At 56.1% G+C, this 57,344-nt stretch carries 48 protein-coding genes, 2 tRNA genes and 4 pseudogenes (2 of these 54 running past the window's edge); 16 read left to right on the top strand and 38 right to left on the bottom strand.

Annotation, left to right across the window (positions count from 1 at the left end; genetic code table 11):
- Positions 1-663, top strand: the 3' portion of a protein-coding gene (gene cysQ / locus QYH43_RS03555; RefSeq protein ID WP_301156390.1) for a 3'(2'),5'-bisphosphate nucleotidase CysQ. It extends 144 nt beyond the left edge of the window; only the last 663 of its 807 coding nucleotides appear in the window; the start codon falls outside the window, past its left edge; its stop codon occupies positions 661-663.
- A 126-nt stretch (positions 664-789) separates the two neighbouring features.
- Here the strand turns inward: cysQ and QYH43_RS03550 are convergent, their stop codons facing one another.
- Genes QYH43_RS03550 through QYH43_RS03540 form a run of 3 tightly spaced genes read right to left on the bottom strand, consistent with a single transcriptional unit; the run spans position 790 to position 4,485 of the window.
- Positions 790-1,245, bottom strand: coding sequence for a YiiD C-terminal domain-containing protein (locus QYH43_RS03550; protein WP_301156321.1), 456 nt, complete (start codon positions 1,243-1,245; stop codon positions 790-792).
- A 40-nt stretch (positions 1,246-1,285) separates the two neighbouring features.
- Positions 1,286-2,680 (bottom strand): sigma-54 dependent transcriptional regulator, encoded by a 1,395-nt coding sequence (locus QYH43_RS03545; protein ID WP_301156320.1) that lies wholly within the window; start codon positions 2,678-2,680, stop codon positions 1,286-1,288.
- Entirely contained in the window at positions 2,677-4,485 is a 1,809-nt protein-coding gene (locus QYH43_RS03540) for an ATP-binding protein (RefSeq protein ID WP_095151787.1), read from the bottom strand. Before QYH43_RS03540 ends, QYH43_RS03545 begins: the two co-directional genes overlap by 4 nt.
- Positions 4,486-4,648: 163 nt before the next feature.
- Here QYH43_RS03540 and QYH43_RS03535 point away from each other — a divergent pair, with 163 nt between their 5' ends.
- The 3 genes from QYH43_RS03535 (at position 4,649) to QYH43_RS03525 (ending at position 9,400) form a co-directional block, all read left to right on the top strand.
- Positions 4,649-7,561, top strand: coding sequence for an aminotransferase (locus QYH43_RS03535; protein ID WP_301156318.1), 2,913 nt, complete (start codon positions 4,649-4,651; stop codon positions 7,559-7,561).
- 277 nt (positions 7,562-7,838) lie between these two features.
- The gene (gene aguA / locus QYH43_RS03530; protein ID WP_301156317.1) at positions 7,839-8,945 is read left to right on the top strand and encodes an agmatine deiminase; all 1,107 of its coding nucleotides are present in this window, start codon (positions 7,839-7,841) and stop codon (positions 8,943-8,945) included.
- A gap of 242 nt (positions 8,946-9,187) precedes the next feature.
- Positions 9,188-9,400, top strand: coding sequence for a hypothetical protein (locus QYH43_RS03525; protein ID WP_095058252.1), 213 nt, complete (start codon positions 9,188-9,190; stop codon positions 9,398-9,400).
- Positions 9,401-9,576: 176 nt separating this feature from the next.
- On the opposite strand, the gene QYH43_RS03520 is transcribed toward QYH43_RS03525, so the two are convergent.
- The gene (locus QYH43_RS03520; protein WP_301156315.1) at positions 9,577-11,670 is read right to left on the bottom strand and encodes a TonB-dependent siderophore receptor; all 2,094 of its coding nucleotides are present in this window, start codon (positions 11,668-11,670) and stop codon (positions 9,577-9,579) included.
- Positions 11,671-11,812: 142 nt separating this feature from the next.
- Between QYH43_RS03520 and QYH43_RS03515 the strand changes: the two are divergent.
- Positions 11,813-12,070, top strand: a pseudogene (locus QYH43_RS03515) (OprD family outer membrane porin); the annotation flags it as partial.
- A 129-nt stretch (positions 12,071-12,199) separates the two neighbouring features.
- Here the strand turns inward: QYH43_RS03515 and QYH43_RS03510 are convergent.
- From QYH43_RS03510 to QYH43_RS03500, 3 genes are read right to left on the bottom strand one after another with little or no spacing between them, the layout of a single operon-like run.
- Positions 12,200-13,777 carry a M48 family metallopeptidase gene (locus QYH43_RS03510; RefSeq protein WP_301156313.1) on the bottom strand — a complete coding sequence of 526 codons (1,578 nt, stop codon included), beginning with the start codon at positions 13,775-13,777 and terminating at the stop codon, positions 12,200-12,202.
- 11 nt (positions 13,778-13,788) lie between these two features.
- Entirely contained in the window at positions 13,789-14,151 is a 363-nt protein-coding gene (locus tag QYH43_RS03505) for a hypothetical protein (protein ID WP_301156312.1), read from the bottom strand.
- Positions 14,152-14,190: 39 nt separating this feature from the next.
- Complete coding sequence (locus QYH43_RS03500; RefSeq protein ID WP_301156311.1) at positions 14,191-15,525, bottom strand: CHASE2 domain-containing protein; 1,335 nt, start codon at positions 15,523-15,525, stop codon at positions 14,191-14,193.
- A 171-nt stretch (positions 15,526-15,696) separates the two neighbouring features.
- Here QYH43_RS03500 and QYH43_RS03495 point away from each other — a divergent pair.
- Positions 15,697-15,987: pseudogene (locus QYH43_RS03495) on the top strand (SDR family oxidoreductase); the annotation flags it as partial.
- 547 nt (positions 15,988-16,534) lie between these two features.
- Here the strand turns inward: QYH43_RS03495 and QYH43_RS03490 are convergent.
- Positions 16,535-16,765 (bottom strand): hypothetical protein, encoded by a 231-nt coding sequence (locus tag QYH43_RS03490; RefSeq protein WP_095058254.1) that lies wholly within the window; start codon positions 16,763-16,765, stop codon positions 16,535-16,537.
- A gap of 21 nt (positions 16,766-16,786) precedes the next feature.
- Complete coding sequence (locus QYH43_RS03485) at positions 16,787-17,374, bottom strand: colicin E3/pyocin S6 family cytotoxin (RefSeq protein ID WP_367316867.1); 588 nt, start codon at positions 17,372-17,374, stop codon at positions 16,787-16,789.
- Between QYH43_RS03485 and QYH43_RS03480 the strand changes: the two are divergent.
- Positions 17,363-17,494, top strand: a pseudogene (locus tag QYH43_RS03480) (transposase); the annotation flags it as partial. The gene QYH43_RS03485 and the pseudogene QYH43_RS03480 overlap by 12 nt on opposite strands.
- Positions 17,495-18,321: 827 nt before the next feature.
- On the opposite strand, the gene QYH43_RS03475 reads toward QYH43_RS03480, so the two are convergent.
- From QYH43_RS03475 to QYH43_RS03425, 11 genes are all read right to left on the bottom strand, one after another.
- Positions 18,322-23,655, bottom strand: coding sequence for an RNA-directed DNA polymerase (locus tag QYH43_RS03475; RefSeq protein WP_258709098.1), 5,334 nt, complete (start codon positions 23,653-23,655; stop codon positions 18,322-18,324).
- 1,307 nt (positions 23,656-24,962) lie between these two features.
- Positions 24,963-25,262 (bottom strand): hypothetical protein, encoded by a 300-nt coding sequence (locus QYH43_RS03470; RefSeq protein WP_258709099.1) that lies wholly within the window; start codon positions 25,260-25,262, stop codon positions 24,963-24,965.
- Positions 25,259-26,239: an integrase domain-containing protein gene (locus QYH43_RS03465; protein ID WP_301156310.1), complete on the bottom strand. Its 981-nt coding sequence runs from the start codon at positions 26,237-26,239 to the stop codon at positions 25,259-25,261. The genes QYH43_RS03470 and QYH43_RS03465 overlap by 4 nt, the downstream gene beginning before the upstream one ends.
- A gap of 912 nt (positions 26,240-27,151) precedes the next feature.
- Positions 27,152-28,474, bottom strand: coding sequence for an integrase arm-type DNA-binding domain-containing protein (locus tag QYH43_RS03460; RefSeq protein WP_301156308.1), 1,323 nt, complete (start codon positions 28,472-28,474; stop codon positions 27,152-27,154).
- A 172-nt stretch (positions 28,475-28,646) separates the two neighbouring features.
- Positions 28,647-28,722 (bottom strand) — tRNA-Thr (locus QYH43_RS03455).
- Between the two features lie 104 nt (positions 28,723-28,826).
- Positions 28,827-29,354, bottom strand: coding sequence for a serine acetyltransferase (locus tag QYH43_RS03450; RefSeq protein ID WP_095151729.1), 528 nt, complete (start codon positions 29,352-29,354; stop codon positions 28,827-28,829).
- 331 nt (positions 29,355-29,685) lie between these two features.
- The gene (locus tag QYH43_RS03445) at positions 29,686-30,915 is read right to left on the bottom strand and encodes a methyltransferase (RefSeq protein ID WP_301156307.1); all 1,230 of its coding nucleotides are present in this window, start codon (positions 30,913-30,915) and stop codon (positions 29,686-29,688) included.
- On the bottom strand, positions 30,896-31,585 hold the full coding sequence (locus QYH43_RS03440; RefSeq protein ID WP_053153100.1) for an ABC transporter permease: 690 nt from the start codon (positions 31,583-31,585) through the stop codon (positions 30,896-30,898). Before QYH43_RS03440 ends, QYH43_RS03445 begins: the two co-directional genes overlap by 20 nt.
- Complete coding sequence (locus QYH43_RS03435; protein ID WP_053153103.1) at positions 31,582-32,277, bottom strand: ABC transporter permease; 696 nt, start codon at positions 32,275-32,277, stop codon at positions 31,582-31,584. The genes QYH43_RS03440 and QYH43_RS03435 overlap by 4 nt, the downstream gene beginning before the upstream one ends.
- 77 nt (positions 32,278-32,354) lie before the next feature.
- Positions 32,355-33,104, bottom strand: a complete 750-nt coding sequence (locus QYH43_RS03430; protein ID WP_095058267.1) for an ABC transporter substrate-binding protein — start codon at positions 33,102-33,104, stop codon at positions 32,355-32,357.
- A gap of 13 nt (positions 33,105-33,117) precedes the next feature.
- Positions 33,118-33,891, bottom strand: coding sequence for an ABC transporter ATP-binding protein (locus QYH43_RS03425; protein ID WP_007972784.1), 774 nt, complete (start codon positions 33,889-33,891; stop codon positions 33,118-33,120).
- Between the two features lie 564 nt (positions 33,892-34,455).
- On the opposite strand from QYH43_RS03425, the gene gabP reads away from it, so the two are divergent.
- A complete protein-coding gene (gene gabP, locus QYH43_RS03420) occupies positions 34,456-35,847 on the top strand; it encodes a GABA permease (RefSeq protein ID WP_095058268.1) in 1,392 nt (463 codons plus the stop codon).
- 77 nt (positions 35,848-35,924) lie between these two features.
- On the opposite strand, the gene vapC is transcribed toward gabP, so the two are convergent.
- The 6 genes and pseudogenes from vapC to QYH43_RS03390 form a co-directional block, all read right to left on the bottom strand.
- The gene (vapC, locus tag QYH43_RS03415) at positions 35,925-36,332 is read right to left on the bottom strand and encodes a tRNA(fMet)-specific endonuclease VapC (protein ID WP_301156301.1); all 408 of its coding nucleotides are present in this window, start codon (positions 36,330-36,332) and stop codon (positions 35,925-35,927) included.
- The gene (vapB, locus tag QYH43_RS03410) at positions 36,332-36,562 is read right to left on the bottom strand and encodes a type II toxin-antitoxin system VapB family antitoxin (RefSeq protein ID WP_095058270.1); all 231 of its coding nucleotides are present in this window, start codon (positions 36,560-36,562) and stop codon (positions 36,332-36,334) included. Before vapB ends, vapC begins: the two co-directional genes overlap by 1 nt.
- Positions 36,563-36,732: 170 nt before the next feature.
- Positions 36,733-37,185, bottom strand: coding sequence for a hypothetical protein (locus QYH43_RS03405; protein WP_095058271.1), 453 nt, complete (start codon positions 37,183-37,185; stop codon positions 36,733-36,735).
- 6 nt (positions 37,186-37,191) lie between these two features.
- Positions 37,192-37,608, bottom strand: coding sequence for a hypothetical protein (locus QYH43_RS03400; RefSeq protein ID WP_095058272.1), 417 nt, complete (start codon positions 37,606-37,608; stop codon positions 37,192-37,194).
- A gap of 13 nt (positions 37,609-37,621) precedes the next feature.
- The gene (locus QYH43_RS03395; protein WP_095058273.1) at positions 37,622-38,611 is read right to left on the bottom strand and encodes an alpha/beta fold hydrolase; all 990 of its coding nucleotides are present in this window, start codon (positions 38,609-38,611) and stop codon (positions 37,622-37,624) included.
- A gap of 144 nt (positions 38,612-38,755) precedes the next feature.
- Positions 38,756-38,926 (bottom strand): annotated as a pseudogene (locus tag QYH43_RS03390) (DUF1016 domain-containing protein); the annotation flags it as partial.
- Positions 38,927-39,186: 260 nt separating this feature from the next.
- Here QYH43_RS03390 and QYH43_RS03385 point away from each other — a divergent pair.
- Positions 39,187-39,636, top strand: coding sequence for a hypothetical protein (locus QYH43_RS03385; RefSeq protein WP_095058274.1), 450 nt, complete (start codon positions 39,187-39,189; stop codon positions 39,634-39,636).
- Between the two features lie 58 nt (positions 39,637-39,694).
- Here the strand turns inward: QYH43_RS03385 and QYH43_RS03380 are convergent, their stop codons facing one another.
- The 9 genes from QYH43_RS03380 to QYH43_RS03340 form a co-directional block, all read right to left on the bottom strand.
- Positions 39,695-40,486 (bottom strand): TSUP family transporter, encoded by a 792-nt coding sequence (locus tag QYH43_RS03380; protein ID WP_301156300.1) that lies wholly within the window; start codon positions 40,484-40,486, stop codon positions 39,695-39,697.
- Positions 40,487-40,562: 76 nt separating this feature from the next.
- On the bottom strand, positions 40,563-41,642 hold the full coding sequence (locus tag QYH43_RS03375; RefSeq protein WP_301156299.1) for a hypothetical protein: 1,080 nt from the start codon (positions 41,640-41,642) through the stop codon (positions 40,563-40,565).
- A gap of 444 nt (positions 41,643-42,086) precedes the next feature.
- Positions 42,087-42,266, bottom strand: a complete 180-nt coding sequence (locus tag QYH43_RS03370; RefSeq protein ID WP_301156297.1) for a hypothetical protein — start codon at positions 42,264-42,266, stop codon at positions 42,087-42,089.
- A 15-nt stretch (positions 42,267-42,281) separates the two neighbouring features.
- Complete coding sequence (locus QYH43_RS03365) at positions 42,282-43,703, bottom strand: amino acid permease (protein ID WP_301156295.1); 1,422 nt, start codon at positions 43,701-43,703, stop codon at positions 42,282-42,284.
- Between the two features lie 916 nt (positions 43,704-44,619).
- Positions 44,620-44,695 (bottom strand) — tRNA-Phe (locus QYH43_RS03360).
- Positions 44,696-44,798: 103 nt separating this feature from the next.
- Positions 44,799-45,071, bottom strand: coding sequence for an oxidative damage protection protein (locus QYH43_RS03355; protein WP_007989188.1), 273 nt, complete (start codon positions 45,069-45,071; stop codon positions 44,799-44,801).
- Positions 45,068-46,135: an A/G-specific adenine glycosylase gene (mutY, locus tag QYH43_RS03350; RefSeq protein ID WP_095058280.1), complete on the bottom strand. Its 1,068-nt coding sequence runs from the start codon at positions 46,133-46,135 to the stop codon at positions 45,068-45,070. Before mutY ends, QYH43_RS03355 begins: the two co-directional genes overlap by 4 nt.
- Positions 46,132-48,366 (bottom strand): AsmA family protein, encoded by a 2,235-nt coding sequence (locus tag QYH43_RS03345; RefSeq protein WP_095058281.1) that lies wholly within the window; start codon positions 48,364-48,366, stop codon positions 46,132-46,134. Before QYH43_RS03345 ends, mutY begins: the two co-directional genes overlap by 4 nt.
- A 78-nt stretch (positions 48,367-48,444) precedes the next feature.
- Entirely contained in the window at positions 48,445-48,858 is a 414-nt protein-coding gene (locus tag QYH43_RS03340) for an acetyl-CoA sensor PanZ family protein (protein ID WP_301156292.1), read from the bottom strand.
- A 323-nt stretch (positions 48,859-49,181) separates the two neighbouring features.
- Here QYH43_RS03340 and QYH43_RS03335 point away from each other — a divergent pair, with 323 nt between their 5' ends.
- The 7 genes from QYH43_RS03335 (at position 49,182) to QYH43_RS03305 (ending at position 55,044) form a co-directional block, all read left to right on the top strand.
- Positions 49,182-50,846, top strand: coding sequence for an OFA family MFS transporter (locus QYH43_RS03335; protein WP_301156290.1), 1,665 nt, complete (start codon positions 49,182-49,184; stop codon positions 50,844-50,846).
- 220 nt (positions 50,847-51,066) lie between these two features.
- Entirely contained in the window at positions 51,067-51,660 is a 594-nt protein-coding gene (gene hisB / locus QYH43_RS03330) for an imidazoleglycerol-phosphate dehydratase HisB (protein ID WP_003218037.1), read from the top strand.
- Positions 51,660-52,298 carry an imidazole glycerol phosphate synthase subunit HisH gene (hisH, locus tag QYH43_RS03325; RefSeq protein WP_095058284.1) on the top strand — a complete coding sequence of 213 codons (639 nt, stop codon included), beginning with the start codon at positions 51,660-51,662 and terminating at the stop codon, positions 52,296-52,298. Before hisB ends, hisH begins: the two co-directional genes overlap by 1 nt.
- Entirely contained in the window at positions 52,299-52,556 is a 258-nt protein-coding gene (locus tag QYH43_RS03320) for a DUF2164 domain-containing protein (RefSeq protein ID WP_095058285.1), read from the top strand.
- 42 nt (positions 52,557-52,598) lie between these two features.
- Positions 52,599-53,348: a 1-(5-phosphoribosyl)-5-[(5-phosphoribosylamino)methylideneamino]imidazole-4-carboxamide isomerase gene (gene hisA / locus QYH43_RS03315; RefSeq protein WP_095058286.1), complete on the top strand. Its 750-nt coding sequence runs from the start codon at positions 52,599-52,601 to the stop codon at positions 53,346-53,348.
- A 91-nt stretch (positions 53,349-53,439) separates the two neighbouring features.
- Entirely contained in the window at positions 53,440-54,210 is a 771-nt protein-coding gene (gene hisF, locus QYH43_RS03310; RefSeq protein ID WP_095058287.1) for an imidazole glycerol phosphate synthase subunit HisF, read from the top strand.
- A 78-nt stretch (positions 54,211-54,288) separates the two neighbouring features.
- Positions 54,289-55,044 (top strand): ABC transporter substrate-binding protein, encoded by a 756-nt coding sequence (locus QYH43_RS03305; protein WP_095151739.1) that lies wholly within the window; start codon positions 54,289-54,291, stop codon positions 55,042-55,044.
- Here QYH43_RS03305 and QYH43_RS03300 read toward each other — a convergent pair.
- The 3 genes from QYH43_RS03300 to QYH43_RS03290 form a co-directional block, all read right to left on the bottom strand.
- Entirely contained in the window at positions 55,025-56,386 is a 1,362-nt protein-coding gene (locus tag QYH43_RS03300) for a Vps62-related protein (RefSeq protein ID WP_301156289.1), read from the bottom strand. The two genes, QYH43_RS03305 and QYH43_RS03300, sit on opposite strands and share 20 nt — an antisense overlap.
- A 116-nt stretch (positions 56,387-56,502) precedes the next feature.
- Positions 56,503-57,279 (bottom strand): divergent polysaccharide deacetylase family protein, encoded by a 777-nt coding sequence (locus tag QYH43_RS03295; protein WP_095151741.1) that lies wholly within the window; start codon positions 57,277-57,279, stop codon positions 56,503-56,505.
- 1 nt (position 57,280) lies between these two features.
- On the bottom strand, positions 57,281-57,344 hold the 3' portion of the coding sequence (locus QYH43_RS03290) for a S41 family peptidase (RefSeq protein ID WP_095058291.1). It continues 1,256 nt past the right edge of the window; 64 of the gene's 1,320 nt are visible here — the last part of the coding sequence; its start codon lies off the right edge, out of view — the gene reads right to left on this strand; the stop codon is at positions 57,281-57,283.

Below are 57,344 nucleotides of genomic sequence, written 5' to 3'. Positions count from 1 at the left end.
CTGACCGCACTCGACCCGAGCATTCCGGTGCTGTCGGAAGAAGACGCCAACATCCCCCAAAGCGTCCGCGCCGGATGGCAGCGCTGGTGGTTGGTCGACCCGCTGGATGGCACCAAGGAATTCATCAGCGGCAGCGAAGAATTCACCGTCAACATTGCCCTGATTGAAAACGGTCGCGTGGTGTTTGGCGTGGTCTCGATGCCGACCAACGGTCGTTTTTATGTCGGCGGTGCCGGGCTCGGTGCGTGGCGTGGCGACAAGGGCGGCACGCCAGTGGCGATTCAGGTGCGTGATGTTTTAGCGCCTGGTGAAGCGTTCACTGTGGTTGCCAGTCGTCGTCATTCCAGCCCGGAGCAGGAGCGTTTGCTGGTCGGGTTGAGCGCCAGCCTTGGCGAATTGCAATTGGCGAATATCGGCAGCTCGCTGAAATTCTGCCTGTTGGCCGAAGGCGCGGCGGATTGCTATCCGCGCCTGGCACCGACTTCGCAGTGGGATACCGCTGCCGCACAAGGCGTGCTGGAAGGGGCGGGCGGGGAAGTGCTGGATCTGAGCGGCGAACCGTTCTGCTATCCGGCGCGGGAGTCGCTGTTGAATGAATTCTTCCTGGCCTTGCCGGCGAAGGCGGCATGGCGGGAGCAGTTGCTGGCGCTCGCGCGGTCCTGAGATCGACACCTGTTGTGGCGAGGGAGCTTGCTCCCGCTGGGTCGCGAAGCGGCCCCAACATTTTTCGACTGCTGCGCAGCCGAGCGGGAGCAAGCTCCCTCGCCACAGGGTTTTGCATCCTCAGGTTCAGCGGTGCAACACGTACTGCCCGACAAACCTCACCGCCACCTCATCGCTGCCCTCATTGACCACCCGAGTGTTCAACGTCAACCGCGCTCGGCTGTATCGCTGGAAGGTGGTCAAAAACTTCTTCCACACGACCGGGTCCGGCGCCTGGCAAATGGCGTTGGCATCGCCCGTCACCGGTAGCGGGTAGCTGATCTGCCCTTCCTGAATCACGATGTGCCCGTCCGTAATGCCTTCTTCTTTCAGACGCAGGTGCAACCAGCCCCAACCGGCCAGGACGGCGCCGCAATACAGGCTGCCGCCAAACATGGTGCTCTTGTGGTTGACGTTGGCCTCCAACGGCAAGCGCAGGCGCAGTTGCTGGTCATGCCAGTCGAGCACCGTGAGGCCCATCTCCCGGGTGAGGGGAATGTCGTGATGCAGGACGGATTCGAGTTGACGACTGTCGCGGCTCATTCACTGACCTCTTGTTTGAAATGGATGACTGGACGGCCACTCAATCGAGGTCGTCGGGTTGGGGACTTGCGCCACTGTCGGCGAAACTCAAGCCGTGCTTGCGCAGTTTGTCGTGCAGGGTCTTGCGCGGAATGCCGAGGGCTTCGGCGACGCTGCGCACTGAGCTGTGGGAACGTGCCAGTTCAGCAGCGATCAGGGTTTTTTCGAAGTTTTCCACTTGCTCGCTCAACCCGCCACTGACGACGTCTATCGCCGTGCCGAGGCCACACTGCGGCTCAGTGTTGTCCAGCGCCAATTCCAGACCCAGGGCAAAACGTTCAGCGGCATTTTGCAGTTCGCGAACATTGCCGGGCCAGGTGTGGCGCAGCAACAGCGCACGCTGACCGGGTTGCAGTTCATGGGGTGGCAAGCCGTGGCGGGCGCTGGCCTCATCGGCAAAATGCTGGAACATCACCAACGCATCTTCACCCCGCTCACGCAGCGGCGGAATGCGCAGCGGTGCGACGTTCAGGCGGTAATACAAGTCGGCGCGGAAGCGACCCTGATCGGCCGCCTGGCGCAGGTCTTCCTTGGTCGCGGCGATGATGCGGATATCCAGCGGGATCAGTTGATTGCCCCCCAAGCGCTCGACCACGCGTTCTTGCAGCAAGCGCAGCAACTTCACTTGAACATCCAGGCTCATGCTTTCGATTTCATCCAGGAACAGCGTGCCGCCATTGGCGAACTCGAACTTGCCGATGCGGCGTTTTTGCGCGCCGGTAAAGGCGCCGGGTTCGTGACCGAACAGCTCGCTTTCGACCACGGACTCGGCCAGCGCCCCGGCATTGATCGCCACGAACGGACCGTTGCGCCGGTTGGACAAGTCGTGCAGCGCTCGGGCCACGACTTCTTTACCGGCCCCGGTTTCGCCGAGGATCAGCACATCAGCCTTGGTCGCCGCGAGTGCGCCGATTTGCTCGCGCAGGCGCAACATTGAGGCGGATTGCCCGACCAGGCGCGTGCTCAACTCATTGCGATCACTCAGGGCCAGCCGCAGGCTGCGGTTGTCCAGCACCAGTCGGCGCAGGGCCAGGGCACGGCGCACGCTGTCGAGCAGAGCGTCGCTGGCGAAGGGTTTTTCCAGAAAGTCGTAAGCCCCGGCGCGCATGGCCTGCACTGCCAGCGGCACGTCACCGTGACCAGTGATCAGCAACACCGGCAGGTCGGGGTCCTGGGCATGCAGTTCAGTCAGCAATTCGAGACCGTCCATCCCCGGCATGCGGATATCGCTCACCACCACGCCCGGCCAGTCGCGCTCAAGCTGCCCGGCCAAACCTTTGGCTTCGGCCAGCGGCAGAATTTTCAGGCCGGCCAGATCCAGCGTCTGGCTCAGGGCCTGGCGCAGATGGGGATCGTCGTCGATCAACACGACCTGGATACGGTTGTCGATGGTCATGCACTTCGGTCCTCGGACGGTTGCAGGCTCACACCCGGCGCGCCTGCGCGTAGCTTCAGGGTAATCAGCGCGCCGCCTTCCTTGTGGTTGGCGAACGACAGTTCACCGCCGAAGGCGCGCATCAGGGTCTCGCAAATCGCCAGGCCCAATCCAAGCCCCTGAGTACGGGTCTTGGTGGTGTAGAAGGGCTCGCTGGCGCGACCAAGGGCTTCCATGCAAAAACCGGGGCCGTTGTCGCGAATGTACAGGTTGACGCCTTCGGCTGTGGATTGGGCACTCAGCCAGAGTTTGCGCGGCGGACCTTTTTCGGTCAGTGCGTCCAGAGCGTTGGCCAGCAGATTGCCGAGCACCTGGCGCAGACGGGTTTCCCCGGCCTCGACCCAAAGCGTCGCGGCGGGCAAGTCGCGGATCAATTCCACTTCCATGCTGCGTCGGCGTTTGGCCAGCAAGGCCAGCGCATCGTCCAGCGCCGGTTGCAGGGCGACACTTTCCGGAGCGTGGCGATCGCGCCGGGCAAAGGCACGCAAATGGGCAATGATCGAGGCCATGCGCCCGGTCAATTCGCTGATCAGCTTGAGGTTGCCACGGGCGTCATCGGTGCGCTGGTGGTCCAGCAGCACTTCGGCGTTTTCCGCGTAACTGCGGATGGCGGCCAGTGGCTGATTGAGTTCGTGGCTGATGCTCGCCGACATGGTCCCCAGCGCTGATAGTTTGCCGGCCTGCACCAGATCATCCTGGGCGCGGACCAGTTCCTGCTGAGCCTGTTCGCGCTCCAGCACTTCCTGTTTCAGACGACGGTTGAGGCCTTCGAGATCGCTGGTGCGTTCGGCGACCCGGCCTTCCAGCTCGCGACGGGCCTTGGCTTCGAAGGCGATGCGTTCGAGGTAATGGCGACGGCGCTGCATCATCAGGCCAAGCAGCAACATCGCAACCAGCAGCGCTGCGCCGCCGATGGCGACCACCGTGCGTACCGGCCGGTCGATCAGGGTGCGCGGGGCAAGAATGCTGACGTTCCAGCCCGTTTCGGCGATGGGTTGGGTTTGAGTCAGCCAGGCATCGGGATTGAGCTCCAGCGGCTTCGGGTCGCGGGTTGGATAAGGCTGAATCGCGGTGATGGCTTTGTTTTCTGCTTCGCTCAACGGGCGCGTCGAACGGAATCGCCACTCCGGGCGTGACGTCAGAATCACCACGCCGTTATGGTCCGTCAGCAGCAGCTGTTCCGGGGTTTTACCCCACAGGCTTTCGGTGTGGTCCAGGTCTACCTTGACCACCAACACGCCGACGATTTTCTCGCCATCGCGCACGCCCGCCGCGAAGAAATAACCGCGCTTGGCGGAGGTGGTGCCCAAACCGAAAAACCGTCCGAGCCGCCCGGCCATGGCTTCGCTGAAGTACGGCCGGAAAGAAAAATTGCGCCCGACGAAACTGTCGTGTTTGTCCCAATTGGAGGCGGCCAGGGTTTTACCGCTGGCGTCCATCAGGTACATGACTTCGGCACCGGTCTGGGCGCTGATGTTCTTCAACAGGCGGTTGGCGTTGCCCTGGGTGACGCCGTCGTCCGGTGCACCGAGCACGGCGCGCAGGGCCGGCAGGTCGCCGAGGATCTGCGGCAACACTTCATAGCGGTGCAGGGTGCCCAGCAGGTTGGCGACGTAGAGGTCGAGGGTCTGACGGTTCTGACTGGCCAATTCGCTGCGGTAGTAGCGTTCCGCCAGATGCTGCAACGGCCAGAGCAGCGGTGCCAGGCACAGTGCCAGCAGGGCCAGGCTGCGCCAACGGGGTCTGGGGGGAAGGGTCGGAGTCATGAGCATCGAGCGCCTGTGGGTACAGGCGCATTATGCCTAGGCTTGCGGGCACCGTCTGCGCGAGAAAACGGCCCTGCAAACGCTCAGTGCCGACCGTGGGGGGTTGCGTATCGCCCGAAGCGGTGGCGATATAAGCGCCTAATAAATTTTCAGGGGTCGTTGTATGCCGCTCGCCACGTTGATTCATCGCGCCAGTTTGCCCAGCCCGCAGGTGTCTGCGGAGCAGGCGCTTGAGCTGCTTGAGGAACATTACGGCTTTAGCGGAAAGTTGCAGGCCCTGGGTAGCCAGCAGGATCTGAACTTCCGCATCGACAGCGACCGGGGGCGTTTCGTCCTGAAAATCTGCCGTGGCGACTATTCGGTACTGGAGCTTCAGGCCCAGCACGCGGGGCTCAAGCATTTGGGCGAGCACCCCGATGTGCAGGTGCCGCGCGTGATCCCGGCGAAAAGCGGCGCGGACCTGCTTTCCCTGGACGTGGGCGACCAGGCGGTGCATGTCCGTTTGCTGGAGTACATCGAAGGCCAGCCCCTGACGAGCCTCAAGTATTTCAACCCGGCGGTGGTGGCGGGTTTCGGTCGCCTGTGTGGCGAGATGGACCTGGCGCTGGCGGACTTCGATCACCCTGGCCTGGTGCGGACGCTGCAATGGGACGCTCGCCACGCACACGCCTTGATCGCGCACTTGCTGCCGGTCATCAAGGATGAAGCCCAGCGTCGGCTGATCGTCGAAGCGTCCGAACAAGCCGAGAGCCATTTGCAGCCACTGGAAGACAAGCTGCCGGTGCAGGCCATCCACATGGACATCACCGACGACAACGTGGTGTGGCAGCGCGATGCGCTGCGTCACTGGCAACTGCAAGGCGTGATCGATTTCGGCGATCTGGTGCGCACCTGGCGAATCACCGATTTGTCGGTGACCTGCGCCGCGCTGCTGCATCACGGTGAAGGCGATCCGTTCTGCATTTTGCCGGCGATCCAGGCTTACCACGCGGTCAACCCGCTTCAGCACGAAGAACTGCTGGCGCTCTGGCCACTGATCGTCGCTCGTGCGGCGGTGCTGGTGCTCAGCGGTGAGCAGCAAGTCAGCATCGACCCGGGCAACACCTACAGCCGCGACAATCTGATCCACGAGTGGGAAATTTTCCGCGTGGCCACATCGGTGCCACTGGCGTTGATGGAAGCAGCGATTCTCTCGTCGGTTGGCCAGACGCTGCCGGTCATTGGCAGTGAAGGTTTCGCGCCGCTGTTGCCGAACCTGGTGGGGCGTGAGTTTGCCTTGATCGATCTGGGGGTGTTGAGCCCGCATTTCGAGGCTGGCAACTGGGAACAGGAAGGCGTCGATCAGCGCCTGCTGGATGACGCGGTGGCAGCCCATGGGCTGGCGGCCAGTCGCTACGGGCAATACCGTTTGTCCCGGACCCGACCGGACGTTGCGACGGAGCCCGAGACGTTCCCGTTGCACGTCGAATTGCGCGTCCCCCAGGGCACAGCGGTCGAATCGCCGTTTGCCGGCGTGGTGCACCAACTGTCGACCGGCGTGCTGCAATTGGACGGCCCGCAACTGAGTGTGCGGTTGTGGGGGGTGACGCCATCGCTGCACAGCGGCGCAGCCCTGGTCAAAGGCCAGGTGCTGGGTTCGGTCAGCGGCCCGTTGATTGTGCAGTTGTGCCGAGGGGCGTCGATTGATGCGCCGCTGTTCTGTACGCCATCGCGGGCGGCCGCCTGGCAGGCCTTGTGCCCGTCACCGGCGGCGCTGCTGGGGCTGGCATGTGACGCCGAAGATGAGCTCGACGCTAAGACCTTGCTGGCGCGGCGTGACGCCAGTTTTGCCCGCACGCAAAAACACTACTACGTCGACCCGCCGCGCATCGAACGCGGCTGGCGCAATCATTTGATCGACATGCAGGGCCGCTCCTACCTCGACATGCTCAACAACGTCGCGGTGCTGGGTCACGGACACCCGCGCATGGCGGCGGTCGCCAGCCGTCAGTGGTCGCTGCTCAACACCAACTCGCGTTTCAACTACGCCGCGGTGGCCGAGTTTTCCGAGCGTTTGCTGAAACTGTCGCCCGAGGGCATGGACCGGGTTTTCCTGGTCAACAGCGGTAGCGAAGCCAATGACCTGGCGATTCGTCTGGCGTGGGCCTACAGCGGTGGTCGCGACATGCTCAGCGTGCTGGAGGCCTATCACGGCTGGACGGTAGGCGCGGACGCGGTGTCGACCTCGATTGCCGACAACCCCAAGGCCTTGAGCAGCCGTCCGGACTGGGTGCATCCGGTGATCGCGCCGAACACGTATCGCGGCGAATTCCGCGGCCCGAACAGTGCACCGGACTACGTGCGCAGCGTCGAACACAACCTGGCAAAAGTCGCCGAGCAAAAACGCCAACTGGCCGGTTTCATCTGCGAGCCGGTGTATGGCAATGCCGGCGGTATCTCGCTGCCACCGGGATACTTGAAACAGGTTTATGCAAGGGTGCGTGCGCAAGGCGGCGTGTGCATTGCCGACGAAGTGCAGGTCGGTTATGGGCGCATGGGTCATTTCTTCTGGGGCTTCGAAGAGCAGGGCGTGGTGCCGGACATCATCACCATGGCCAAGGGCATGGGCAACGGCCAGCCGTTGGGTGCGGTGATCACTCGCCGGGAAATCGCTGAAGCACTGGAGGCCGAGGGTTACTTCTTCTCGTCCGCTGGTGGCAGTCCGGTCAGCTGCCAGGTCGGCATGGCCGTGCTGGATGTGATGGAGGAAGAAAAACTCTGGGAGAACGCGCAAATCGTCGGTGGGCATTTCAAGGCGCGCCTCGAAGCACTGATCGATATTCATCCGTTGGTAGGCGCGGTGCACGGGTCCGGTTTTTACCTGGGCGTCGAGTTGATCCGCAACCGCGAAACCCTGGAACCGGCCACCGAAGAAACCACGGCGCTGTGTGATCGCCTGCGTGAGCTCGGGATCTTCATGCAACCGACCGGTGATTTCCTGAACGTGTTGAAGATCAAACCGCCGATGGTCACCTCGCGCCAAAGCGTGGATTTCTTCGTGGACATGCTGTCGAAGGTGCTCGAAGAGGGGCTGTAAACTTTTCCCCCTGTAGGAGCGAGCCTGCTCGCGATGGCGGTTTTTCAGTCGACAAATCTGTGACTGACATGGCCTCATCGCGAGCAAGCTCGCTCCTACAGGGACGGGGGTGTTAATCCGATTGTTATCGGCTTTCAATACATGCTTTGAGATAATTCTGACGGGTAACGCTTTAAAAGCCGATATTTATCGGATATAAAGTCGCCATTGTCCACGGCGTGTCCCAATGCGCTTTCCATTTCTGTCAGGCATCAATGCCACTCTGGAGTCCTGAGCCATGACCACGTTGAACAGCTCCCCTCGCGCCGACGGTTTCTACATGCCAGCCGAATGGGCACCTCAAACCCAGGCCTGGATGATCTGGCCCGAGCGCCCGGATAACTGGCGTCTGGGTGGCAAACCGGCGCAGGCCGCCCACGTGGCAGTGGCCAAGGCCATCGCGCGTTTCGAACCTGTGACCGTGGGAGTTTCCGCTGGCCAGTACGAAAACGCTCGCGCACGTCTGGACGTGCCGAATATCCGCGTCGTGGAAATGTCCAGCGACGACGCCTGGGTCCGCGACTCCGGCCCGACGTTCGTCATCAACAACACGGGCGAAGTCCGTGGTGTGAACTGGGATTTCAATGCCTGGGGCGGTTTCGACGGCGGTCTGTATTCGCCGTGGAACCGTGACTCGCAGGTCGGCGGCAAGATCCTTGAAATCGAACGCAGCCAGCGCTATCGCACCGAGGGCTTTGTGCTCGAAGGCGGTTCGATTCACGTCGATGGCGAAGGCACGCTGATCACCACCGAAGAATGCCTGCTCAACCGCAATCGCAATCCACACATGAACCGTGCGGAAATCGAAGCAATGCTGAGCGCAAATCTAGCTGTGGATAAAATCATCTGGCTGCCGGACGGCTTGTTCAACGACGAAACCGACGGCCATGTGGATAACTTCTGTTGCTACGTGCGTCCGGGTGAAGTGTTGCTGGCCTGGACCGACGATCCGCAGGATCCGAACTACCCGCGTTGCCAGGCCGCGATGAACGTGCTGCAAAGCAGCACCGACGCCAAGGGTCGCCCGTTCACGGTGCATAAAATGCCGATTCCGGGTCCGCTGTTTGCAACCGAGGAAGAATGTGCCGGTGTCGATCCCGTCGACGGCACTCAGGAACGTAATCCTACGGTTCGTCTGGCCGGTTCTTACGTGAACTTCCTGATCGTCAACGGCGGCATCATCGCCCCGAGTTTTGATGACCCGCAGGACGGTCCGGCGAAAGAGATTTTGCAGAACCTGTTCCCGCAACACGAAGTGGTGATGGTGCCGGGTCGTGAGCTGTTACTGGGTGGCGGCAACATTCACTGCCTTACCCAGCAGCAACCCGCGCCGCACAAGGAGTGAGTGAGGTCGTAACAGCCTGAGTGGATTACCTGATCGCTCAAACCAACGATTTGCCTCCTGGCCATGCCCAGAACCCGCAGCCCTTAAGGGCTGCGGGTTTTTTGTATCCACTTGGCCATACTTTGGAAACCTTGGCACAGCTCTTGTATCTGTGCTGTTGTAACTGGGGGAGGGGAGAGCTTCGATGTTCTGTCATAAACCTTGGATAAGTTAGCCGCTCACAACTGGGAGAGAGCGCTGAAATGAACGCCGAAGTTAATGCAGTGAACGAAAAGGCGTTGCATCCCCTGGCTGTAAACAGTGAATCGCTCCAGATGATGGCGCACTGGTTCAAGTCCAATGGAACGCGTCCGATCAGTGAAACTGATCCGCGCCGGACGATGATCGAGCGCTACCCCGTTGATTTGTTCAGCGAGGCGGAACTGGATGCGTTGTGGGATGTGATGGAAGGATAAGAAGCACAACAACGGATTGATAAAAGAAAAGCGCTGCCGGGATGGCAGCGTTTTTTTTTACCTGAATAGTCCCGTAGGAGCTGGCTTGCCAGCGAAGGCGTCGTGTCAACCGACTTCAACGTTATTGACCCAGCGCTTTCGCTGGCAAGCCAGCTCCTACAGGTTTTGTGTTGTGGTCAGAAGCTGTAGGTGCCCGTCACCACTACGCTGCGCGGTGCCCCCGGCTGGATCTGAAATGCACTGGTCGCCGACGAGTAGTAAGTCTTGTCGCTGATGTTGTTCAGTGCTGCGCGCACATCCCAATCCTTGTGACGGAAACCGGCCAAGGCATCCCAGCGACCGTAACCTGGCAGCACGGTGGTATTGAGGTTGTCCGCGTAACGGTCGCCAACCAGGGTCAAACCGGTTTCGGCGTACCAGCCCATTTCCGGTTTCCAGGTCAGGAACAGGCTGCCGTTGTGCTTGGCCACATTGTTGATGCGCTTGCCTTCCAGGCCATTGTTGTCTTCCTCGATGGTCGCGTCCTGTAGACCCACGCCGCCGCGCACGTACCAGTTGCCGGTGATTTTACCGGCAGCGGTCAGCTCGATCCCGCGGGAACGTTGCAGGCCGGAGAGCAGGGTAATGGTTGGATTGTTCGGGTCGCTGGTGCGGCGGTTGTAGAGTTCCAGTTCGTAGATCGCCAGCGTCGTGCTCAGGCGATCGTCGAGCCAGTCGCTCTTCACGCCGATTTCTTTCTGCTTGGTCAACTCGGGGCTCAAGTCATTGGCGTTGCCGGCTGCGCCCGGGGTGATACCGATCAGGCCGCCACCGACCGGCGAGAACGTCTTGGACCAGGAGGCGTAGAAGGAATGATTCTGCAGCGGCGTCCAGACCAATCCTACGCGCGGGCTGGTGCTGTGGCTGTCACGGTCTTCGGAAATGTTCCGCAGCTTGTTGGTCGACTCGATATCAAAGGTGTCGTAGCGCAGGCCGGCGAGCAATTGCCATTGATCGTTGAGGCGTAATTGATCCTGCACATACACGGCGCGGCTTTCGACTTCAGTGTGGGAGTTGCTCGACACCTGCATGCGCCCGGTATGACGCAAGTCGCGGTTGGGGTTGTACAGGTCCAGCGGTGGTACCGGCGAACTCCCCGCGCCCGAGGTGGCCGCGTTGTACAACAGCGGATCGCGGCGCTGGCTGCCGATTTCGATGCCAGTGAGCAGGCGATGTTCCAGGCCGAAGGTATCGAAGCCACCCTCCAGCTCAACGTTGTTGTAAACGTTGCGGGTCGACAAATCCTGCTGCCAGTGCTGGCGCGTAACCTTGTTGGTGGCCGGGACGTAGCCGGTGACATAGGTGTTGTCGAAATCGCTATTGAGCTTGAACACGCCCAGGGTCTGACGCAGCTGCCAGTTATCGCTCAACTCATAGGTGAGTTTCGAGCGCAGGGATTGCGCCTTGTCGTCGATGAAATCGTTTTCGCTGCCGTAGGTCGTATCGCGTCCTACGTCTGCCGGGCGACCGTTCACACCGGGAATGCCGCGATCCGGCGTCCGGTTGTAGCGGCTGTACTCGTACTGCACCAACCAGTTGAGGTCGGGAGTCAGTTGCCAGCTCATCGATGGCGCGAACAATTGACGATTGCCGCTCACGCCATCGCGGAAACTGTTTTCGTCCATGTTGCCCATGTTCAGGCGCAGGCTGATGTTCTCGGAAGGGTCGGTACTGAGGTCGGCGTACAGGCTGCGCAGATCTTCGCTGCCACCTTGGGCTTCGATCGTCGAGCGGCGGCCGAACTCCGGCAACTTGCTCACCCGGTTGACGATCCCGCCCTGGCTGCCACGGCCATACAACACGGCCGCCGGGCCTTTCAGAACGTCGATGCGTTCGATGTTGTGCAAGTCGCGCACGTATTGGCTGTCGTCGCGGATGCCATCGAGATAGAAGTCGTTGCTGGCGTCGAAACCACGGATGCGCAAGCTGTCAAATCGCGTATCGGCGCCGCTGCTGACGTTGGGGATGCCGCTGAGTGCAGTGCCCAAATCGTTGGTGCCGTAGTCCGAGACGTTCGAAGTCTTGATCGAATCGATCGCTTGAGGCACGTAGCGCACCGGCGTATTGGTGCGGGTCGCCGTATTGGTTTGCGTGACACGCGGGTCATCAGCTTCCGCTTCAGCACTGACCGACGTGGCAGGCAAAATGGTCGTTGTTGCGTAGGAAAAACCGGCAGACAGAAAGGCAGAAAGCCCAAGGGTCATGGGCGTAAGACGAAAGGGGGCAGGCATTGCGAAGTGCATCCGAGAGGGTGGTCAATTCAAGGGTGCGAATGGTAATGCTTGTTATTTACTTTCGTTAATTGTTCTTGAGCGGTTGGGTGGATTGATTGTTGCTAAGTATGTCCTGATTGAAACGTTCCGATTTTTAGACTGGTCCGACTTCAACGCCGAAGACGAACGCAGCTGGCAGCTGGGCTACGGCCTGGACTTCACCACCTCCACCAGCGAAGGCGGCACCGAGCGCGAGATCTTCAACCAGTTCAAATACGTCGTCCAAAGCGGCCCGGCCAAAGACCTCAGCGTGAAACTGCGCAGCTCGGTTTTGCGCGTGTCGCAGAAGTCGAGCGAGTACAACGTGAGTGGCAACGAAGTGCGTGTGTTTGTGGATTACCCGATCAACATCTTCTGATGATGACGAGCGGTATCCAGGCCTGACCTGAAGGTCGAAAAAAGAAAAGCCCCGACTGGTTCGCGGCTTTTTTGCGCCGTAATCATTGGCGTTGAAAACCGCTTTTCAAGCGAATTTACAGATCCGGGATCAGGCTTTTATCGGGGCGAGTTTTTTGCAGTTGTCTTTACGGGTCGGATATTGCTCGCACTTTCGCAGCACGTTCTGAACTTGCGTTGCATCGTTGAGTTGTTGATTGGCGAGCAACTTTTCAGTGATGAACAATTCTTCCGAGCCCAGGTTGCGCTCGGCTTTGTCGATCATCACCAGCGCCGATTGAGCATCACCGCGTTTCAGGTGGTAGCCGATTATCAGGTCATAAGTCGATGGTGCGGCCAGTGACCAGTCCTTGATCGACTGAAGATCTTTCAGCGCCTCAGCGCTCTTGCCTTGAGCAAGGTGCACGGCGAATGCGGTGCGACGAATGCCTGGTTGGTCTTTGACTGGCGAGGACAGTGCGCGCTGGCTGAGGGTGTCCGCCTCCGCGATCTTGCCCTGTTCCAGCGCCGTATTCGCTGCGTAGGCGTCTTTGTAAGCCTGCATGGCTGAGGCCACTGGAGCTGCATCGCGGACTTTTACCCAGCTACGCGGGTCAACTCGCGCTCGACGTTCCTGACGGTACTCGCGTTGCAGGTATTGACGAAGTTCCTCGTCACGGCCCATCGGCGACATGTGCGAGCGGTTGAAGTATTCACTGGTTGCGGTAATACCGGTGGTCAAACCCTGATTAAGCAGCACGTCCAGTTCTTGGGTGAAACTGTTGAGATTGAATTGCGCCAAAGACTGTTGCATTGCGGTCTTGCGAGCACTGAGAAAACTGCTTAGCAGCGGTTTCTGTTTGCCCTGAAAGTCATTCAGGCGTTGCAACGTGTAGCTGGCAGCACGAGGTGCGTAACCGGCACGGATCATCAGGTCAGTGCCTAACAAGTCGGCCTGGTCCTCCTGGCTACGTCCCCATGCGGTGCTCCAGACGTTGTCCGAGAAGCTGTTGGCCAGCGCGGTAAACATGACGGTGTTGCCGATGGTTTTTTGCGTGCCGAGGGGGTCTTTGCTTATCAGCTTCATCGTGCCGGAGCTGCGATCCACGCCTGTGTTGGTCGCCATGGCGGCGAACACCACGGTCGTGGCGACGTTGGTCATCAACTCTTTCTGCTGCTTGAAGGCTTCCATGCGGTCATGGTGGCGCAGTAGCACATGACTCATTTCATGACCCAGCATGGCAGCGATTTCGTCTTCGCTCTCGACGTTATCCAGCATGCCCAAAGGAACGAAGACATTGCCAAGCGGGTCCGCTGCGGGGCCGAACGCGTAGCTGTCGGTAATCCGCACTTGCAGGGGTGGCAGCTCTCCGGGCCAACCCTTGGACAGACGAGTGACAATGCCTTGCAGGTAGCTTTGCAGCATCGGTACATCCACCAGGTTGTTCTGGCGGATCTCGGTGGCCGGGATTGCGCGGCCATCGTAGCTCAAACGTTGTTTGCCCTGTTGCTGCACATCAAGCTTGTAATGTTCACGAACGGTTACATGCTCAACATATTTCCCGGCGATTCTGGATTGAGTCGATGGCCCGGCCAGGTTCATCAACGCATCATTGGCGCCGTTCAGTGTGTTGCAGCCGCTGAGCAATGAACCGGACAGAATAGTCACTGCAAGGAGGGATCTTTTCATTTGCCCACCCCTTACTGTTTACACCCGGCACCAAAACCGATGGTGGAATTGTTTTGGGCGTCGGCAATCTTGCTGCTCGGCATTTTCTGGCAAGGCAGTTTGACCATCTTGGTGGGGTTCAAGCGCAGATCCATGGTATCCAGCCAAACTTTCTGGCCCGCCAGTTCAATCTGCACCAGCTCCAGTGCCTCGTTGTACTGCAACACCGGCAAGGCACTTTTCGGGGCATCTTTGAGCGGCAATTCACGTTCGAGTTTGCCTTGTGCGTCGAGTAATGCGATCGGGTCGGCGAGAAACGCCTCAACCGTCGGTGTGGCCGACCAAGCGGCCTGGCTGAACAATACGGTCAGTAGCAAAGCGGCTTTTCTGGTCATCCTTGATTCCTTTTTATTGAATGAAAAACGAGGCGGCGATCAGTGTTTCTTCGCGAACAATTCCTGGATTTTTTCGCTGAACAGCGCCAGCGAAAGCATCAGCACGGCGAGCACGTTGACCGGTGTGTAGTGAAACTTGTGAAGCCCATAGCTGAGCAGCCAGAGGAGCGTCACCATCAGAAGGAAGTACGCAACAGAGGAACGCAGGTAATTTCGTTTTCCAACGTTCCAATCAATGATCCCCGTAGCCGGGTTTTGCCGCGCATTAAGGGCTTTGAGCAGTGCAATCAAGCCCAGTAGTGCGACTTCCAGCAAGTCGAGCCAACTGATATCGAAGTTCAGCAAGGTCTCGGGGTCGCGGTCATAGTTCATGCCCAGCGTCACGAGATTATCCAGCGCCATGGCGTGCAAGTAGATACCGGGGATCTTGCCGTGCACGGGTGATTGGATGAGGTCGCCGGTCGAAGTAATATTCGCTCCGACGAGCACCAGGCGATCACGCAGCAGCTCCGTCAGCACGGCGCGGTCTTCGGGCGTATTGGCCTCCAGATCGCTGGCAGAGAGTGTGACGTTGTAGAGGCAACGCGATTGATCGGGGCCCGCGAGCTTCCAGAAAATCGCTTGGGCTAACTCTTTCAATAAAAGTAACTTTTCGGACGCCGCGCAATGGCCAATATCCGCGATGCGCAATTGTTCCGGCGCCAGTTTGATTCCCCATTGGATGGCTATAGGGGGCGCCTGTACGGCAGCCTGTGTATCCCGCGGCAAATCTGCGCAGGCCTGCGCCTGGCAATATTGGCGGTACATTGCCAGAGCCGGAGTTTCCATTGGTCCTAGCGGTGTTTCGACCGCCAGCGGGTATTTGTTGCCGAAGCCACTCCAGGTTACCAGCGCAGGGGTGCTGACCCGGGCGAGACTCTCCAGCGTATTGGGTTGCCCCTCTTCATTGCGAGTTTGCCCCGTATTGGCCAGCAACAATGGAATGCCCTGATGGCGGTAACGCTCGAAAACATTGGCCAGCAACTGGCTGCCTTGAGTCATGTCTCCCGCGGAGTGATCGTGGCTGTACATGAAATCGACAAACACCGCTTTGGGCTTATAGGCCATGAGGCGTTTGAACAGTTTGCTTTGTTCGCCGTACGGCATGGGCCAGTAAGTGTTGTTGCGCATCAGGTAGGCGTCGTCGATCAAAATGACCGCGATTTGCTGTTGGCCCGCGCTCTTGTAGCTGCCGGCAAATACCCGGTTAAGCCATTGCGCCGAAGCATTGCTGCTTGAACTCGAAAGCCCGAAAGGGTCGAGAACGGCCAAGGCGACAATCATTGCTGCGAGCACAAGCTGCCAGCGGGTAAAAAGCGGGGATTTCGCCGACATCCATGTCTCGATAAATTCAGAAGAGGGCACAGTTTTAAGGTAATACGTTAACTGATGTCAAGGTGCCATCTATTGCTCGGGTCGCGATGATGCGGGTCACACTCATTACATAGCGTAATGAATGAAGTTCCCGGCCCCACCTTTATCCCCTCCCGCCAAGCTCATACATTCAGCTCCAACGCCCTTCCCATCATCCCGACCAAAGGTGGACTCAACGCTGCGACCCGATCACTGGCCATCGAATATGCCAAGCGCGGGATTCGGGTAAACGCGGTTTCCCCAGGCATCATCAAGACCCCGATGCACGGCGAAGAGACACATGAAGCGTTGGGGAATTTGCACCCGATGGGGCACATGGGCGAAGTCGACGATATTTCTCAGGCGGTGGTGTATCTGGATAGCGCCAGGTTTGTCACGGGCGAAATCCTGCATGTCGATGGGGGACAGAGCGCGGGGCACTGAGGAGGTTTGCCGATGGGCTGCCCTCGATGGTGAAAACAATCATTAACGGCATGGCCAGACTGATCGATTAACGATTGGGTCGTTAGACCGGGGTTCAAATCGGTCACGGGCTAGGTTGACCGGTGTTAGATCCGGAGATTCTGGTAATCCTCTGGAGTCCTTACAGAACAAGGCCTGCAAGGTCTTTCGAGAAACAACCATAGGTGAGGATTAAAAGCGCCTATTGTTGAGTGCCAGATTCAATCGGCGGATTAAACCTCTGCTACACACGACCAAAAGCCACATCATGAGGGACGACAATCGCCCAACAGCGGACGCTCAGAAGTGTCTACGAAACCGGGAGCGATTCAGTATGGTGCGCACCAGGAACCAAATACACGTGGTATGAGCGCCGGTTTTATTGGCTTTCTGTTTGTTTGGAAACTGAAAAGGTACTCAAAAAGGAACGCATGTGAAAAAAATAGCTCCAGGTGCATGCTGGATTGCCGCTAAATGCTTACTGCTTGAATCCAGGCAGCCTTGAATCCAGACAGCCCGTTGGCTTCGTTCATACACTACAAGACAGCTGAAAAATATAGGCCGGACTACTGAATACCCTGCCCGTCATGTTTTCAAGGTGGCTTATCTGCTCCGGCGATAGGTCGTACTCATAGATTGCATCTTCTGGCTCACTCCAAGCCATTACCTCTGCCAACTTATCAATCTGATCGGCAGGGATCTCAATGCTGAAAGCTAATTGCTCGGTTTGCTTGTCGAACGCAAGAATCTCATGTTTCATTTTTTGGGTTCCAATCAAGATTTATTTAGGCGTGGTTCGACCTGGCTCGGCGTCTTTTGCTCGCTCTCCCGTCTCAGGGTTGAACTCTCCCAGATGCTTGCCCTGCTTGTCGTATAGCTCAACCCGGCCATTCTCATAATCCCACTCATAGATCCGGCCCTTACGATCTTTCCAGCGTTTACGTTTATGCCCGCCGCCTTTGACTGAACTCTTCGAGGGGCTGAGCACCGCATCAGGGAAAGCCGTCAAACCTCTGGGAGCCGGGTGATAGCTGTGGTCGCCGCCGATAGGTCGAGCGAACACCACGTACAGGGAGCTAAGGCCGGTGTCTGCCGGGAATACCAGAATACGGTCGTCGGTCTCAACATCCTCGCCAGCCGGATAACCCTCAATCCCGGAGTCTGTGTTTTCCGGTATGGGGTGAACCATGATGAGGGGATCGCTACTGCGTTGCTCAGGGTGGACCATGGGCGGAATGGCTAGCGGTCCTTTGGGCGTCCACAAAATGGTGATGCCGTTCAAATCCGCTTCCAACACGGTTTTGGTGGCATTCCATTTGACCTGCACCGTGCGTACGGCATCGTCGGCCGGGTTCGCTGGCCGATGCATAAGGGCCAGTTGGAAGGCATCAACAATCGAATAAAAGTCATCAAACGGATGGCGTACGGTTACCGGGACAGCAAATTCTTTTTCATGAAGATCAAGAGCGTCTATCCCGGTAATCCGTGAAGAACCAAAAAAACCGTACGATTTGAGCTTGCTGACTGGGTCAACCTAGGCTTGGCGGGTGTGTTGGGGTGTGTTGTAGGTAGGTGTAAGCGCCCGTCAATGTTGCGCTGATGTGAAATGGTAGGCGCGCGGGCAGAGTTTGGTCTGTCGATGGAGATAAGGCTTTGTTGGTCTTATCGCAGCAATGTGGAAGCTTCTAGGGATTTCTGGAATGCCAGAAACAACAAAGCCCTCGTATTTCTACGAGGGCTTTGTTTTGTATGGTGCGGCACCAGGAGTCGAAAATTTCCATAACATTTTGTAAGTAAAAAACTTTTATCCAGTTGTTTTAGCTTTCTATCCCTAAACCTATCCTTATCGTTAGGCCGCGCTTCTGTGCCGATCGTCGGAGAGGAGTTCTCGCTCGGAATGTAGTCATAGACGATTTTTGCGGATTGATCTGGTTCAGGTGATTCTCCAGGGGAGCAGAATTGATAATTCACAAGCCGCTGGGCCATTGATCTGTTCTAGAAATCATATGTGAAGATCAATTTCAATGCAGGGGTGATCCATGCCCCGCAACCATTTTTCAGAATCGTATGCGCACGGACCTCGCCGAAGTAGGAGAACCACGAAATAGATTTGGCGATGGCTCACTCAGTTTGAATTCGACCGAGTAGGTTAATGTGATCTGGCTTACAGCTGTTACTGATGCGTCGCCGTCGAACATTAGGAGCATTGAAGCCGTCTGTCTACGATCAATATTACACCAGCCCTGCGAACTCTTCCTTAGAGATGTAAGGGGACAGACAACAAATATCCCCTTGACCATCTTAAACTCTCCCAGGCTACTCGTTTAGCTCGCGTATCCGAGTAAGTGGATGACATGTAGGCGCATGCCTCAAACCGGTTTTCAGAAATACAAAACATTTCTTTGGCAACGATTGATATCGCGCAACCAAATTGGTTTTATTAATTTCCTCGTCTATATTTGACTTTGACTTTTTGAAGGTGGGTATTACATCAAGATGATCGAGAAGGTTCTGCATGGACTCTTGGTCCCTAAGGATGTTGCGAATTAGATCTTTATCCTGTTCTCCTATTCGGCTCGTAGTGCCGAAGAGCGCGTTCTCACCGATATCTTTTCCACAGATAACATTTACCTTTACGGCTTCATTCATCGCGCTTTTTAGAAATGTTTCGATGTTTCTAATCGCATTTGCTGTATATAAAATTGTACAGATGTCAATTGATTTTAATTTTTTCAAGTTTGATATCAAGGCTTCCCTGTGTTCGACTGGGATTAGGAAGTTATTTGAGTTAGATTTGGTTTCTATGCCCGTCAAGTAAAAATTCATTGAGGAAATTATTTGCGATCCTGTGATGATTGTGTCGGTTATAAGAGTCGCTCTTTCGGAGTCAATTGCAATACTTGCCGGAGAGAGACTCTCGATACTACGACCAATATCGTTGTCCTTAAATAATACTCGGTGCGTACCATTGTAGTCGCCGATGTGCTTTATTAGAAAAGGGTTACTACCTTCTTCACTTAGTAAATGCTCGACTTTTTTTGTAAACTTAAAGATGTCCTCTTTATGCATCACTGTGTGAGCAGATATTAATGTTACTAACGCTTGGTGGAATTTTTTTGGCAGGGAGCTAAGCCACTGTACTAAATTTGAATGCGCATCGGTTTTGGATATGTCTCGGTGTATTGAAACTACATCCACGGCAGAGCTAAAGCCATTTAAGGACAATATATTTTTTTCGTCAAAAATAGTGGTTGGGTAACTTTTGAAGTGATTTCCTTTGGAGGAATAAATGTCCAGTCTGCTTGTTATGGATTTATATATTTTACTTATAAAACTGTGCATGGCAGCAATATATATGCCGGACGAATCCTCGTAGAAGTAAACGTGCTCAGACGAGCTTATAGCTATGGAGTGTTTCGTCTCAAATTGATGAATTTCATTAGTGGTTATGTTTACTAGCTGTACCATGTTGAATGGATAATCTTTTCCATCGAAATGTAGGGACTCGCTGATTGGAGAAACTATAGGTCTGATGCGCTTGAACTGAACTGTGTCTAAGGTTGAAGTTTCGGAACTGTGCCGCTCTACGAGTTCGCAAAAGTTCTTCCTGTATTGCTCAATATCGGTATGAAGATATAAAGCTAACGAAGGGGTCACTGTTGTAGGGATTAATTTTAAAGCTGCTTCTATAGTGTTTAATAGGTGTATTGGTGTGCTATCAGTGGGGGTCGTACTTTGATCGATGGCGTATATATGACGATCACTGTCCTTTTGATTAAAGCGATGGTATTGATCAACAAATTTGTCGATTCTTCTTGCCGGCTCAGTTTCGTCGATCGAGAGATATAGAGCGGCTGCTGCAGCTAAGTCGAAGTAAAACGGATCCTCAGATCCATTTATTTCTTCAATCTGTAGTAGCAAGTGTTTTATAAATTCGACAGCGTCAATAGCGTCGCCCAAGTTGTCAATATACTTATCTTTAATTATAAGTATGTTGGCGTCGTGGCTTGAAGTAGATCGAAAGTAACTTTTAATAAAGTTTTTCTGGTTGTTGACTAGTGTCTCGATGTTTCCGTCCCTATCTTCAAGTATTATTGTTCTTGAGTTTACAAGTTCTTGGCTGAAGGGCAATAATGTATTGTCGGTAAGTAATCGATCTTTACAGAATATGTTGGGATACGCCCCAGAGGCTTTGCACACATTTATTATGTCGAGGAGTTTTTTTAGCTTTTGCCCTGTGGTCTGTTCTGAAATAGTCTCAGTCAAGGTTTTTAGAATTTCCGGTGTATAATCGACAACTATCTCACTATAGCCATTGTGTTCGTTTAGAGGGGTACTTGTTGAATGAAAATTAGTGGTTGGCTTCCTGAAAAGAATAGATCTTTCTCTTTTTAATACGATCGAACTGTTTTCGATAATATTTTTTTCAAACCATGACTTATTCGTGGTCGGAAATATTGATGTCTGGTCTTTGTCTATAAGCCACTTGTAGAAGTCGGCTTTATCTTTGAGTTCGTCAAGCGCTTTCTCAATGCCTGCGCTTTTTAGATCGTTGTCTTGGAGCGTTATGTATATTAGTAGAAGGCTGTGGAATTTCTCAAAAATTTTTCTTTTGTCAATAAGTCCGCGGAATATATTGCCGTCAACAATTGTTGATATTAGAAGTAGTGCGTTATCTTGGCTGTATTCAATGTCGCTTATTTTTTTGAACCAGTCAGGTGCCCTGTGAGCTATTTCTGTTTCATAGGTATTGAATATATGTGCGCAGTATTTCCACGAACTTCTCAATAGATCGGTTGACTTATTTTTGCTGGATATAGAGAACAGGCATAACAGGTAGTAGTATTTGGACGCAGTTGAAGGAGCACATATCTCTGGGGGGGAATCTATCGATAGTTTGCCATTTCTTTCATCAGTCGAAAGTTTTGCATAGAATGTAGCAGCTAGATCATTGAGATCTTTGCGTTGAGTTCTCGAGCTTGCACAGAGGGGGTATATAGCCTCAATGAATCTTGGTAATTCTTTTATATCGTTCAGGGCGGTGTTGAGCTGTTCGACTAATCTTGTATTTATTTCTAGGTTTTCATTCTCTGGAAGGCTTATTAAGCAGTTTATTATATGTGGTGAAGGGATATCCTTTAAGCTAATTTCCACGCCAAAAACTAATGCTAGGTAGGTAAGGTTTTCATTGGTTAACTCGGATTTTGATAATTTTTTCTCAAATCGAATTATCAGTTTTTTAAGATCGTCTGAAGCTGACTTGCTAGACTCAAGTGCAGTTATAAGGCTCGCAGTGAATACTTCTGATTGAAGCTCGTCTAGGTGATCTACTGACTCAAGCGCGTCCCAGTTTTCGGGTGAGTCTAAGACAAAATTAAATAAGTGTTTATATAGACTTCCTCTTCCAATTTTAGCGTTCAGCGTAGGTTCAACCTTTTCTCTTTTTAATGGGTCAAGGGTTGGTACGCCTGCCAAATGGGAAAATATAAAGGCCAAGTCATCATTGCAACTGTCTGACTGAACGAGCTTAATGAACTCATTTATCGCTAGATTTTTTTGTGTAGTAGTCGAGTCAGCAAAATTTCTTGAGACTCTGTCAACAGCATACTTTGATTGAGAGCGATAAGTGTTAAAGTCCTTGGAGAAATGTCTTATTTTAGTAATACTGGTTTTTTCATTGTTTATATCTAGTCCTAGCAATTCGAGTTCTGCACGAAGCATTGCAAGTGCTGATTTGGCAGAATCTTCGGAGGGGGCAATAATGAAAATATCATCTACATAACGTTGGTAGAGCTGAATTTCCTCTAGTTGCAATTTCGAGTCGAGGTTTAGATCAAGATTATCAAGGTATAGCTCTGCTAAGTACCTTGCATAAGCTGGGCCTTGAGGCAAGCCAACTTTTGAGTTAACAACTCTTTCCGTTATTTCAAAGAGTGTATCAATGTGCGATTGGTATGAGCTTTTTGATTCTGCTGATAACTCACTTAGCTTCGCGTCGATCCGCGGGTTAACGCCTCCAAGTAACATCCTTTTGAGATTGTCATGAGGGATAGTGTCGTAGAAACTTTTTATGTCTGTTTTAAGGATGTAATAGTTTTGGTTGTCTGGATCTTCGATTGCGCTGCTTATGTTAGATACGAATTTGATCCATAGATACAACCATGGCTGAAATATGTAGCCGTCACTAAAACCCTTGTTTGGTTTGTATCCGTGGGAGTTGCTGCTTGGGGGGATATTTAAAAAATAAATGAGCTGCTTCAATATGCAAGAGGTTGCAATTCTTTCAGGCGCTTTTAGCGTAATGAGCGTTCGAACTTTGTTTTGTTCGTTCCGTAGATGCTTATAAAATTCTGCTGATTTAGGGGTTTGTATTACTTTATTTACTAGGGTTAGTAATCGGTAGCTATCGGTGGAAGACAGTTCATTTATTATCACTTTTGACTGAGCTTCGTCGTTTAGAAATAAGTAGCTAAGCTCGGCTGTTTTAGTTATTTCAATGTCGGATTTTGATATCTCAAATGTGGCGTCTGTAAAGTGCGTGTATGTAGGAATACAAGCCTTTATCAGATCTTCGACTGTTAGTGAGCTTGTAAATTTTACATTCGTAGTGTTTTCTATCTGTTCTTGTGATGGAAAATTGAACGATGACAATTTCTTTATGGATCGAATCGTTATCTCAGGATTGTAGTTTTCGCTCTTGCTAAATATATCTATCAGGATTTTTTGTCCTGCATCTTCTATATTTTTTGCTTTGATGTTGTAGAGCATGCCTACAAGAAGTTTCCTTTCCTCGTGGTTGAGGTTTCCGCCGTCTATTATTTTATTGCCTAGAGTATGGAGCGGCAAGTGATCTTTCCAGTGTGCCTGCAACATATCCAGTGTGAAGCCGTTGTTTCGTATTCCTATTGATTTTATTCTTGCGGGGCGCAATGTTTCATCATGAGTGAAGTTGAAAATAACCCCTAGGGCCGTTTCTAATTCAGATTTGCTTGTGCTTTTATGTTGTTTTAGAATCTCTAGGTTGGCATTTATAGTTTCGCTATCAAGCTCTGTGGTTTGTTTGAATGTGCAAAGTTCTGATTGTGTTTTTAATAACACAGCATAACGCTTTGATTTGGTATGTTTTGAAAGTGGAACCTTTACACCTAGTCCGGTGCCATCTGTTGGAGTACCTGAACTTGGAAAAAGGTCTACTCCTATCAGATCTTTATTATAGAAAAGTTGTGTGCTCTCGATCAAGGCTTGTTGGATTTCGTAGCCTGTACGATAGCTTGTTTTCTCTTTAAATGTTATCCAAACGTGAAAGCCTCTGTTTCCAGAGAACTCTAGTAGATAAGGTACATTTAGCTTACTAAGTGATGTGCAGAAGCTATTGACCGTGCGCTCAAGCTCAGCTTGTGCGATCGGCCTAAGTTCATTCTCTAAGTTTGGTTTTGAAATGTCAAAATCAAAACAGATCCATTTGATTGTTAGGTCGTTATTCTTTTGGTAAATTGCAAGTGATCCGGAAGTACTTAAAGTCTTCTCCAAGAGTTTTTTCGTAACTGCGCCAGGTTTTCTCCTGTACTTCCCATCGGGCTGATGCTGTGCGTGGGAAGCCTGATCTGTGGCGAAAAATTCATGTAGTAGCGCTGCTAATTCGTTCAACATAGTCGACTCCATAATTAAGTATAAAACAGTATTTGGATATTTATTTTGTCAAGGTTATGTGTGTCAGCTTGACAGAAAACATCATGTTCGGATCGTACTGCATTTATGTTTGGTTTTTTTAAGATCATGCAATGTGTGCCCCATGAATAAGTATGCTTATCTGGGGCAGAATATTTAAAATATGTTTTTCAACCAGCCTTTCAAACGGATTCTTTTGACCAAAATAGAGCGCTAGAGCTTCCTTATAGAAACATCGAGCTTTACTAAGGGTATCTACGAATGCAGAGGAAGCTAAAGAAGGCCAAATACTAATTCCGCTGCAATACTCCATCTCGGCAATACTAATGAGTTCCCCCTCTTTTCTGAACAGAAGGACAAGGTGTAAACAGGTACTCCTCGTTTCGGGTAGAGGGGTAATATACCTAGCTATATACACTGTGTCGGAAATCAGTTTGATTATCATACGGCAACACATCGCGGTCTAATTTGCGAAGGCTGCCATCTTCGAAAGTTAGGCTGATTGGCAAGCCGATGTATTTTTTTTTGTCCATTGGGATGTTTATACGCCCACCTCCCGTATTTAGGCGTGCAGAAATCTTCTTTGAAGATTCTTCTTTTGTAGGAGGCATCGACGTTTGAGTTACGGATTAGTTCGATTTGGTTACTCAAGCACTCTAGGGGGCGCTCGTTGCTTACGTCTAAGCACTTAATTCTTGCAAAAACGTGGAATTCCAAGCGGTGGTGTAGCTTGGTTTGGACATGTGAGAGTTCTAAGGCGTTGCAGCGTTTCTTTATGAACTTATTTTTATCATACAACTCCAGCTTGCTGAAGAAGTAGGCTTGAGCTTCATTGCCGCCGACGTACACGCTCTCGTCCATTACGCGCTCTATCATAGTCGCCCAGCTTTTTACTTACGTCTGGGTATTGAATGTGCGGGTTTATTGGGACCACCCGTGACGTCTGATTTGGACGTCTCAATGCCAAGGGCTTTCATCCTGAGCGTCGCCATCTTTAACCCCACGGTGCCACATATGTGGAGGCAATCCTAGCACTGCGTGATATCACAATAGAGGCAATCATTCGGATTTTTATGAGATCAAAGGCGTTCGCTTGAGTCAGTAGAGAGGCATCGCTTAGCGACGCTTGAATTGCCCCTGACTTCGTCGACAAAGTGATTGCGCGGTTGGCGTCAGGCAGTGAAGGGGCGAGCCATCGAGTGAGCATGTGTTGACGTGACTGTTTTCACGGTCTCACCCGGGGCATTTCCTGCCGGTTTCTCCTTTGTATGGAATGTTCAACGCTGTGTTTACCATTTATGCCGACCTCGTCCTCTCGCTATGAACTGCCATGGTTTTGCTAGGCGGAGAGCGAGTAAATTCATGGTCAGCAGATAGTAATAACGCGTCGACTCAGCGTGCTGATTCAAGTGCTGATTTAGAAACCAGTCGAGATGCTTTCTCTGCCAGTTCCATGGGGTATCTCGGTTCCAGCGATTAAAAATCGCCTGTTGAATGGCCTTTGCCTGGCGAAGGTGACGCTGGCGTGTGGCATGCGACCCGCTCAGCACCCCTGTCAGAAAAACCTCCATATCGAATGGCTTGCTCATGCTCGACCACCAATGTAAGCCGACACCACGTCGATACGGCCGTGTCCGAGTTCATAGCTGATTTGCACTCGGGCCTCCTGATCGAGGCGTCGGTCGAGTTGGTAGCAATGGCCATCGTTGATAGGCGCGGGATGCTGGGTAATTTGCTCATAGCGTTCGCACGCATAGGCCGTCCGTAATTCATGAAAGCCTTTCAGGCTGTACAGATGGAGGAGGTCCCGTGCGGATCGGACGATTTTCCGTTGGAAATCGAGGTAGCTTTCGTTCGGCGCAAGCAGGTTGTGACTGCCACCGGGTGAGACCTGTTCGGCGAATCTTAGCGCTTTGCGAATATGATCATCCACCCTGATCCAGCGAGGAGCCGAGGCACTTGAGCGGCCCCCTTTGGTGCCATCCTGGATGTTGATCTTGCCGTAGTGTTCTGCCTCACGTTTTAAGCGCGGTAGGTCGGCCAAAATGGCCTCGCGTAAGCGCATGCCGGTGGCTCGCGCCAACTGAGCGATGGCCGCCGCGCGAGGCATTTGGTGTTCGCAGAGTACCTCGACGATCTGCTTCACGTGTTCGCGGTCTTGGCCTTGTGGCACCGAATGACGAACACTCGTGCGCCGCATTCCCAGCGCCTTGCTCGGACTAGGCACTTTCACAGACTGATCACCGCGAAGCGCCGCTATGGTTCGGTTCACGCTGGACAACCGGTTTTGCGCGGTGGCAATGCCGATAGCCCCTTGTTCAACTTGCTGACGCAGATACCCGGCGTAGCCCAGCAAAGTCTGCCGATCAATCCGCCGCGCATCGTTGAACCCTGGTCCATCCTCCGAACGACACCACCGTACAAACGTCTGCCACCGATCACTGTGCGCCTTCACCGTGCCGTAATGCCCGCCGCCAAACAGATCGCGCAACGCCTGTGGCCCGGCGTAGCTCAGCTGTCGCCCATAGCCAAAATTGCGCCCATCTCGTCTGCCCACCAGCGCCATGATCGAACTCCTCTCGAAGCCAAAATTTTTAAAACTTTCCCCACGTCATCCCGCCAAGAATGTTGAGTGTTATCAGGGATCAAGGCCCCTGCGACCTGTGAGGTTGTCCACTAACGCGGGACTGGCGGCTCTTTACGACCGGGAGCATGGGCATCTCATGATCTGGCCCCCTGAGCACCGTTACCGGTGGGCGGGTGGAGGCTGCACTGGCTGACGAGACCAGCGCCGCGAGATCCTGAGCCGAGTAAACGCAGCAATGCGATGACCGGGGCATGCCTGACTGTCAGTCAGGTGCAGTCCATTCCTTGGGCTGCGGCACCACCATCTGCATCGCTGTTGCTGGTGACTTCGGTGTTTGTCACGCCGATTGTCACGAGGAGAAATGCCGCAATGCCTTGTACGAGGTGGGCTGCAGCAGTGGTAGGAGCGCCCGTCTCTTTCCGGAAGAAAGAGACGGGCGCAGGTTGGCGCAAGGAAATGGCCAAGCGGATAGGTCGCTGCAGAACAGCTAGGAAAGGGTGTGAGTTGCCGCAGTGGGCACTCTGGTAGAAGTAGGCATCCATCACCCTTGGGGAGTGACCGTGCGAGCCGCCGGACGCTAATCGCACTTTGGGAGAACCACCACGGTGTGGCGTAGCCTTAAAGGTTCTGGCTACCTGGGTTGCTGTCAACGACAGCGCTTTGCCCGATCTTTTCTACGCCTGTGGATAATTCGGGTCAAGGCTCGAATTTTCGGGAGTTCTGCGGCTGTGGATGAAATTATCCACCGGTGGAAATCAGTGGTTTTTCCACAGACAGTTGTGTGGGCTTTAGATTTTTTAAGTGAGGTCCATCCAAGCAGGGCGGCTTTGCAGCCCTGTTTGGATGGACCCGCGTGGACAAGCGGATCGCTGAGATATGAAGACCGAGCGCTTACTCGGTTGCGCCACGTTTTGCTTTTAGGCGAGTAACGTTCGCTCCTGTCTGGTTCGCGAATTCGTGTGGAGTGACATGCTCCTGACGGTTGGCCTCCAGGTACCGGCTCCACCAGTTCATGATCAGCCTGCGCTCCTCTATGAACTCGGCCTTGTGGATGTAAGCGGCGCGGACGTTGTTGCGCTCCTTGTGGCTCATCTGCCTTTCAATGGCGGTCTCGGACCACAATCCTGACTCGATCAGTGCGCTGCAGGCCATCGAGCGGAATCCATGGCCACAGATTTCGGTTTTGGTGTCGTAACCCATATTTCGAAGCGCGCTGTTCACCGTGTTTTCAGACATCGGTTTCGACGGGTTGGCATCGCCTGCAAATACCAGGTCGAATTCGCCGGTGAGGGTGCGGATCTGTTCAAGGAGGGTTACGGCTTGCGGCGATAAGGGTACAAGGTGGATGTCCCCGGCCATCTTCGTACCTCTTGTTGAAAAGGGTACTCCGTCCAGCGCGGGTCGAGTGTCCGGTATCTCCCAGGTGCCGCGCTTGAGGTCGAACTCGCTCCAGCGGGCGAAGCGCAGTTCGCTGGAGCGGACAAACACATGTAGCGAGAGCATGACTGTCAGCCGAGTCAGCGTTCGTCCTTTGTAGGTGTCGATGCGCTCCTGCAATTCAGGCAGGCGCGATAAGGGTAAAGCTGGGCGGTGAACTACCCTCGGCGCTTTGATCAAACCTTCAAGGTCGGAGGCAGGGTTTGCTGCGATCTGTCGAGCACGTTTCGCCTCGCGCATGATGCTTTGCAGGTAATTTTGTACCCTTAACGCGACGTCAATCGTGCCACGCTTCTGGATTGTTTCCAGAGGTTGCATCAAGTCGTGAGTGTCTAGGTCGACAATAGCGCGATCACCGATTAGAGGAAAAACATGGGTTTTGAGGCGGCTCAGGACCGTCTTGGCATGGCCCGGAGCCCATTTGGCAGACATCGCTTTGTGCCAGTCCAAGGCTGCGTCCTCAAAGGTTCGGCCTCGGATTGTGGCTTGCGTCTTGGCTTGATGTTTGGACTTGATGGGGTCGATGCCTTCCGCCAGCATCCGCTTGACCTCCAGCCGCTTCTTGCGCGCATCGGCGAGGCCGACCACGGGGTAGTTGCCAAACGAGGTCAGCCCTTCACGACCATCAGGTTTTACATACCTGAAACGCCAGCCTTTGCGGCCATTGGGTTGGACTAAAAGGTAGAGGCCGTCGCCGTCGAAAAGCTTATAGGCGCGGTCGGTGGGCTTGGCTGAACGGCAAGCCGAATCAGAGAGCGGGGCAGTGGTGCGCGACATAAGGGTACTCCTCCCTTTATCGAATGACCTTACCCCTATCTTTATCCTTAAAGCGGCTGGTATCCATAAGATTTTGGCGGAATCCGACGGAACGCCAAAACGAAAAAACCCGCCAGAAGGCGGGTTTTTCGGGGGTTTCAGAGATTTTGAAAGCCTTCTCTGGAACCTTGGATGGTGCCGGCACCAGGAATCGAACCCGGGACCTACTGATTACAAGTCAGTTGCTCTACCATCTGAGCTATACCGGCGTGTCAGGGCGACGATTATAGCGATTGGGCAGGTTCTGTAAACCCCTGAATTCTGACTATTTTTGCGCGAGCCTCAATTGCGGAATTCTGGCGCTCGCGGGTCGTCATCGAGCGTTGTAAAACGTCGTTCCCGGCGGGATGTCTTTGTTGACGAATGACATGGCTCCGATTGTGACGTTGTCCCCGATGGTCAGGGCGTCGGCGATGATGCAGCTGTTGGCGCCGACGCTGACATTGTCTCCAATCACCAGTTCATAACTGTCCAGGCCCAAGGTCTTGATACCGATGGTGGTGTTTTGACGAATGAAAAAATTGCGACCGATTTTGACGTTGCCTGTAATCACCACGCCAGGCAGGTGAGCGATGCGAAAGCCTGGACCTATCTGGGCGTCGATACTGATGTCGACGCCGTACTTGAGGTTGAGTTTTCTCTCCAGCCGTTTGGCGTAACGGCGTGCAAAACTGTTTCCGGAATAGAAGTACTGGGCCAGCCGGAACATGAACAAGTAGCGCAGGGTATTGTTCTTGCGAGTCCGCTTAAGGATGTTGCTGATAAGGCCTGTGCGGCTGCCACGTTTTTTCTTGTTGGAAACTTCCGACTGCCAGTGTTCTATCAAGGTGTCGAGATCCAAAACGTTGCCCCTGCTGATTCGTTTACCAATGAAGCCGCCGATACCGGCTGCTTATTTTTTAAGGCGTGAAAGCTTGCGCATATTCTACCCATATCGCCTTGATTTTGGCGGTTATGTCCTTTTGATCGAATGCTTATGCACAACGTAATTTCAGATGCACGCGATTAAGTAAGGATTTGTGGATTCGTTCTCGTCTGTACGCAAATCCCTGTTTTTCAGGTTCTTTATTCGACTGTACGAAACTGAGCACTTTTGTTTTACCTCTGAAACAGCGGTGAATATTGGATCCACGATAATTTTATCAACAGAGTTATCCACAGGCTGAGAGCATTTAAGCGCGTTCGGCCAGAAGCAGGAAATTACGCGGGGTGAGCGGGGTTTCGCAGAAGGTGCCGAGGCGAACGGTGTAGCCCTGCTCGGCGAGGAAAAGTGCTCGATCAAGGACCAGCCAAAGCTCCAGCGGACGTCGGAAAAGTCCGCGCAGCAGTTCCAGGTTGCGCACTTGCGCCAGTCGTTGCCAGCCAGCGGCTTCGAGTGCAGTCCAATCCTGAGGGCCAATTGTGGATAACTCTTTGAGTGCGGCCAGGTGATGGCAGTATTCGGCGAAGGGTTTATCCAGCCAGGCAGTCGCTAGCGAGGGAGTTGGAAGGTACTCGTCGATACCGCGCAGTTGCCGTTGCAGCAGGTCGAAGCCCAGTCGCCGGGCCATGGAGGTGTCGCGCTGGCGTCTGACACGGGCACCCGCGGTGACCGTTTCACTCATTGGCAGTGCGAGATCATCCAGCGACAGCTGTAGGGCGGAGCCTTTGGCGCCGTAAGACAGCGGTGTGTATTCAGGCCGGCTGATCCGGTTGTAGCAGCACGGGGCGATGGCGAGTTGTTTGCAGCCTGCGGCGCTGGCGAGCTGGATCAGGCGCACGTGCAAGTCACCGCAGGCGTGCAGGGCGACGGGCGTGTGTTCGGCCTGTAAAAGCGAAGCCGCGTCGGAGGCGAGTACATCTTGTTCGACGTGCAGCGCATGCAGGTGATGGCGCTGACTCAGCGCCTGACCGCTGGCGACCAGTGCCGGGTCGTACTCCAGGCATGTCAGTTGCTGGCCGGGTTGCAGCAGGCGTCGACCCAAATGCCCTTTGCCCGAGCACCAGTCCAGCCAATGCCTCGGCGTATCCGAAAATTGCAGCCGACTGGCAAACGCTTCGATCTGCAGCCATTTACGTCCCGGTACGTCGACGTTCAACCGATGGCCCGCGGCTTCGAGGGCATGGGCAGGCAATTCGTCCACAGCACTCAACGCAACGGACATCGCTGCCAGCGAAGCGAAAGGTTCAGGGGCGTGCAGAAGATCGGGATGGTTGTGGGCGCTTTCCGCTTCGTCCAGCGAACGGCCGCGAAGCCAAGCGGCCAATTCGGGGTAGGACGCTTCCCAGGGAAGCTGCAGATGAGTGAACGGTCGAGGCTTCCACAGCGCCTCATGCGCGGTGAGAAAAGTATCCAGCGCAGTGAAACGGGCGAGTAGGTCCTCGCCCGTCAACACGTGGGAATCAACGCCCTTGGCAGGCATCGACGCGCAACCAGCGCTCCAGCAGCTTGAAGCCGCGTACCAGCACGTAAGCCATCACCAGGTAGAACATGCCCGCGGCGAAGAAAATCTCCACCGGCAGGTAGGTCCGGGCAATGATCGTGCGGGCCATGCCGGTCAGTTCCAGCAGGGTCACGGTACTGGCCAGGGCGCTGGCCTTGAGCATCAGGATCACTTCGTTGCTGTAGGCCGGCAGGCCGATGCGCGCGGCACGCGGCAGGATGATGTAGAACAGCGCCTTGGGTTTGGACATGCCCAACGCGCGGGCCGCTTCGATCTCGCCCGGTGGAATCGCCTGAATCGCGCCGCGCAGGATCTCGGCGATGTAGGCCGCGGTGTGCAAGGTCATGGTCGCTGTGGCGCACCAGAACGGATCGCGCAGGTACGGCCACATCGAGCTGTTACGGACCGCGTCGAACTGCGCCAGGCCGTAGTAGACCAGGAACAGCTGAACCAGCAACGGCGTGCCCCGGAAAAAGAAGATGTAGCCGTAGGGAAATGCGCGCACCCACCACAGGCGAGACGAGCGGGCGATACCCAGTGGGATCGCCAGCAGCAAGCCGGCGATCACGGCGATGGCCACCAGTTCCAGAGTCAGGGTTGCGCCCTGAGCCAGTTTCGGCAGCCACTTGATGATGACTTCCCAGTTCATTGGGTGCTCCTCGCGAAGCCGCGAGCGGCACGTTTTTCCAGGAAGTGCATGCCGGTCATGGCGAGAACCGTCAGGCCCAGGTACATGAACGCGGCCACCATATAGAAGGTGAACGGTTGCTTGGAGACGGTCACGCCGATTTGGGCGTGGCGCATGATTTCTTCCAGGCCGATCACCGACACCAGCGCGGTGTCCTTCATCAGGATCATGAACAGGTTACCCAGGCCGGGCAGGGCGATGCGCCACATCTGCGGCATGATCAACTTGGTGAAGATGCGAAATTTCGACAGGCCCAGGGCTACGCCGGCTTCACGGTGACCTTTGGGAATGGCGAGGATCGCACCGCGAAACACTTCCGTGGCGTAGGCGCCGAAGCACAGGCCCAGCGCAATCACACCGGCGGCGAAGGCGTTGAGTTCAAGGTCGGGGTTGCCGAAGAACTCGCCCAAGGCACGCATCAGGTTGACCGTGCCGAAGTAGATCAACAGCACCCAGAGCAATTCCGGGATACCGCGAACCAGGGTCGAATAAGTGCCGCCAAGCCATTGCAGCGGCTTGTACGGGGAAGTCTTGGCCAAGGCGCCGAGCAGACCGAGCACCAGCCCCAGGCACAGGGCCGAGAGTGCCAGTTTCACAGTCATCAGCGCGCCAGCGGCGAGCGCCGGGCCGAATCCGTAGAGGTCGATAATCATGGATTTCTTTTCAAATCGCGGCGGGCGATGCCGAGAACCGGCGCCGTCAAAGGACGGCGCCGATCAGGCAGTCAGGATCAATAGATGCTGAACGGGAAGTACTTGTCGTTGATCTTCTTGTAGGTGCCGTCAGCGACGATTTCTTTCAGCGCGGAGTTCAGCTTCGCGCGGATCGGATCGCCTTTTCGTACAGCGATACCGATCTTGTCGCTTTCTTCCACCGGGTCGCCCTTGAATTCGTAGGAACGGCCCGCGTCGCTTTTCAGCCACTCGTAGTTGACGTATTTGTCCGCCAGGATGCCGTCCAGACGACCGGAAGTCAGGTCGAGGTAGGCGTTTTCCTGGGTGTCGTACAGCTTGATGGTGATGTCGTCACCATAGTTGTCTTCCAGGAAGGTACCGGCCAGGGTCGCGCGCTGGGCGCCGATGATCTTGCCTTTGAGCGCTGCCTTGTCGGTTTTGAAGTCGACGTTTTTCGGCGCGATGAATTGCAGTTTGTTGGAGTAGTACGGGTCGGTGAAGTCCACCGCTTGCTTGCGCTCGTCGGTGATCGACATCGAGGAGATCAGGAAGTCGAACTTCTTGGCGTTCAGGGCCGGGATGATGCCGTCCCAGTCGGAGGTGACGACGGTGCACTCGACTTTCATCTTGGCGCACAGGGCGTCGCCGATTTCCTTGTCGAAGCCGACGACGTTGCCGCTGGCATCTTTGTTGTTGAACGGCGGGTAGGCCGCTTCGATGCCCATCTTCAGCGTTTCAGCCATGGCACTGGCGCTGAAGGCCAGGGTGACGGCGGCAGCCAGGAAGACCTTTTTGTAGTTCTGCATGTGGGTAGCTCCGTTAGCGGTTGCTGGACATGAATTGTTTGCAGCGCGCCGAAAGCGGGTTTTCAAACACCTGCTGTGGCGATCCTTGCTCTTCTACCAGGCCTTGGTGAAGGAACACCACTTCGCTGGAGACCTGACGGGCGAAGCCCATTTCGTGGGTCACGAGCAGCATGGTGCGGCCTTCTTCGGCCAGTGCGCGGATGACATTAAGTACTTCCTGGACCATTTCCGGGTCAAGCGCGGAGGTGGGCTCGTCGAACAGAATGACCTTGGGCTGCATGGCCAGCGTGCGGGCGATGGCCGCGCGTTGTTGCTGGCCACCGGACAATTGCGCCGGGTAGGCGTGGCGCTTGTCGGCGATGCCGACCTTGGCCAGCAGGGCTTCGGCGACTTCGATGGCTTCGGCCTTGCTCTGGCCCAGCACGCGGCGCGGCGCCTCGATGATGTTGTCGAGCACGCTCATGTGCGGCCACAGGTTAAAGTTTTGAAACACAAAACCGATTTCGCTGCGCAGGCGATTGATCTGCTTGCCGTCGGCGGCAACCAGTTCGCCGTTCTTTGCGGCTTTGAGCTTGAGTTCTTCACCGGCCACCAGGATCTGACCCTGGTGCGGGTTTTCCAGCAGGTTGATGCAACGCAGGAACGTGGACTTGCCGGAACCGGAAGAACCCAGGATCGAGATCACGTCGCCGTCGCGGGCGGTCAGCGAGATACCTTTGAGCACCTCAAGCGAACCGTAGCGTTTATGCAAGTTGCGGATTTCAAGCGCGGGCGTGGCCTCAGCCATGTGCGTTCCTCATATATGTTGCGCTCCTGCTGTTGGCTGGCCTTCCTGGCGAGGCGGCCAACCTAGCATAGCGTTTCAATGGCAGCCAACAGCGCTACGGACAGTAAATGGCTGGTGTGTGGCAGGTTGTCGCATCGGCGCAGCAGACTGTCGCCCCATCAACAACCGAACAGCCGTTTGAACCTTGTCTATCGATAAAAAGCGCGGTGGCTGCCGCAAAAAAAGGCGCGATGTTGCCAGCTTTGACAAGGTGTTGGAAGCGCTATCCGGCCAAATGTACTGCTCGTGCACTTTTAATGTGCGCGAAGCCATTTTCAGGTGTGTTTCCGGTGCGCTGATTCACCACACAAAGTGGGTGGCAGGGTAACGTTCTGGCAAAGTGCCATTAAATTCAATGGCTTGCGATGACTGTCCGGTCTTGTTGGAATCGCCGGGTTAGAAGGATTTGAAATATTTTGGCGCAATTATTGCGTGCAGAATCCGGAACGCCCCGTTGGTTTCTTTTTACGAGAAGGATCGCTAAACGGGATGCATGCATTCGCTTCTCCTTACAAAGGTAGTTTTATGAGCAGTACCCAAAGCTCTAATGGCCTCGAACAGGGGCTCAAACCGCGCCACGTGACCATGCTGTCGATTGCCGGGGTTATCGGCGCCGGCCTGTTCGTCGGCTCGGGTCACGCCATCGCTGCGGCAGGTCCGGCTGTTCTGTTGGCTTACGCCGCCGCCGGTATGTTGGTGGTATTGGTGATGCGCATGCTCGGCGAAATGGCCGTTGCTTCGCCGGACACCGGTTCCTTTTCGACATACGCCGACCGCTCGATCGGTCACTGGGCCGGTTTCACCATCGGCTGGCTCTACTGGTGGTTCTGGGTCCTGGTGATCCCGCTGGAGGCCAACGCCGCCGCGACCATCCTGCATGCCTGGTTCCCGGGTGTGGACATCTGGGCCTTCGCCCTGGTCATCACGATGCTGCTGACCGTGACCAACCTCTTCAGCGTGAAAAACTACGGTGAGTTCGAGTTCTGGTTCGCCCTGCTCAAGGTCGTGGCGATCATTGGTTTCATTGTGCTCGGCGTGCTGGCGATCTTCGGCTTTCTGCCGAACAGTCAGGTCAGCGGCGTTTCGCACCTGTTCGACACCCAAGGCTTCCTGCCGAACGGCATGGGCGCAGTGTTGGGCGCGATCCTGACCACCATGTTCTCCTTCATGGGCACCGAGATCGTGACCATTGCGGCCGCGGAATCGAAAGACCCAGGCAAGCAAATTTCCAAGGCCACCAACTCGGTGATCTGGCGGATCGGCTTGTTCTACCTCGTATCGATCTTCATCGTTGTGGCCCTGGTGCCATGGAACGACCCGATTCTGGCCAGCGTTGGTTCCTACCAGACCGTGCTTGACCGCATGGGCATCCCGAACGCCAAGATGATCGTCGACATTGTGGTTCTGGTTGCTGTGACCAGCTGCCTGAACTCGGCGCTCTACACCTCGTCGCGCATGATGTTCTCCCTGGGCAAACGCGGCGATGCGCCGGCGATGTCCACGCGCACCAACAAAAGTGGCACACCTTACTGGGCAGTGATGTTGTCCACTGGCGCAGCGTTCCTGGCGACCTTCGCCAACTACGTGGCCCCGGCGGCAGTGTTCGAATTCCTGCTGGCCAGTTCCGGCGCCATTGCACTACTGGTGTACCTGGTGATTGCGATTTCGCAACTGCGCATGCGCAAGCAGCGTATGGCGCGTGGTGAGAAAATCGCCTTCAGCATGTGGCTGTTCCCGGGCCTGACCTACGCGGTGATCTTCTTCATCGTCGCGGCCCTGACCATCATGCTGTTCCAGGATGCCCATCGCGTGGAAATCCTCGCGACCGGTCTGCTGAGTCTTCTGGTCGTCGCTGCCGGCTTGCTGGTATCACGCCGTCGCAAACTGGAAAAGCGTGGCGCGGTCGTGCTGAACTGATTCGCACCGCGTAACGCAAAACGGCCGCCGCCAGTGATGACGAGCGGCCGTTTTTATATCTGTCGATTACTCCATGTTCATTCGACATGAACCCAGTCTTCTACACGTAACCCCGGAGCGCGTGCGAACTCGCGCAGGTTGTTGGTGACTACGATCAGCCCCCGTGAGCGTGCGTGTCCGGCAATCATTTGGTCGTACGGGCCTATCGGTGTGCCCGCTTTTGCCAGCTCGCACCGAATCATTCCGGTATGCGCTGCTGCTTCGTTGTCGAAGGGCAGGACTTCAAGACGAGCGGCGAAACCCTCAACGACCGCCAGGTTTTTTTCGGGGGCTGCCGATTTTTCCGCACCGTAGATCAACTCCATCAGCGTTACCGCGCTGATGCACAGCTGATCGTGATGCCGGTTGAACGCCTCCCGTACCACCTGTGGTTTGTTCTTGATGGTGAAGATGCAGATGTTGGTATCGAGCATGTATTTGATCATCAGAACGACTCGCGCTCCTGTTCAGCGGGTTGCTCACGTTCCGCCATGAAGTCGGCGGTGGCGCTTTCGCCGTCGAACCAGCTGTCCCAGGTTTCATCAGCGGGGGTGATGATGCGGGTTCGGCCAATGGCGACGACGTTGACTCGTTTGACGTCGCTTGGCATGGCCACGGCTTTTGGCAGGCGGACGGCCTGGCTTCGGTTGCTCATGAAAAGGGTTGTCTGTTCCATTTTGACCTCCTGCGCTTTTGCTGGCGCGATGAGTCAAAGGATAGGTTTTGGAGTGGATATGTCAATGGGATATACGCGATGCCTGATGAAAGGAAGGCGCCCGATTCAAAGCCAAAAAAACGGCCGCCGTCAGTGATGACAAGCGGCCGTTTTTGTTTGCGCGGCGGCGGTTACTCGGCTTTTTCTTCCGGACCGTCCAGCGTTTGGCGGTACACATCCAGCGCATCGCTGAAGTCGGTGATGAACTGCGGTTCGCTCAACCAGGCCTGGGCAGCTTCGCGGTCCATGCCGTCGGCCCACATGCGGTAGTCGATCAGCATGTCGGCGGCCAGATGCGTGGCGGCCATGCCTTCGTCGTCGGCGTTTTCCATGTCCAGCAGTTCTGGATGGTCGATGATGATAAAGGCGAGATCAGTCAGCAATGTCGAGAGCATTTCGCGGCGGCTGACGGCTTCGGCGTCGCGCATTTTGCTGAACATCGCCAGGGTGTATTCCGGGATTGGCTCGGCGAGGTGGCCAAGGTCATCGTCCATCTCGGCGGGTTTGCGGCCGTGGATATTGATCTGCTTGGCTTTGGCTTTTGCACGCTTGGCGCGTTTCTGTTGCTTGTTCAGGGAGGCCATGGGAACTCAGTTCGGTTTCGGTTGGGTTTGCGCGGCGATGGCGTCGGACGCTGCCACGTAGTCGGCCTGGAAGGCCGGTGATTCGATCCACGCCAGGGCGCCGGCTTCGTCGGTTTCGGTCGACCATTGGCGGTACTCGATCAACGCGGCCAGGATGAAGTCCATCGCGCCTTCTTCGCCTTCCTGCTCGTACACCAGCTCTAGCAGCGGGTCTTCGAGGAAGGCTGTGCACAGCGCTTGCTGGCTGATCTTCTCGGCGTCGATCATTTTCTTGAACAGTTCGGTCAGGTCTACCGACTCGAAGTCGATGCGGTCATCGTTCGGGTCCAGCTCGACCGGCGCAGCGGCCCGCTGGGTGCGGTTCTGCTTGGCTTTGGCCTTGGCGCGGGAGGCGCGTTTTTGCTGCTTGTTGGCGGAGGCCATGGCGTTTGTTCCGTTATGCGTTAATGGGGTCGCTGCGCGGTACTCGCCGCCCGGGGGTATCGGGGGCCAGCTCTCCGTTTTGCAGCCAGTGCAGTGCGATGGGCCATAGTGTGGCTTGGTATGCGCTGCGAAAAAAGGCGAAATGTCCGACTTCTTCTTCGCCGATGTCTTCAGGGGCGATGCGCAAGTGGGTGTTCAAGCTGCCGGTGGAGTAGCGGAGCAGGCGCTCGATGGCCGGGATCGTGCCGTAGGGATCGTCGCTGACGCTGATGGCGAGCGTTTTGGCCGTTACGGCAGCGAAGGGCAGGCGACCGACGGTTGCGTGGAGCGAGCGGCCGCTGGGGCGCTTCTCGTATCGATCAGTCGGCGTACTCCAGTCGCGGACGACGCCAGCCGGTGTGTCTTCCAGCCAGCCGAGGCGCTTGCCGGGGAAGTAGCCGCAGACCATTGTCAGCAGCGGCATCACCACATGCCATTTGCCGAACATCCGCCAGCGATGGGCCGGTGCGTAGTCGCGCCAGTAGGCGAATTGCGCGCCGACGGTCACCAGGCGACGGATCAGATGCCCGGACGCTCCCAGCCCCGCTGCACAGCCGCCAAAGCTGTGACCGACCACATCGACAGGCTGGCCCGGAAATTCACGCTGCGTGCGCTTGAGCATCGCCTCGAAATCCAGCGCTCCCCAATCGCTCCAGGAAGCCTCAAGCCCTTTGAGTGATTCCGGACGCGATTCGCCGATGCCTCGGTAGTCATAGGTGATGACGTTGAAGCCATTGGCGAACAGATAGTCGGCAAAGCGTGAGTAATGACGGCAACGGACCGAGGTGGCGGCGTTGATGATGACGACCGGGCGGGCGATGTCTTGAACGGCGTGCTGCCAGGTGAAGCCGCCAAGGATGAAGCCATCGGGGGCTGTTTCCTTGAACGGTTTGCCAGGTGCGGGAGCCTCCAGCGACAACTTGATTTGAGTGGGGGCCAGTGGAGGCGTGTCCTGCAAATTCATCGGTGTCAGACCTTTGCGGGTAGTTGCCAACCATAGTCTTGATGTCGTTGATGAACAATCCACTCATCTCAACGCGGTTTTTTGGCGAGTCAATCGCTCTTCAAATGCCGCTCGTTCGCGATCCAGCTCGTTGCGGAGTTCTTCCTTTTGCTCAAATTCAACGATGTACCGACCCATCTGCCAACAGGTTTGCACCTGAACGGTATCCACCGCCCGAAGTACCTTTTGACGTGCCTGACGGATCAATTCGCCCAGCTTACCCAGCAGCGATACGAGTTTTGGGTCTTGAGTGTCATTGGGTGTGAGGTCAGTCATGAGGTCTTCCGCAGCAGGCTGAGAGGCGCATGAGAATGACAAGTGAACACCACTCAAAGATGCCGGGCGTTACTGAGAAACAGGCAGGAAACGCCGGGTGCGCTGGCAGGACGTATCTGATGACGGGCGAGGTCTGAGGAACAAAAGGCGTAGTACGTTTCGTACTCACCCCAAGACCCAATCAATCTGAAACCCCTCCCGCCGACAGGAAATCCAAAGAATGTAACGATTGGGTTCAACAGAACCCGGGAGTCGCCATCATGAAAACCACCCATTCATTCATGTTGTCCCTCGCCGCCGTCAGCGTTCTGCTGTTTCCTGCCATATCGCCCGCCGCGAGCCTTGAGCCCGTCGACAGCTCTGGCGTACAGGTTCAGCGGCAGGAGCAAAACGGCATCACCTACCTGTCCGGCGGTATCGGTGAGGATGAGGCAAAGGCTATCCAGCAGACGTCTGGTTATAACCTGCACATGACGTTCTCTGTCGGAACGGGCAATGAATACACGCCAGACGTGAATGTCGTCATTCAGAAAGCCCCGGGGGAAACCGTGCTGACGCTTAACAAAGCTGGCCCGCTGGTTTACGTCAAATTGCCTGCCGGTAAGTACACCGTCATCGCGACGCGCAACGGGGAGTCACGGCAAGACATTGCCGATGTCGGCAGCGGTACACCCCGTAACCTGGTTTTTCACTGGAATGATGCAAGTTAACGAGAAGCTCTAAACCATGGAGTGGACATTGACCCTGAATCTTGCGATTCAGGGTTTTTCATAACAAGGCCAATGTCTGGATGACCGCGATGCGTAAGGGATTGGTTTCTACGCTCAGCAGTTTGATGGCCAAGGCGCAGCAGACCACGATCAACATGGGTTTGATCAGCCGTGGTCCAACCCGGACCGCAGCTCGAGCACCCAATTGGGCGCCGAGGAAGGCCGCCAAAGCCATGGCGATGGCTACCGGCCAGATAATCACACCTTTGGTGATGAAAACCGACAGAGAACCGAGGTTGCATGAAGCGTTGGCCAGCTTGGTAAAACTCATGGCCCGCATCATGCCCAAGCCGCAGAGCAGGACAAATCCGACGATAAAGAAAGAGCCCACGCCGGGACCAAATATACCGTCGTAAAAACCCAGGATCGGCGCAACGGTGAACGAAAAAAGCAGAATGCCGATTCTCTTGCGTCGATCTTCATTGGCCAGCTTTGGAGACAGCGCAAAATAGATGGCCACCAGAATCAGCATGATGGGCACGCAGACTTCCAGATAGCGCTTATCAACAGAGCTGACCAGCAAGGCCCCGCTGGCTCCGCCAATGAAACCGCAAATAACCAGGAATCGGCCCTCGCGCCACTCGATCATTCCTTTGCGAGCAAAGGTTGCGGTTGCCGAAATGGTTGCCGAGGCGGCCTGAAACTTGTTCGTTGCAATGGCACTGATGGGGTCAACCCCAGCCAAAAACAGTGCTGGCAGAGTTATTAACCCGCCGCCACCTGCTATTGCATCAAAGAAGCCAGCGCAAAACGCGACGAGCGCCAACATGCCAATAACGTCCCAAGACATCTCACCCTCTCTTTTACAATTATTGGCCAGTCTTCCACTTGTCCAGCCATTCAATGGATTGAATCTGCGTCAGGCGTCAGCCCTGAAGTCGCAACGGGTCGTCTGTTATTACGATGGGAGAAGAAAACTTCGAGAGTCCGAAGATGCGGACCAGAACGCGCCTGTTGTCTTTGATCCGGTCACGACAGTGCAGAGCCCGGACGTTATTGATGACCATTGCCGACTCTTGCGTCAGGGTGTGCTCGACTGGAGTTGCTTCACCTATGCTCTGGCACAAGGCGGCGAAGGCTGTTTTGGCAAAGTGAGAGGCGTTGTCGCTGACCGAAAAACGATAGGCGTTGAAACGGACCGCGAGTCCGACCTTGTCATCGAACTCCAGAATCGAAACGTTGCGCCCGTCCTCTCCTTTGCCGCTGACAAAGGAGTCACTACGGGTGAATTGAAAATTCCCCGTAGTCAAAGCAAGACAGTTGGTTACACCGATTTTTTCCAGAACGGGTGGCAGCGCAATGACCGAGGTCGGCTCCAGGCTTGGGTTCCATAGGGCCGAGAGGATGAGCGACGACGGCGAGGGAGAGTGCCCATCTTTCGCGTTTATTGCGCACCAGTAAGGCGCTTCGGTGTGTGGGCCGAGAGCCAGGCCTGAGTGGGAACTCAGTTCTTTGATGTCCGGCTCGGCAGGGACTTTGATAAGTCCGCCGCCCTTGAAATTCGCCACCAGCCGAACCAGTTTTCCTTCATTGTCCATGTCGTAGGCAAAGGCGCTGTTGTCCACCAGTTTCAACAAGATCTGATTACGCGCGGCCAGGCAAAGGACGTCGTATCGATTCTCCAGGGATGTCAGGGCGGGCAATTCATTGGGGGGGCTGACATCGGTGATTTTTTGCAGCCCCTCAAAGATCAACACGCAAACAAGGCCATCGGAGTAGGTGCCCAGCAGTTCGCATTGGTCTTTCGAGAAAGAGAGCTTCAACTCAATGGCTGCCAAAGAGGCTTTCGAGTCGGCTCCTGGGGCCTGCGGCCCGCCGATCGCGGCCAGTCCTTTGGCGAGCGTGTGAAGCAATGTTGACTGCCGCTTATCAAAATTTAGAGTCCTGATCTCTTGCCCAGAGAAAAGCTCAGTGGTTTCTACCTCTGGTTTGATGACGTTAGTCATTGGCGACATCCCTGTTGTGTCTCTGCTGCCGGGTATGCGGCAGCTCCTCCTGCGATTCTGCACAAACTGTAAGTCGGCGTATGTCATCCCTTTCCGTTAAGGCGTTGGGAGCGTTCTGACAGACAAAAGACAAGCAGAAATAACTGATATCCAATGCCTGAAGGCATTTCTGGACTCAGCCTGGGATGGGGGGATTTTGTCGCTTCGATGATGCCTGGGGGAGTGCCTCGTCAAATCGCAGGCATAAAAAACCCTGAATCTTGCGATTCAGGGGTTTCGGTATTTGGTGCCAGAGACAAAATCGAACCATTGGCTACAGGCTGCGCATGTACTGAGTTGTATGTTGAGTGGGGCCAAGGCTGGGCACAACTGAGGGCACGACTGAGGAAAAAGGTTTTTCCTGACGTGCCGCTCATGTCGGCTCAAGTTTGACCAGGTGGGTTTTTAACAAGTGCAAGCCATGTTGAAAGACCAAGCTTGATCTAAAAACAATATTGGTTTGTTGTTCACAACTGCACGCCCTAGACCGACAAAGCCCAGGGCGTTGAAAATACCAAAAACCAATATTCCGTGAATCGTATTGCTGCTCCGCTTAAGTGCAGCAAACGGAATGGGCTTTTGCATTTCAGGCACTACGACTTAAGAAACCGAACGCGCCACACCTTGCGTTGCATTGGTCGGTTGCAGCTTGAACACGTAGAACAACACCGTCAGCAGCACCAGGAACGCAGGCCCCACATACAGCGCCACGCGGGTGTCCGGGAAGTACGCCATCAGGCCGACCACCAGCACCAGGAACGCCAGCGCCAGGTAGGAGCTGACCGGGTACAGCCACATGCGGTATTTCAGACCGGCACGTTCGCTGGCACTCAAGCCTTTGCGAAATTTCAACTGGGCCAGCAGGATCATCGCCCAAGTCCAGATCGCGCCGAAGGTGGCAATCGCCGTCACCCAGACGAAGACTTTTTCCGGCACCAGGTAATTGAGCAACACGCCCAGCAGCAAGGCGCCAATCGACAGCAGCAGCGCACGACGCGGTACGCCGTTGTTCGAAGTCTTGGCGAAACCGGCCGGGGCCTGGCCGTTCTGCGCCAGGCTGTACAGCATGCGCCCGGTGCTGAAGATGCCGCCGTTGCACGACGACAATGCCGCGGTGATCACCACGAAGTTGATGATACCGGCAGCGGTCTTGATGCCCAGTCGCTCGAAGGTCATCACGAACGGACTGCCCTGGGTGCCGATTTCGTTCCACGGGTAAATCGACAGGATCACGAACAACGCACCGACGTAGAACAGCAGAATTCGCCAGAACACCGAGCCAATCGCATCGGGAATGGTTTTCTGCGGGTTCTTCGCTTCACCGGCGGTCAGGCCGATCATCTCGACGCCCAGGTAAGCGAACATCACCATTTGCAGGGACATCAGCACGCCTTGCACGCCGTTGGGCATGAAGCCACCGTGGGTCCACAGGTTGGAAATGCCCAACGCCACACCGTCGTTGCCGAAACCGAAGGCAATGACGCCGATGCCGCCGAACACCATGGCAACGATGGTGACGATCTTGATCAGGGCGAACCAGAACTCGAACTCACCGAAGGCCTTGACCGCGATCAGGTTGATCGAGCCCATGCTGATCAGTGCCGCCAGGGCCCAGATCCAGCGCGGCACATCAGGGAACCAGACGCCCATGTACACCGCCACCGCGGTGATTTCCGCAACGCAGGTCACCAGCCACAGGAACCAGTAGTTCCAGCCTGTGAGGAAACCGGCCAATGGGCCGAGGTAGTCTTGGGCGTAACGGCTGAACGAGCCGGCGACCGGGTTGTGCACGGCCATTTCGCCGAGGGCGCGCATGATCACCAGGATCGCCAGACCGCCGATGATGTAGGACAGCATGATGGCCGGACCGGCCATTTCGATGGCCTTGGCCGAACCGAGGAACAGGCCGACGCCGATACAGGCACCGAGGGCCATCAAGCGTATATGCCGTTCGCCAAGTTCGCGTTTGAGCGGGCCGCCTTGAGCGGTCTCGCCGTGGGGCAAGTGATTGCCTGTAGGCATGGGGGACAACCTCGTCTTGTTATTGGATATGACCACCGAGCGTCGAAGCGCCGACCCATAAGCCAGTTGCTTCGCGTAACCGGGCCTGCGTTGTGGGCAAACCCGTTCTGTAGGACAAAGCCTGCAGACCAGCGGGATATGCAGTATAAAAAGCTTATGCCAGTCGTTTTCACTATATAGCCAACAAAATACAGCCATAACTACCTGAAAATTTCCAAATAATGGACTGATTCTGTTTGGTTAAGTATTTTCGACTATATCCATGAACGGTCGGAAAATCCGAAGCCCTCAGATAAGGACTACGTATTTTTTTGTATCCATACACCAGTCCGCTTCTGCTGAGGACAGCGGTTCTGACCGCAGCCCCCGAAAAAATAAATGGGCTCGCCTGCCGTCGTTGCACTTGGCCATGGCCGTTCGTGTTTGGGGTGCGATGGGCCAAAGGTAACGACTCGGTCTGCCGTTGGATTCAGGTACTCAACAAGAGGCGCTTTAAATCCTCACCTATGGTTGTTTTCTGAAAGATCTCGCAGGCCTTGATCCGTAAGGCCTCCAGGGGATTACCAGAATCTGCGGACTAATACCCGTCTACACGACGCGTAAACGGATTGACCGCGCCAGAGCTTTGAGCCGGTGGGCATAATTTCGAGATACAAGCCTTCACCATCCGCGAGCTTGTAAGGCTACTCCCGGGGTTTGACTGCGTTGAGAGCGGAGTCGCTCAGGGGCGTGACTTTCAGGGCCGTGAAGCACCATTTTGTTGGGGGCATGACCGAACCGGTCATGCCCCCAACCTTGCCCCCAAAACTTTGGGCTGCCTAGGTCAGTCTAGGAAACCATAGACAACAAAAAGCCCGCACTAGGCGGGCTTCTTGTGTGCTTTCAGGTGTGCTTGGCATCACCTGAAAACGAAAGGTGGTGCCCAGAGACGGAATCGAACCGCCGACACGGGGATTTTCAATCCCCTGCTCTACCGACTGAGCTATCTGGGCAACGGGGCGCATTAAACGGGTTTTTCAGGGGGTCGTCAAGCAAGTTTTCAAAAAAATTTTAATTATTACCGTCGCTTACGTGCCGCCCCCCGATAAATCGGGGTTATTCCGACGGCGGCACGTAGCCTTCGGCCTTGGCGTAATCCTCGCCGGAGAAGTACTTGTCCATTTCTCCCTGAAGATATTTGCGATCTTCGGCGTTCATCATGTTCAGGCGTTTTTCGTTGATCAGCAGGGTCTGGTGTTTTTGCCAGTCGGCCCAGGCCTTTTGCGAGACGTGATCAAAAATGTCCTGGCCTTTGGCGCCCGGGAACGGAGCGCGCTCCAGGCCTGGCAGTTCTTCTTTGTACTTGCGGCACATGATGGTGCGGGTCATGACGACTCTCCTGCGTTCAATACGGCGGCCGCGCGTTCGAGCAAGGTTTTGACCGGGGCGGCAAGGCCCAGGCGCGGCGGGGTGGCGAGGTTATACCAGAGCCAGTCGGCCTCGGCCACGTGATGGCCGGACTCCTGGACCTGAACCAGCCAGGGTTCGATGGATAACTGGAAATGGCTGAAGGTGTGCACCAGGTTTGGCAGCGCCTGTTGTGCGCCCAGTTCCAGCGAGTGCTGCGACGCCAGATGTTGCAGGTCGTCGAGGTCGTCGAGTTCCGGCAAGCTCCAGAGACCGCCCCACAGGCCCGTGGAAGGGCGACGATAAAGCAGGATCGCACCTTCACCGTTGGCGAGCATCGGCATCAACGTGCGCTTCTGTGGGATGGCTTTGCGCGGCTTGGGGATCGGGTAGCGGGTTTCCAGGCCGAGCATGTGCGCTTCACAGCCCTTTTCCAGCGGGCAGAGCAGACAACTTGGTTTGCTGCGGGTGCAAAGCGTAGCGCCCAAATCCATCATCGCCTGGGTGTAGGCGTTGACCCGATCATGCGGCGTAAAGCGCTCAGCGTTGGCCCAGAGCTGTTTGGCGACCTTCGGCTCGCCGGGGTAGCCCTCCTGCGCGGTAAAGCGCGCCAGCACGCGTTTGACGTTGCCGTCGAGGATCGGCGCACGCAGGCCCATGCTGATGCTGGCGATGGCGCCAGCGGTGGACAGGCCGATCCCCGGCAAATCAGTGAGTTTTTCCACGTCGCGGGGAAATTCGCCGCCGTACTGTTCGACGACGATCTTCGCGGTCTTCTGCAAATTGCGCGCACGGGTGTAGTAACCCAGGCCCGTCCACAGGTGCAGCACTTCGTCTTCCGGTGCCGCTGCCAGGGCTTCGACCGTCGGCAACGAGGCCATGAAACGGTCAAAGTAGTTCAGCACGGTGCTGACCTGGGTCTGCTGCAACATGATTTCCGAGACCCATACCCGATACGGGTTGATGTCCTGCTGCCAGGGCAAATCGTGCCGGCCATGGCGGTCGAACCAGTCCAGCACCGCCGTTGAAAACTGCTCGGCTCTCATTGCTTGAACAGCCCCTTGAGCGCGTCTTTGAGTTTCGGGTCGACCTTGTCGCCCCATTTCTCGTCAATTTTTTCGCTGATTCTGTCGCCAGCCAGTTTGCCCGCGACCTGGCCCATGCGGTCGTTATCCAGGCGGCAAGCCTTGGCACCCAGCTCCAGCGGGCCGCGGCAGCGCAGTGGCCACTCGATAGCGGCAAACTTCTCGTTGACCTGGCAAGCCGGGTCCGGCATGTCGCTCTTGTCGCCTTCGACGACGATGCCGACGCGGTAATCCATACCCAGGACTCTCAAGTCGATGTCGCCATTGCCGTTGACGGTCATGCCCGGGATGCGCACTTTCAGATCCGGGTTGCTGGCCACGCCATTACGGAACGTCAGGTTGCCCTTGAGCTCCTGGAACGGGGTGTCCTTGCCGCGAGGCTCGCCGCTGAGAGATTTGCGGTTGAGCGTGGCGATGCCTTTGCACAGCTGTTGTTCGAGGTTGGCATTGAGCAGCACGCCGTTGTTGATGACGAAGCTGGTGGTGCCGTTGAGGGTTTCGATCAGCGCTTTCTGGCTGTTGCCGTTGCCGGTCAGGTTGCTGTTGAGCGTTACCAGGCCTTTGACCGGCGGATTCTTGCCCTGGCTTTCGAGGATTTTCTCTGCCGGGACGCGGCTGATCTTCGTCAGCAGGTTCAGCGCCGGTACAGGCTGGCGCAGATCGAGGGTGCCAGCGGCGTTGAAGTTGCCTTCGTACAGGTTGCCGCTCAGGTTCACCAGGGTCAGCAGACCACCCTGGCCGGTGGCCTTGAGCGCGGCGTTTTGAATCGGCAGGTTTTCCAGGGTCAACAGGCCGAAGCTCAGGTCGGCGTCCACATCGAGTTTGCTCAGGCGCTCCACCGGCAACAGGCGTTCGTTGCTCCAGGCCTCTTTGGTCGGCGATGGCGGCAGCGGGGTGCTGCCGGCGCCCGCCATGGCATCGGCTTCGGTACTTGCGACTTCGGCTTGGCGCACTTGCTTGGCGCTGTTGGCCTCAGCAGATTTCGGCGGCAGGTAACGGTCAACGTTGAAGGTGTCTGCCTTGAGGTTGGCGCGCAGTGATTGCTTGGCGAAGTCTTCGACGGCGATGCGGCCGCTGAAGCTGCTGTCATCGAGTTTCAGGTTGATGTTGTCGAATGCCACGCTGGTCGGCGTGCCCGTCAGGCGAGTGACCAGCTCGACTTTACTCAGGCTGCCTTCGGCCATGGCCGGGAGTTTCTGGCCGATGCTGTCGACGAATTTCGCCAGGTCGAATTGGGCAATCGAAAGGCCGCCGTTGATCTGCGGGGTCTTGTCGAGGTCGTTGACCTTCAGTTCACCCAGTGCCCGCAACTGGTTCGCGGAAATTTTGATACCGGTCCACTCGGCGACATTGGCAGCCTTGTCCAGCAGCAGCTGGCCCTGAGCGGCGAAGGTCATGGTTTTGCCTTGCAGCGGGTCGCCTGCGACTTCGCCGGACAGTTTCATGTCTTCGAATTTGTAGCGCTGCAAGGCGCGCTCGAAGCGCAGCTCGCCATTGAGCTCGGTGCGCACGCGCAAGACGGGTTGATTGGTGCCCAGGAATGCAGTGAGTTTGACCGGAATGTTGGTGGAATCATGTACTGCGCCGGTGCTCAGCTGGATGCTTTCGGCGTTGAACTGCTTGCCGGTTTTTTCGTCGTTGTACTCGACGCGGGCGTTGTTGACGGTGAGGCTGTCGATGTCCAGCCGCATCGGCTGCGACGGTTTTTCCGCTTGGACGGTCGTGTCCGGGGCAGACTCACCGGCGTTCGCCGCAGGCGCGGTGGTGGCGTCGGCAGTGGTCGGGACAGGCTTCTTGCCCACGTCTTCCCAGTTGCCGTGGCCGTCCTTGTCGCGGTTCAGGCGCAGGTTCAGGCCTTCGACGCGTACGTCGCTCATTTGCACTTCACGGCGCAGCAGCGGCAGTACGCGCACCGACAGACCGAGCATTTGCAGGTCGGCGAACGGTTCGGCCGGTTTGATCAGGGTCGCGACACTGGCGTCGTGCAATTCCAGGCCCAGCCACGGGAACAGGCTCCAGCCGATATCGCCATTGAGCGTCAGCTCGATGTGGGCCTTGTCGCGGGCAATCTGGCGAATCTCGTCTTTGTAGTCGTTGGGATCGAAGAGGTGGGTCAGGGCAAAGCCCAGTGCCACAATGATCAGCAACAGCCCGAGAAGTACCAGACCCAGGATTTTGCCGAACGCTTTCATGGGCGAGTCCTTGTAGTTAGTCGAATTCGAAATTTAGCCGGGGAGTATAGCGCCCCGGAACGGACGACCGGTCAGCGATCAATCGGTCAATACCTGCAGGGGCACATTCAGTTTGGTCGCCAGCGCCTGAGCCTCCAAATGCCCGGCAGGTGCCAACAGACACAATGTCGCGCCCGATTGCGCAGCCGTATTCCGGGCTTCAGCCACCAGGCGTTCGGCGACCCCGCGGCGACGGGTAATTTTTCGTACGCAAATTTGGGACAAGTACCAAACGTCTTGGTGCCGTTGCAATCGAGCGGCTCCGAGCAGGCGATCATTGAAGCGGCCGGCGATCAGCGAGCCGTCTCGCAAACAGTCTTCGATGAGTTGCGCATCCCCGGAAAACGGGGCGAACAGCCATTCGGGAGCGTCGCGGTAAATTTTTTGCAGATCCTGCAGATCCTGCAGGTCCTGGTCAGTGGCCTGGTTTAGCGGCTCGACAATGATCGGCATGGGGACTCCTGTGCGGTTGGAGGGTGCCATTTTCTGTAGGCGCTGCCGAAGGCTGCGATCTTTGAAGATCAAAAGATCGCAGCCTTCGGCAGCGCCTACAGGGGAGGCGTTCACATAATGATGAGATCAGTCGACGTACGAATCGTGATGTCAGTTTGGTTTTTCTGTCAGCTGCAAATGGTAACCTTCGCCCGTTCGTCCGTCCTTCTGCGAGTTGTAGTCGCACAACAAATGTTTCACTCAAAAAAACGGTCATGCCTGCGTGCATAAAGGCCCGGGGTGAACAGTGGCTGGCGAACCATACTAATAATTGGGGATTCACAATGACCACGAGTATCACGGCGGACGGCTTCAATGCCGAGCAGCCTGCGTTCTTGTCCAAAGAGCGCATTATCGCCAGGCCCGGTTTCAACCGCTGGCTGGTGCCACCGGCCGCGCTGGCCATTCACCTTTGTATCGGCATGGCCTACGGATTTTCGGTGTTCTGGTTGCCGCTGTCCAAGGCGCTGGGCGTCACCGCACCGGTCGCCTGCGCGCCGGACATGAGCTTTATCGCACAAGTGTTTTCGTCTCAGTGTGACTGGCCGATCTCGATGCTCGGCTGGATCTACACCCTGTTCTTCATCTTCCTCGGCTGCTCGGCCGCGATCTGGGGCGGCTGGCTGGAACATGCCGGGCCACGCAAGGCTGGCGTTGTATCGGCCTTGTGCTGGTGCGGTGGCCTGCTGATTTCGGCGCTGGGGGTGTATACCCACCAGATCTGGCTGATGTGGATCGGCTCCGGGGTCATTGGCGGTATCGGCCTGGGCCTGGGTTACATCTCGCCGGTGTCGACCTTGATCAAGTGGTTCCCGGACAAGCGCGGCATGGCAACTGGCATGGCGATCATGGGCTTCGGCGGTGGCGCGATGGTCGGTGCGCCGTTGGCTGCAGCGCTGATGGGCCACTTCGCTTCGCCAACCAGCGTCGGTGTGTGGCAGAGCTTTTTGGTGATGGCCGCGATTTACTTCGTGTTCATGATCGGTGGCGCGTTGTCCTACCGCGTTCCGCCAACCGGCTGGAAGCCTGAAGGCTGGACCGCTCCGGCGAAAAAAGCCTCGAACGCCATGATCACTCACCGTCACGTACACGTGAACGTAGCGTGGAAAACACCGCAATTTCGTCTGGTGTGGCTGGTGCTGTGCCTGAACGTATCGGCCGGTATCGGCATCCTGGGCATGGCGTCGCCGCTGTTGCAGGAAGTGTTCGCGGGCAAATTGCTGGGCAATGACCTGACCTTCGGTCAACTGGACGCCTCGCAACTGGCTTCGATTGCCGCCATCGCTGCCGGTTTCACCGGTTTGCTGAGTCTGTTCAACATCGGTGGGCGCTTCTTCTGGGCTTCGTTTTCGGACTACCTGGGCCGTAAAAACACTTACTTCGTGTTCTTCGCTCTGGGCTTTGCCTTGTACGGACTGATTCCGAACCTGGGTCACCTGGGCAGCATCGCGCTGTTCGTGGCGGCGTTTTGCATCATTCTGTCGATGTATGGCGGTGGTTTCGCGACGGTTCCAGCGTATCTGGCCGACCTGTTCGGTACGCAAATGGTCGGCGCGATTCACGGTCGCCTGCTGACGGCGTGGGCTGCTGCTGGCGTATTGGGTCCGGTGTTGGTGAACTATCTGCGTGAGTATCAGCTGAGTATCGGCGTCGAGCGCGCGGCAGCGTACGACATCACGCTGTACATCCTCGCCGGCCTGCTGGTGCTGGGTTTCCTGTGCAACCTGCTGGTGCGTCCGGTGGCGGACAAGTACTTCATGACCGACGCTGAACTGGCTGCCGAACAGGCCCTGGGCCACGACAAAGGCGCGGACAGCAGCACGTCGCTGGAGTGGAAAGCGGCGCCGGGCACCAAGCCGTTGGCGATTGCCGCGTGGTTGGTAGTGGGTATTCCGTTGGCGTGGGGTGTTTGGGTGACCTTGCAGAAGACGGCAGTGCTGTTCCACTAACGCCCAACTTCTGTAGGAGCCGGCTTGCTGGCGATCAATGCGACGCGGTGTGTCAGGCACACCGCCATCGCTGGCAAGCCAGCTCCTACATGTCATGACAGGTATAGCTCCAGGGTTGATGAGTTCACTCCGTCAGCCATATCACCTCCCATGTTTCTGTTTCGCGCCCGCGCCCCTATAATGGCTGCCTTTTTCGCCCAATGATTTTGCGGAGCTGGTGATGGCCGAACGTAAGGCGTCTGTCGAGCGCGACACTCTGGAAACCCAGATCAAAGCCTCGATCAACCTCGATGGCACCGGAAAGGCCCGATTCGATATCGGTGTTCCTTTTCTTGAGCACATGCTGGACCAGATCGCCCGTCACGGGTTGATCGACCTGGATATTGTCAGCAAGGGCGACCTGCATATCGATGATCACCACACCGTGGAAGACGTCGGTATCACCCTCGGCCAGGCGTTTGCCAAAGCCATCGGCGACAAGAAAGGCATCCGTCGCTACGGCCACGCCTACGTGCCGCTCGATGAAGCGCTGTCGCGCGTGGTGATCGACTTCTCCGGTCGCCCAGGCCTGCAAATGCACGTGCCGTACACCCGCGCCACTGTGGGCGGCTTCGACGTTGACCTGTTCCAGGAATTCTTCCAGGGCTTCGTCAACCACGCGCTGGTCAGCTTGCACATCGACAACCTGCGTGGCACCAACACCCACCACCAGATTGAAACCGTGTTCAAGGCTTTCGGTCGCGCCCTGCGCATGGCCGTCGAGCTCGATGACCGCATGGCCGGGCAAATGCCGTCGACCAAAGGCGTTCTGTAATGCAGACAGTCGCGGTTATCGATTACGGCATGGGTAACCTGCACTCGGTGGCCAAGGCCCTCGAGCACGTCGGTGCCGGCAAGGTTCTGATCACCAGCGATGCCAACGTGATTCGCGAAGCCGACCGGGTGGTTTTCCCCGGCGTTGGCGCGATTCGCGATTGCATGGCGGAGATCCGTCGCCTCGGTTTCGATTCGCTGGTACGTGAAGTCAGCCAGGACCGGCCGTTCCTCGGCATCTGCGTCGGCATGCAAGCCTTGCTCGACACCAGCGAAGAGAATGATGGCGTTGACTGCATCGGCCTGTTCCCGGGCCAGGTGAAGTTCTTCGGCAAGGACCTGCATGAAGACGGCGAACACCTGAAAGTCCCGCACATGGGCTGGAACCAGGTGAAGCAGAAGGTCAGCCACCCGCTGTGGCACGACATTCCGGACATGGCGCGTTTCTACTTCGTGCACAGCTACTACATCGCCGCCACTAATGCGCGGCAGGTGGTCGGTGGCGGTCATTACGGTGTCGATTTTGCTGCGGCGCTGGCCGAAGGCTCGCGTTTCGCCGTGCAGTTCCACCCGGAGAAAAGCCATACCCATGGCCTGCAATTGCTGCAGAACTTCGCTGCGTGGGACGGTCGCTGGTAAATGGCAGTCAAGAAGAAGCCCCCGATCCTGACCCTCACTCCCGAACAGGAGAACGAGGCCAATCACAAGATCAAGCGTTTCATGGAGGACCGCTTCGAACTTGACCTCGGTTCGTTCGAGGCGGGGGAGATTCTTGAGCTGTTTACCCGCGAAATTGCTCCGCACTACTACAACAGGGCGATTTTCGATGTGCAGGCGCACCTCAAAGAGAGGTTCGAAAGCATCGAAAGCGACCTGTGGGCGCTCGAGAAAAACTGATTTCCGAGCCAAGCTGATCATTCAAATTTGAAGGTTTGCCAGATGCTGATTATTCCCGCTATCGATCTTAAAGACGGTGCCTGTGTTCGTCTGCGCCAGGGCCGTATGGAAGATTCCACAGTGTTCTCCGATGACCCGGTGAGCATGGCTGCCAAGTGGGTGGAGGGCGGTTGCCGTCGTCTGCATCTGGTCGACCTGAACGGCGCCTTCGAAGGCCAGCCAGTCAACGGCGAAGTTGTCACCGCGATTGCCAAGCGCTACCCGAACCTGCCGATCCAGATCGGCGGTGGTATCCGCTCCCTGGAAACCATCGAGCACTACGTGAAAGCGGGCGTGAGCTACGTCATCATCGGCACCAAAGCCGTGAAAGACCCGGCTTTCGTCGCCGAAGCCTGCCGCGCTTTCCCGGGCAAAATCATCGTGGGTCTGGATGCCAAGGACGGGTTCGTCGCCACTGACGGCTGGGCTGAAATCAGCACCGTTCAGGTGATCGATCTGGCCAAGCAGTTTGAAGCTGACGGCGTGTCTTCGATCGTTTACACCGACATCGCCAAAGACGGCATGATGCAGGGCTGCAACGTACCGTTCACCGCTGCGCTGGCGGCTGCCACGAAGATCCCGGTGATCGCTTCCGGCGGCATCCACAACCTCGGTGACATCAAGTCGCTGCTCGACGCCAAGGCGCCAGGCATCATCGGTGCGATCACAGGCCGCGCGATTTATGAGGGCACTCTGGATGTTGCTGAGGCTCAAGCTTTTTGTGATGGCTACGCGGCCAGCTCCAAGCTGTAAGCTGCAAGCTGCAAGTTAAAAGCGCGACCGCGATCCGCTCTTACTTGCAGCTTATAGCTTGAAGCTTGCAACTCTTAATCGGAGATTAAGTATGGCTCTGGCCAAACGCATCATCCCTTGCCTGGACGTGGACAACGGCCGGGTGGTCAAGGGTGTGAAATTCGAAAACATCCGCGACGCCGGTGACCCGGTGGAAATCGCCCGTCGTTACGACGAGCAGGGTGCCGACGAGATTACCTTTCTCGATATCACCGCCAGCGTCGACGGTCGCGACACCACGCTGCATACCGTCGAGCGCATGGCCAGCCAGGTGTTCATCCCGCTGACCGTGGGCGGTGGCGTGCGTACCGTGCAAGACATCCGCAACCTGCTCAATGCCGGTGCGGACAAGGTCTCGATCAACACCGCAGCGGTGTTCAACCCTGAATTCGTCGGCGAAGCGGCGCAGCATTTCGGCTCGCAGTGCATTGTCGTCGCGATCGACGCGAAGAAGGTTTCCGGACCGGGCGAAACCCCGCGCTGGGAAATCTTCACCCACGGCGGTCGCAAGCCGACCGGCTTGGACGCTGTCGAATGGGCGAAGAAGATGGAAGGCCTGGGTGCCGGTGAAATCCTGCTGACCAGCATGGATCAGGACGGCATGAAGAACGGCTTTGACCTGGGGGTTACCCGCGCCATCAGCGATGCGCTGGGCATTCCGGTGATTGCTTCCGGCGGTGTCGGCAACCTGCAACACCTGGCCGATGGCATTATCGAAGGTCACGCCAGCGCGGTGTTGGCGGCGAGTATTTTCCACTTCGGCGAATACACCGTGCAGGAAGCCAAGGCCTACATGGCTCATCGCGCAATTGTGATGCGCTAAACAAACCGATGCAGGCCAGTGGACATCATGGCGTGCCCAAGGCACTCTTGGGTACGCCAAGGATCTCGGTAGCCAGACATGCTTAAACGCTTTCTTTTAGTTCTCGCCAGCGCTTCCCTGTTGTTGATCAACGGGGTACACGCCAAAGACAGCCCCGATACCGACCTGGTGTTGCTCACGGAAAACTTCCCTCCGTACAACATGGCGAAGAACGGCAAGAACTTCGCCCAGGACGAGAACATCAATGGCATCGCCGTGGACATCGTCCGCGAGATGTTCAAACGCGCCGATATTACCTACAGCCTGACGCTGCGTTTCCCTTGGGAGCGTGTCTACAAACTCGCCCTGGAAAACCCCGGTTACGGTGCATTCGTGATGGCGCGCCTGCCGGATCGCGAGAGGCTGTTCAAGTGGGTCGGGCCGATCGGCCCGGACGACTGGATCATGCTGGCCAAGGCGGACAGTAAAATCACCCTGGGAACCCTGGATGACGCCCGCAAGTACAAGGTCGGCGCCTACAAGGGCGATGCCATTGCCACGACGCTGGCCAAGCAAGGCTTGAACCCGGTGGTGGTTTTGCGCGATCAGGATAACGCGAAGAAACTGGTCAGCGGCCAGATCGATTTGTGGGCTACCGGAGATCCTGCCGGACGTTATCTGGCGCGGCAAGAAGGCGTGAGCGGCCTCAAGACAGTGCTGCGCTTCAACAGCGCAGAACTGTATCTGGCCCTGAATAAAGAGGTGTCCGACGAGGTCGTCGCCAAGCTTCAGGCCGCGCTGGATCAATTGCGCAAAGAAGGTGTGGTTGACGACATCATGGCACGGTATCTGTAGCGGTTGGCAGATCGGGTGATGCCTGTGCAATGACATTGGCGTCGCTGGTGTTTTCAACAGTGTCTGTGCTCGTCGTCAGTGGAGGGCACTCTTCTTTTTCTGGTGGATATTGCGTCAGGTGAACGCTGGAGTCGTCGGTATAGCCGATTTTTCCAGTCACTTGGGTGCCGTCCTCACGTGTTAACTCGTAGTGACTTTCCAACAGGTAAACCGCCACAGATTTGTGTTTTGCAGCCATGGCGATGATCACCAGAGGGGGCGATTCGCTCCATCCGTTCGAGCCTGATTCGGTGTGAGTGAAGTTCTTGGGCAGGCAGGCCGAGAACTTTGTTGTCCGGACATCGCTTGGTGCGGTGTTCGGCCAGGCCCTTTCGAAATCAACAGAAGTTTGTCTATTGAATGACTGCATTTGCCTTGGGCTTTGAACCGGGTCAATTGTCCATTTGATTGGCCGGGTCTTGTCCGTTGTGTTTCGCTCGTATCCGACCAACACGTAGTGGTCGGTTCTTTTCAGGTCGTAGTACGGGGATTTCAGGAGTTGTTCGCTGGGCTGCACGTAGTCCATGACCGCGAACCAGGGGAGTCGGGCTATTTGCGTAACGTTGGCTGCTTCGTCCACTGGAGGTTTGGCGTGTCCGGAGAGTGCCGGCGCTTGTGGTGGGGAAGTGACTTGCAGTGGGATCTGCATCCGCAATGCGTACGCGGTGATCGGTGTTTCAGGCTTGCTGTAGCTTTGGTTGCCTGTGAATGTGCCTGGGGTGAAGTAGAGATCGCCCGGCTCGGCGGTCGGCGGCTCAATGCTCCAGGCGCTGAAGCTCATCTTTGCACCGCTGCCTTTGTCGTTCCAGATCAGATCGCTGACATTTGCAGCGATAACCAGATCCGCCCTGACGCAGCGGACAGCATTGAGCGAAGGTTTGTTGTAGTCGTTGGCGCAGACCAGCCCCAACGCAACATAGCCGGCAGGCGGAATCGGGCGCCAGATCGAAGCGCGTGTGACTGCGCCCGACCCTGAGTCTTTCCAATAAAGTTCGAAGTCGGTGGGCCGGCTGAGTGCGTTTCCTTTCGTGTCGTCGCCAGGTGAACTTCCCTCGCGCACGACGACCGCGATCATTTCGCCGTTGATGTTGCCGTCGCGGTGAATGGCAATGTCACCCAGCGGGAAGTATCCCGGCAATGCATCCGGGGCGGGTGTGGGGCGCCAAAAGGCAACGGTTTTTGCCCGTGTTCCGTTGGTATCCCAGATCCGCTGAAATTCTGTCGTGAAGTTGATCAGCAGGTTGTCGAGCTTAATGGGTTCCATTTGCCGGGTTGGCAATGTGGCATCGTCTTGGGTAGTCATAGTCAATCCTGATAGTTGAAAGGCGACTCAAGAGGGTCGCGACCTTTGGGAGGTCTCACTATCCGGAATGACGCTGGGTATTTGGTGGTAACTATTTATAGGATGTAACGGGGTGTTTATCTGTAAACGCCGTCTTTGCCATGAGCGGCCGTGGCGCGATTGCCACGCACGCTGATCATCTGCTTGATATCAATCCACTCGATACCCTGGGCTTTCAGCTTGGGCAGTTCTCGCTCCAGCACTGCCAGCGTTTGCGGATACGGATGCCCGATCATGACCGCCGAGCCCTGCTTGTGCGCAAGACTGATTGCCGTCTGTAGCTGTGTGAAGATCGCCGCTTCCGTTGCTTCATCATCCAGAAAAACATCCCGCGAAACGCTCGCCAACCCGATCTTCTGCGCTTCGGCCGCCGCGACGGTTTGCGCGCTGGTGCGGCTGTCGACAAAGAGTTTGTGCCGGCGCTGCAGGTCGGCCATCAACCAGGTCATGGCCGGTCGCTGGGCGGTCATGCGACTGCCCATGTGGTTGTTGATGCCGCTGGTGTACGGGACCATTTTGAACGCGGCGTTCAGGCGTTTTTCCAGTTCTTCGATGGGCAGCTCAGGGTGCCAGGCGAACGGCCCGGTGGCCGGATCCATCGGCATGTGCAGGATGACGATCTTGCCGGCGCGATGGGCCTCGCGGGCGAATTCGGTGGCGTGGGGGGTGTCGGGCATGATCGCCGCAGTCACCGGGCCGGGCAGGGCCAGCACGCGGCGATCCCGGGGCAGGTTCTGCCCCAGGTCATCGATGATCAGGCTTAAGTAGGCCTTGTGAGGCGTTGAGTCGGCGGGCGCTGCGTGAGCAACACCCGCCAGGCAAAACAACAGACCGATCAGTAATCGCAGAAACATCTCAGCGGCCGGACGTGATGCTCAGCCCTTTGAGCAGGCTCAGGGCCTGGGCCAATTGGTAATCG

This window comes from Pseudomonas sp. C32, from assembly GCF_030417915.1.
Classification (GTDB): Bacteria; Pseudomonadota; Gammaproteobacteria; order Pseudomonadales; family Pseudomonadaceae; genus Aquipseudomonas.
Note: the sequence above shows the minus strand (reverse complement) of the source record. Positions and strands in the feature narration are given on the sequence as shown.

Excerpts from the sequence above, each read along its gene's own strand:
- QYH43_RS03300 (WP_301156289.1), bottom strand. The coding sequence starts at position 56,386 with ATGACTACCCAAGACGATGCCACATTGCCAACCCGGCAAATGGAACCC.
- QYH43_RS03320 (WP_095058285.1), top strand. The coding sequence starts at position 52,299 with ATGGCAGTCAAGAAGAAGCCCCCGATCCTGACCCTCACTCCCGAACAG.
- vapB (WP_095058270.1), bottom strand. The coding sequence starts at position 36,562 with ATGGAACAGACAACCCTTTTCATGAGCAACCGAAGCCAGGCCGTCCGC.
- QYH43_RS03375 (WP_301156299.1), bottom strand. The coding sequence starts at position 41,642 with ATGACTAACGTCATCAAACCAGAGGTAGAAACCACTGAGCTTTTCTCT.
- QYH43_RS03335 (WP_301156290.1), top strand. The coding sequence starts at position 49,182 with ATGACCACGAGTATCACGGCGGACGGCTTCAATGCCGAGCAGCCTGCG.
- QYH43_RS03400 (WP_095058272.1), bottom strand. The coding sequence starts at position 37,608 with ATGGCCTCCGCCAACAAGCAGCAAAAACGCGCCTCCCGCGCCAAGGCC.
- QYH43_RS03440 (WP_053153100.1), bottom strand. The coding sequence starts at position 31,585 with ATGAACTGGGAAGTCATCATCAAGTGGCTGCCGAAACTGGCTCAGGGC.
- QYH43_RS03465 (WP_301156310.1), bottom strand. The coding sequence starts at position 26,239 with ATGGCGCTGGTGGGCAGACGAGATGGGCGCAATTTTGGCTATGGGCGA.
- QYH43_RS03510 (WP_301156313.1), bottom strand. The coding sequence starts at position 13,777 with ATGAAAAGATCCCTCCTTGCAGTGACTATTCTGTCCGGTTCATTGCTC.
- QYH43_RS03485 (WP_367316867.1), bottom strand. The coding sequence starts at position 17,374 with ATGCATCGGCCAGCGAACCCGGCCGACGATGCCGTACGCACGGTGCAG.
- QYH43_RS03540 (WP_095151787.1), bottom strand. The coding sequence starts at position 4,485 with ATGACTCCGACCCTTCCCCCCAGACCCCGTTGGCGCAGCCTGGCCCTG.
- QYH43_RS03500 (WP_301156311.1), bottom strand. The coding sequence starts at position 15,525 with ATGTCGGCGAAATCCCCGCTTTTTACCCGCTGGCAGCTTGTGCTCGCA.
- QYH43_RS03295 (WP_095151741.1), bottom strand. The coding sequence starts at position 57,279 with ATGTTTCTGCGATTACTGATCGGTCTGTTGTTTTGCCTGGCGGGTGTT.
- QYH43_RS03355 (WP_007989188.1), bottom strand. The coding sequence starts at position 45,071 with ATGACCCGCACCATCATGTGCCGCAAGTACAAAGAAGAACTGCCAGGC.
- QYH43_RS03445 (WP_301156307.1), bottom strand. The coding sequence starts at position 30,915 with ATGCCTGCCAAGGGCGTTGATTCCCACGTGTTGACGGGCGAGGACCTA.
- QYH43_RS03490 (WP_095058254.1), bottom strand. The coding sequence starts at position 16,765 with ATGAAACATGAGATTCTTGCGTTCGACAAGCAAACCGAGCAATTAGCT.
- QYH43_RS03430 (WP_095058267.1), bottom strand. The coding sequence starts at position 33,104 with ATGCAGAACTACAAAAAGGTCTTCCTGGCTGCCGCCGTCACCCTGGCC.
- hisH (WP_095058284.1), top strand. The coding sequence starts at position 51,660 with ATGCAGACAGTCGCGGTTATCGATTACGGCATGGGTAACCTGCACTCG.
- hisF (WP_095058287.1), top strand. The coding sequence starts at position 53,440 with ATGGCTCTGGCCAAACGCATCATCCCTTGCCTGGACGTGGACAACGGC.
- QYH43_RS03305 (WP_095151739.1), top strand. The coding sequence starts at position 54,289 with ATGCTTAAACGCTTTCTTTTAGTTCTCGCCAGCGCTTCCCTGTTGTTG.
- QYH43_RS03345 (WP_095058281.1), bottom strand. The coding sequence starts at position 48,366 with ATGAAAGCGTTCGGCAAAATCCTGGGTCTGGTACTTCTCGGGCTGTTG.
- QYH43_RS03545 (WP_301156320.1), bottom strand. The coding sequence starts at position 2,680 with ATGACCATCGACAACCGTATCCAGGTCGTGTTGATCGACGACGATCCC.
- QYH43_RS03505 (WP_301156312.1), bottom strand. The coding sequence starts at position 14,151 with ATGACCAGAAAAGCCGCTTTGCTACTGACCGTATTGTTCAGCCAGGCC.
- QYH43_RS03370 (WP_301156297.1), bottom strand. The coding sequence starts at position 42,266 with ATGCAAAAGCCCATTCCGTTTGCTGCACTTAAGCGGAGCAGCAATACG.
- gabP (WP_095058268.1), top strand. The coding sequence starts at position 34,456 with ATGAGCAGTACCCAAAGCTCTAATGGCCTCGAACAGGGGCTCAAACCG.
- QYH43_RS03550 (WP_301156321.1), bottom strand. The coding sequence starts at position 1,245 with ATGAGCCGCGACAGTCGTCAACTCGAATCCGTCCTGCATCACGACATT.
- mutY (WP_095058280.1), bottom strand. The coding sequence starts at position 46,135 with ATGAGAGCCGAGCAGTTTTCAACGGCGGTGCTGGACTGGTTCGACCGC.
- QYH43_RS03380 (WP_301156300.1), bottom strand. The coding sequence starts at position 40,486 with ATGTCTTGGGACGTTATTGGCATGTTGGCGCTCGTCGCGTTTTGCGCT.
- vapC (WP_301156301.1), bottom strand. The coding sequence starts at position 36,332 with ATGATCAAATACATGCTCGATACCAACATCTGCATCTTCACCATCAAG.
- hisA (WP_095058286.1), top strand. The coding sequence starts at position 52,599 with ATGCTGATTATTCCCGCTATCGATCTTAAAGACGGTGCCTGTGTTCGT.
- aguA (WP_301156317.1), top strand. The coding sequence starts at position 7,839 with ATGACCACGTTGAACAGCTCCCCTCGCGCCGACGGTTTCTACATGCCA.
- QYH43_RS03385 (WP_095058274.1), top strand. The coding sequence starts at position 39,187 with ATGAAAACCACCCATTCATTCATGTTGTCCCTCGCCGCCGTCAGCGTT.
- QYH43_RS03475 (WP_258709098.1), bottom strand. The coding sequence starts at position 23,655 with ATGTTGAACGAATTAGCAGCGCTACTACATGAATTTTTCGCCACAGAT.
- QYH43_RS03435 (WP_053153103.1), bottom strand. The coding sequence starts at position 32,277 with ATGATTATCGACCTCTACGGATTCGGCCCGGCGCTCGCCGCTGGCGCG.
- QYH43_RS03525 (WP_095058252.1), top strand. The coding sequence starts at position 9,188 with ATGAACGCCGAAGTTAATGCAGTGAACGAAAAGGCGTTGCATCCCCTG.
- QYH43_RS03470 (WP_258709099.1), bottom strand. The coding sequence starts at position 25,262 with ATGAGCAAGCCATTCGATATGGAGGTTTTTCTGACAGGGGTGCTGAGC.
- QYH43_RS03340 (WP_301156292.1), bottom strand. The coding sequence starts at position 48,858 with ATGCCGATCATTGTCGAGCCGCTAAACCAGGCCACTGACCAGGACCTG.
- QYH43_RS03395 (WP_095058273.1), bottom strand. The coding sequence starts at position 38,611 with ATGAATTTGCAGGACACGCCTCCACTGGCCCCCACTCAAATCAAGTTG.
- QYH43_RS03460 (WP_301156308.1), bottom strand. The coding sequence starts at position 28,474 with ATGTCGCGCACCACTGCCCCGCTCTCTGATTCGGCTTGCCGTTCAGCC.
- hisB (WP_003218037.1), top strand. The coding sequence starts at position 51,067 with ATGGCCGAACGTAAGGCGTCTGTCGAGCGCGACACTCTGGAAACCCAG.
- QYH43_RS03425 (WP_007972784.1), bottom strand. The coding sequence starts at position 33,891 with ATGGCTGAGGCCACGCCCGCGCTTGAAATCCGCAACTTGCATAAACGC.
- QYH43_RS03535 (WP_301156318.1), top strand. The coding sequence starts at position 4,649 with ATGCCGCTCGCCACGTTGATTCATCGCGCCAGTTTGCCCAGCCCGCAG.
- QYH43_RS03405 (WP_095058271.1), bottom strand. The coding sequence starts at position 37,185 with ATGGCCTCCCTGAACAAGCAACAGAAACGCGCCAAGCGTGCAAAAGCC.
- QYH43_RS03365 (WP_301156295.1), bottom strand. The coding sequence starts at position 43,703 with ATGCCTACAGGCAATCACTTGCCCCACGGCGAGACCGCTCAAGGCGGC.
- QYH43_RS03520 (WP_301156315.1), bottom strand. The coding sequence starts at position 11,670 with ATGCCTGCCCCCTTTCGTCTTACGCCCATGACCCTTGGGCTTTCTGCC.